The organism is Micromonospora sp. IBSANI012, assembly GCF_052814045.1.
In genome coordinates, this window is the sequence record NZ_CP199933.1 from 3,338,207 (window position 1) to 3,392,886 (window position 54,680).

Genomic DNA, 54,680 nt, shown 5'->3' on the forward strand with positions numbered 1-54,680 from the left:
CAGGGAACCGGCGCCGCCACCGCCGACGACGGCCAGGTCGACGTTGTCCACCCGAACACGCTGTCACACCCTCCGGCCCCCGCCGGGCCGAGCCCCCACGGCACGCCGCCCGGCCGGTACGGTGCCACGGCATGAGCAGCACCCCCGCCAACGCCCTCACCGCCCGCTGGGCCGCCCTGATCGACGACCGGCAGACCGTCCTGTCCGGCGCCGGGGCGTACCCGCTGCTGGCCCTCCTCGCCCGGCACGCGGCCGGTCCGGCCCGCGACGAGCTGTCCGCCGTCGCCCCCGACGCCACCCCCTACGACCTGGCCGCCTCCCCCACCACCCGGCTGGCGCTGGGCTTCTGGGCCCGACGCGAGCTGCGACTGAACCCGACCTGGCTGCGCACGGTCCCCGCGTCGATGCGGGGTGAGCTGACCGGCGACCGGGCCGTGGACCAGCCCGTGCTGGACCGCTGGGCGTCCACTAACACCGACGGGCAGATCCAGCAGATGCCGATCACGGTCACCCCGGACACGGCGCTGGTGCTGGCCAGCGCCCTGTCGGTGCTGACCGGCTGGGCGGCGCCCTTCCAGGAGGGCTGGTGCGAGCCGCGGCAGGGTCCCTGGCAGGGGCGGCGGCTGATCGGTCTGCACCGGTACGGCGGCGACCCCCGGGCGTTGCGGGTGGCCGACACCCCGGCCGGACCGGTGAGCCTGCTGACCGTCGCCGGTGAGGCGGACGTCGACGTGGTGCTGGCCCTCGGCGAACCCGGGCGCCCGGCCGGCGCCGTGCTGCCGGCCGCGATCCGCGCCCTCACCGGCGGCCCGACGCTTCCCGATACCGCCGGGCCGGGCGTCACCGAGGAGACCGTCGAGGCGTTCGACGACCGGCCGCAGCTGGCCGTGCACACCGTCGCGTTCCGCGTCGACGCCGACCACGACCTGCTCGACCGCGCCGAGCTGTACGGGCTCGCCGCCGCCACCCGCCGCGACGCGGACAACTTCCCCGGCATCGCCCCGCTGCTCTACGTCTCCCAGGCCCGGCAGACCGTCACGGCCGAGTTCAGCGCCACCGGCTTCCGCGCCGCCGCGGTCACCGCCATCGCCATGGCACCCGGCTCCGCGCCACCCCGGCACCGCTTGCGGGCGCGGCGGGTCAGCCTCGACGTCGACCGCCCGTTCGGTTTCCTGGCCGTGCACCGCCCCACCGGCCTGGTCCTCGTCGCCGGCTGGGTGACCGAGCCGACTCCCCGCTGACCGGGCGGCACACCGGTCCGGGCCGGCGCGTAGGTTCGTACCGGCACAACCTGGAACGACCAGGGCACGGACGGGAAACCGGGGGGACACCATGGCCAACACGCCGGCACCACTGCGGGTCGGACTGCTCGGATACGGGCTGGCGGGCCAGGTCTTCCACGCCCCGCTGATCGCCGCGACCCCCGGGCTCCGGCTGGACGCCGTCGTCACCGGCAACCCGCAGCGGCAGGAGCAGGCCCGCAAGGACCACCCGGACGCCCGCGTCCTCGACGACGCCGACCGGCTGTGGGAGTCGGCGGACAGCCTCGACCTGGTCGTGGTGGCGACGCCGAACCGCACGCACGTGCCGATGGCCCAGGCCGCCGTCACGGCCGGGCTGGCCGTCGTGGTGGACAAGCCGCTGGCCGCCACCGCGGCGGAGGGCCGCGCCCTCATCGCCGAGGCCGACCGGCGTGGCGTGCCGCTGACGGTGTTCCAGAACCGCCGCTGGGACGGCGACTTCCTGACCGCTCGCCGGCTGATCGCCGAGGGCGAGCTGGGCCGGGTCCTCCGCTTCGAGTCCCGGTTCGAGCGGTGGCGGCCGGCGATCAAGGAGGGCTGGCGGGAGAGCGCGGCCCCCGGCGAGGCCGGCGGCGCCCTCTACGACCTCGGCGCCCACCTCGTTGACCAGGCGGTGCAGCTGTTCGGGCCGGTGCGCAGGGTGTACGCCGAGGTGGACCGGCGGCGGCCCGAGGCGCAGGTCGACGACGACGCCTTCGTGGCGCTCACCCACGCCGGCGGCGTCCACTCCCACCTCTGGATGAGCGCCGTGACCGCGCAGCTCGGGCCGCGAATGCGCGTCCTCGGCGACCGCGCCGGCTGGACCAGCTACGGCCTGGACGTGCAGGAGGAGGCGCTGCGCGCCGGGGGCCGCCCGGACGCGCCGGGCTGGGGCGAGGTCCCCGCCGAGCGGTACGGCCGGCTCGGTGTCGACGGCGACCTGCGCCCGGTGCCCACCGAAGCGGGCCGCTACCAGGACTTCTACGCGCAGGTGGCGGCGGCGCTGCGGGACGGCACCCCGATGCCGGTCGACCCGCGCGACGCCGTCGCCACGGTGGAGCTGATCGAGCTGGCGCACCGCTCCGCGGAGCGGGGCGAGGTGCTGGCCGTACCGGCCCGCTGACCGCTCAACCGACCCGGACGACCGGCTGCCGGTCGTCCGGGTCGGCGTACGCGGCGGAGACCGTGGCCCGGTCGAACACCCGCCAGGTGGCCGCGGACACCGCCACCGCCACCACGAACCCCACCCAGTACGGCGCCGTCAGTCCGAACGTCGTGGCGATCACGCCGCCGAGTAGGGCGCCCGCGCAGTTGCCGCCGGCGGCGATGAACAGCGTCGTGCCGCCGACCCGCCCCTGCAACGCCGCCGGGGTCAGCCGCTGGCGCAGCGAGTTCGCGACCATGTTCCACAGCGCGCCGTGCACCCCGAAGGCGAACAGCGCCCCGCCGATCAGCCAGGCGCTCGTCGACGCCGCCAGGGCCAGGTGCAGGCCCGCCTCGACCAGCAGCCCGACCCGGATGGTCCAGGTGGCGCCGATCGCCGCGACCAGCCGGTCGCCGACCACCGCGCCGAGCAGCCCACCCACCGCCATGCAGGTGAACAGCAGCCCGTAGCCGACCGAGTCCAGACCCAGCCGGTCGGTGGCGAGCAGCACCAGCACCGCCAGCGCCGCGGTGAGGGTCAGGTTGAGCAGCCCGATCAGCACCGCCATGGTGCGCAGCAGCCGCTGCCCCAGCAGCCAGCGGAACCCCTCCCCGATCTCCGCCCGCAGCGACCGCGCTGGCCGGCGCCCCGCCTCCTCCGCACCCCGGTACGTCCCGGCGACCAGCGCGACGAGCACCGCGCTGAGCGCGTACGTGCCGGCGTTGACCAGGAACGGGATGCTCTCGGCGACGAGGAAGAGGAACCCGCCGAGCGGACCGGCCAGCATCCCGTTCATCAGGGTGGTGCCGCCGCCCAGCCAGCCGTTGGCCCGCTCCAACCGGGCCCGGGGCACCACCGCCGGCAGCATCGCCTGGCTGGCCGAACGGAACACGATCTCGCCCGTGTTGATCACGAAGAGGACCACGTACAGCAGCACCACCCCGGCCCGGCCGGTCAGCATCGCACCGGTCAGCACCGCCAGGGCGGCCACCCGGACCCAGTCGATGACGACCATCAGCCGCCGCCGGTCGACCCGGTCCGCCAACACCCCGCCCGGCAACGCGAACAGCAGCCAGGGCAGCCACGCCACCCCGGACGCCGCCGCCACCACCAACGGGTCGTCGGTACGCGCCGCCACGTACAGCGGCGCCGCCACCGTCGCCATGCCACTGCCCAGCGCCGACATGGTGCTCGCCGCCCACAGCTTCGCGAACCGCCCGTCCCACCGCTCCCCCGTCACGGCGAGGCAACCTACCAGCACGCGGGGACGAATCCCCGTTGAGCGGCGGCGGTGGGGTGTGCGACGGTTCGCCGGTGACCGACTACCGCACCCTCAACCGGGCCAACTGGGACGAGCGCGCCCCCGCCCACGCCGCGTCGCCCGACTACGCGGTGGAGCGCTTCGCCGCCGACCCGGCGTACCTGAGCGAGGTGGTCCGCTTCGACCTGCCCCGCCTCGGCGACGTGACCGGTCTGCGCGGCGCGCACCTGCAGTGCCACATCGGCACCGACACCGTCTCGCTGCACCGGCTCGGCGCGCGGATGACCGGGCTGGACTTCTCGGGCGCCTCGCTGGCCCAGGCCCGCGCCCTGGCCGAGCGGACCGGTGCCGCCGTCGACTTCGTCGAGGCCGACGTCTACGACGCCCCCGAGGTGCTCGGCGTGGGCGGCTTCGACTTGGTCTACACCGGTGTCGGCGCGCTGTGCTGGCTGCCCGACATCCGCCGCTGGGCGGGCGCGGTCGCCGCGCTGCTCCGCCCCGGCGGCCGGCTCTTCCTGCGCGAGGGCCACCCGATGTTGTGGGCGCTGGACGAGACCCACCCGGACGGCCTGCTGGTGGTCGAGCACCCGTACTTCGAGCGGCCGGAACCGCTGGTCTGGCAGGAGCCGGGCACCTACGTCAGCACCGACGCCACGTTCCGGCACAACACCACCCACGAGTGGAACCACGGCCTCGGCGAGGTGGTCACCGCCCTGCTCGACGCCGGCCTCGACCTCACCATGCTCCAGGAACACGACAGCGCGCCCTGGGACGCGCTGCCCGGCCGGCAGACCAAGGACGCCGACGGCGAGTGGCGGCTGGCCGAGCGGCCGTGGCGGCTGGCGCAGACGTACACCCTCCAGGCGCGCAAGCGGTGACTCGCCCCGCATCGGGGTCGGTCCGCAACCGGATCTGAGGTCCCGTGACGGGCATGGGACGATCCACCATGCCCGTCCACGAACCCCTGGCTCGCCGGCCCCGCCCCCACGGCCCGCCTGGACCCCGAACGCCTCGGCGAGCGGATCCTCAACCTGCTGTCGTCGCAGAACATGTGCGTGCTCGCCACCGCCGGCCCGGACGGCCCGCTGGCCACCCCGGTCCGCTACTTCCACCTCGACTTCGCGGTCATGTTCACCGCCGCGGCCACCTCGCCGAAGATGCGCAACATCGCTGCCGACCCACGGGTGTCGGTCGGGGTGTTCGCCCCGCTCGTCGGGCAGGCCAGCAGCCGCGGCGCGCAACTGTTCGGCCGGGCCCGGGTGTTGCGCGAGGGCGACGCCGACTTCGCGCACTGGTGGCCGGCGGTGCGCTGGCAGTCCGACCACGCGGAGCGGGGACGGTCGCTGGACGAGCCACCGAGCGGACCGCTGGTCGTCGTCGAGGCGGAACGGATCGTCTACACCGAACACTGGCTGCGCCGCGAGGGGTACGCCCCACGCCAGTTCTGGCGACGCGCACCTCGGTAGTTCCCGCAACGCCCGGCTCGACCGGCCACGCCGGTCCGGGCGCACTGCCGGGTAGCCGGCTGTGGCGTTGGCCAGTCGCCGCGTCCCGCTGCCCTGCCGTGCTGCCATGGCTGTTCAGGACCCCGTCACGACCCGCCCAGCTCGACGGGATGGCCCGGTTCCTGCTGGAGGCCGGCGTCAACACGCTGGCCAACATCTGCGCGTAGCCGTTCCTGTACGTCCTGGCCGCGGCGGCCGGCGTCGTCCCGCGCAACCGGGTCGGCATCGGCACGGCACTGAGCGTGCTCGCCGTGGTCGCCGCCCTCGCGTGGTTCTGCCGAGTCCTGGACACCGTCCGGTCCCGGGTCATGTTCGTCGGACTGGCACCGCTGGCGGTGCTGCTCACCATCGCCTCGCTGCTCGTCCTGGACGACGCGGCCCCCTGGTGGATCGGCGCCATCGTCGTGGCCGTCGAGATGGCCTTCCTCCTCCGGTACGCCGTCCGGAGCGCCGTCAACGACGTCCAGGACCCAGGCGTGCACAGCTCGGCCAGCTGACCAGCAATCGGCAGGTCTTCGGTCGGACCGTCTCGGCTCCCCGTTCCGAGTTGCCTCACAACCCGTAAGGCGTCCTAGGAGGCTAGCTGGATGCCGGGGGCCCGGTCGGGACCGGTGGATCCGCCGCTGCGAACTCGGCCGAGCCCGTGCCGTCGCGCATTCCACACTGGAGCGTCGACCGATGGACAGCGGGAGCATCGTCCCCACCACGTACATCCGCACCACGCCCCAGCGCCTCTGGCAGGCGCTGACCGAGCCGGCCTTCACTCGCCGCTACTGGGCGACGTGGCCCCGCACGACGACGGGTGCGGCTCACCGTCACCCACGACGACTTCTCCCCCGACAGCGAGATGTACCGGGCGATCAGCAGCGGTGGCTGGCTCGAGCTGCTGGCCCAGCCTCAAGTCGCTGCGGGAGACGGGCGAGCCACTGGCCGCCGCCCAGCGCCGTCGGGCCCGCCGCGGCACACCGTCCGCCGCCGAATCCGGCCGCACCGAACGTCACGCGCCGTCGACCACAGTGGAGCGCCATGGGCCGGATGCCGGCAACAGGGCTCGACCGTCCGGTAAGGCACCCTTGGCTCCGTCGTGAACCCGAAGGACCGCTTCCAGCGCCGCGACCGCCGCCCACCGAGAAACCGGGCGACCCGGACAGCCCTTCCCACAAAGGGACGGGCCCGCGCGGAAGGCCGCTTCCCGCCGCAACGGGACGACCGGCACGAGCAGGTACTACCGGAAGGGCGTTGTGGGCGGTCCTGTGCGGGCATTTCCGCAGCTCCCCGGCGCGAGGGAAAACTCCGGACGGCAACGAAGATTTCTCATTTACGTCGGGCGCGACGCCCAACCCTCCTAGTGTTGGCCACACCGGTGCTTGTTACGGAGTTGGCCACCCGAACGACGTCCCACGCAGACAGCGGACGAAAAGTGAGGGAAGACGCGTATGAAGGCACAGTCAGTTCTCGTATCGACGGCGCTCGGCGTGGGACTCGGCACGCTTCTGCTCCCGGCCGCCGCGCTCGCGCAGACCATCGTGTCACCGGCCACCACACCGGTCGGCGGGACGGTCGTACTCACCACGACCAGCTGCAACCCGAAGGCGGGCGACGCTATCTTCCGTGTCACCGGCCCGAACCGGGACCAGAACGTCCGCTCCACCACCGCCGCCGCCGGCGGCGGCCTGAGCGCGGAACTCTTCACCGCCGGCTTCACCCTTGGCACCTACACGGTGACCACGACGTGCGGTGACGGCAGCTCCGGCGGCAGCGCCACCTTCACCGTCACCCCGATCGGCGCGGCGCCGGCCGGTGGCGGCGGCAGTGACGGCACCACCGGCCTGCTTGCCGCGGGCGGCGCGCTCGCCGGAGCCGCCGCGATCGGGGCGACCATCATGGTCCGCCGCCGACGCCGAGCGGCCGCGCCCGTCGCCTGACCCGTACCTCACACCATCCCTAGGACGGGGTGCCCGCACCGGCGCGACCGGGACGGGCACCCCGACCGCATCGCCGTGTCGCGGGAGGTGAGGCGATGGCCTTCGGCAGGTGGTTCACGCGTACCCGGGCGTCGGTGGCGGCGGTGACGGTGGCCGGCGCCGCCGGACTCAGCCTGATCACGGTGGGACTCACCGCGTCGCCGGCGGGGCCGCCGCAGCCGGGGGTGGGCGCGCGCGGCGCCGACCGCAGCGGATCCCCCGGGCCGGTGCTGCCCCGCTCGGAACCGGTCCGCATCGACATCCCGGCCATCGGCGTCCACGCCGACCTGGTGTCCGTCGCCGGCGACCCGAACGGCACCCTGGAGGTGCCGCCGCTGGACCGCCCCGCCGTCGCCGGCTGGTACCGGCCGGGCGTCAGCCCCGGTGAAGCCGGTAACGCCGTGATCGTCGGCCACGTCGACACCCGCGACGGTCCGGCGGTCTTCTTCAACCTGGGGCGGCTGCGGCCCGGCGACACCGTACGGGTCACCCGCGCCGACGGCCGGGCGGTGACGTTCGCGGTGGACGGCGTCGGGGCGTACCCGAAGCGGAGCTTTCCCACCGCGCTGGTCTACGGGCCGGGCGGGCCGGGCGCGGGGCTGCGGCTGGTGACCTGCGGCGGACGCTTCGACGAGCGCTCCCGCGACTACTCCGACAACATCGTCGTGCGGGCCACCGCCGTGGCCTGACCCACCACCACGGGCGGGAGCACCGCCGTACTACGGTGGGCCCCCGGATCGAGGGCGGCGGAGGTGGACGGTGGCGGCACGGCTCATTCCGCGACTGGGGTCGTTGGTCGACCGGGTGCTCGGCCGCGCGGCCGAGGCGGCCGCGCCGGCCCCGCGACGGTCCAATCCGGACGCCGTGGTCGACTGCGCGGTGTACGTCAACGGCCGCCGGGAGCCCGGCCGCCCGCACTACGCCGACGCGTACGCCCGCTCCCGGCGCGGTCGGAACGCCTTCGTCTGGCTGGGGCTGCACGACCCGGGCGCGGCGGTGATGGCGGCGGTCGGGCGCACCTTCGGCCTCGACGAACTCGTCGTGGAGCAGGCGCTCGCCGACGGGCACCGGCCCACCGTGCAGCGGCACGACCGGGTGACCCTGCTGGTGCTGCGCACCGCCAGCTACGTCGAGCACGCCGAGCTGACCGCCACTTCCGAGGTGATCGACACCGGGGACGTGATGGTCTTCCTGGGCGACCGGTTCGTCATCACCGTCCGGCACGGCGCCAGCGGCGCCCTGACCCCGGTCCGACACGACATCGAGAGCCGCCCGGCGATGCTGGCCGAGGGGCCGTGGGCGGTGGCGTACGCGGTGGCCGCCCGGATGGTCGACCTGTACCTGGAGGTCGCCGCCCACCTGGAGAAGGATCTGGAACGCGTCGAGGAGAGCGTGTTCGCCCGCGACCGGGGCGCCGACATCCAGCACATCTACCAGCTCAAGCGGGAGGTGGTGGAGTTCAAGCGGGCGGTGCTGCCGTTGCAGGAGCCGGTGCGCGCGCTGGTCTCGGACCGGGCCGGTGGGCCGCCGCAGGGGCTGCGCCGCTGGTTCGTCGACGTCGAGGGCCGGCTGAGCCGCGCGGTGGAGCGGGTCGCCGCGTACGACGAGCTGCTCAACTCGGTGCTCCAGTCCCGGCTCGCGCAGCTCGCCGTCGACCAGAACAACGACATGCGGAAGATCGCCGCGTGGGCCGCGATCGCCGCCACCCAGACCGCCGTGGCCGGCGTGTACGGCATGAACTTCACGCACATGCCCGGGCTGACCTGGCGGTACGGCTACGCCGGCGCCCTGCTGCTGATGGCGACCGCCGCGGTGGTCCTGCATCGGCTCTTCCGCCGCTCCGGCTGGCTCTGAGCCCGTCACCCGGTCCGCCGCGACGACAACCTCCCGCCCGACCCGGCGCGGACGGGACGAGCCGGATCAGGGCCGGATCAGGCCCGGCTCACGGCTCGGCGAGCGCGGCCAACTCCCGGTCCAGCAGCTCGGCGAGCCGCGCGACGCGGCCCGGGTCGCTGTCGCCGGTGATGCCCCGGCTGGGCATCTCGACGGTCATCAGCAGGTACAGGTGCAGCCGGTAGAGCCCGAACCGGCGGCGCACGCCCGGGTCGTCGAGGGGCACCGGGCCGCCCGCCGCCTGGTAGCCGCGCAGGAACGCGTCGTCCGGCTCGTCCTCGGCCCGGCGGAAGAGCAGCGGTGAGACCAGGTCCAGCAGTGGGTCGCCGTAGAGGTGCCGCTCGCCGTCGACCAGACCGTTGAGCCGGGGCACGCCGTCCGGCCCGGCGACGGCCAGCACGTTGCCGGCCCAGCCGTCGAAGTGCAGCAGCGCCGGGCGGCGGACCACGTCGAGGGCGGTGGCGTGCCGGTGGACCAGTTCCCGGATCCGTCCCGCCGGCACAGGCAGCGGCACCGTCCAGTCGGTGGCGTCGGCGAGCAGGTCGTCCACCATGGCGGTGAAGGCCTCCCGCCAGGTCGCCCCGGCGGCCCGGCCGCCGTCGTAGCCGTACCGGTCGCCGTCGACCCGGTGCAGCGCGGCGAGCGCCGCGCCGAGCCCGGCGCGGACCGCGTCGACCGGCGCGCCGTCGACAGTGAGCTGGTGCAGGGTACGCCCGGCGAGCAGGCCGGTCAGCAGCCAGTCGCCGAGGACGGGGTCGCTGCCGTGGTGCAGCAGCGGCGGGACGGGCACCTCCGGGGCCCGCGCGGCGACGAGCCGCAGGTAGCGCGCCTCGGCGGCGATCAGCCCCCGCTCGTAGCGCAGCAGCGGCACCTCGGGCGGCGGGCCGACCTTCAGCACCACGCGGCGTCCGTCGTCGAGGGTGGCCGACCAGACCGCGGCGAAGCCGCCCCCGGTCAGCGGCGCGCAGTCGGTCACCGTGAGGTCGGGGCCGAGGGAGGCCGCGACGTACCGGCGCACCTGGTCGGGGTCGAGGAGGCGCTGGGTGGGGCTGCTCATCCGGCGCTCCCGCTGTCGTCGGCGGCGCGGAGCGGGACCACGCCCTGGGCGGGTCGCCGGCGGTCGCGGCAACGGTCGGTGCGGCTCACCTGCGCACCGTATCGGGGCGGTCGCGGGCACGCCGCCCCGTACCGGCCGCGCCCGGCGAACGGCGGCGGCACCGCCGCCCATAGGCTGTCCAACGTGATGTGGCAGCGGTACGTCGCGATCGGCGACAGCACGACCGAAGGGCTCGACGACCCGGACGACGCCGGCGGCTACCGGGGCTGGGCGGACCGGTTCGCCGAGGCGGTGGCCCGGGAGCAGGGCGGCCTGGAGTACGCCAACCTGGCGATCCGGGGGCGGACCACCGCCCGCATCCTCGCCGAGCAGCTGCCGGTGGCCCTCGACCTGGCGCCGGACCTGTGCACGGTGGTGGCCGGCATGAACGACGTGCTGCGTCCCTCCTTCGACGCGCGGCGGATCGCCGCGGACGTGGCGACGATGCAGCGGGCGCTGGTCGGCCAGGGCGCCACCGTGCTGACCTTCACGCTGCCCGATCCGGTGCCGGTGATGCCGCTGGCCCGCCCGCTGCGCGGCCGGGTGGTCATGCTCAACGCGGCGCTGCGGCGGGTGACCGCCGACACCGGGGCCACCCTGCTGGACTTCGCCGCGCACCCGGTCGCCTCCGACCCCCGGCTGTGGAGCGAGGACCGGCTGCACGCCAACAGCGCCGGCCACGAGCGGATCGCCGCGGCGCTCGCGTACACCGCCGGCCTGCCCGGGTACGACGACTCGTGGACCCGACCCCTGGCGGTCGCACCCCGGCGACGCGGGCACGAGGTGCTCCGCGCCGAGCTGGCCTGGACCCGGCGGCACCTGCTGCCGTGGCTGGCCCGGCACCTGCGCGGCCGTTCCTCGGGCGACGACCGGGTGGCGAAGCGCCCGGTGCCGCTGCCGGTCGAGCTGACCTGAGCGGACGGTCGGGGCGGCCGGGGGCGGCCCGCGCCGGCATGATGGGCCGGTGGACCGTACCGAACGGGCGGCGCTGGCCGCCGAGACCGACCGGCTCGTCGCCGAGGGCCGGTACGGGCCGGTGCCGACCGCCACCCTGCACCTGCCCGACGAGCCGCTGCCCGAACCCGGCCCGGCGGGACCGTCCACGGTGGAGGTGACCGACGAGACGAGCCTCGCCGCCACCCGCCGGCTCGCCGGCACCGCCGACGGCCGGGTCGCCTGCCTCAACTTCGCCTCCGCGAAGAAACCCGGCGGCGGGTACGCCACCGGCGCGCACGCCCAGGAGGAGAGCCTGGCCCGGTCCTCCGCCCTGGCCGCCAGCCTGCGGACGGCGCCGGAGTTCTACGCGTACCACCGGGCCCGGCCGGACCCGGTCTACTCCGACCGGGTCATCCACTCCCCCGACGTTGCGGTGTTCCGGGACGACTCGGGGCGGCTGATCGCCCCGTACCGGGTGGCCTTCCTGACCGCGGCGGCGCCGAACGCCGGCGCGCTGCGCGAGCCGGTCGACCTGCCCGGGGCGCTGCGACGCCGCGCCGGGCGGGTGCTCGGGGTGGCGCTGGCGCACGGCGACCGGCGGCTGGTGCTCGGGGCCTGGGGATGCGGGGTGTTCCGCAACGACCCACGCCAGGTCGCCGCCGCCTTCGCCGACCTGCTCGGGCCCGGCCGCCCGTACGCGGGCCGGTTCGACCTGGTGGTGTTCGCGGTGCCGGATGCGACGAACCGGGGCACCTTCGCCGCGGCGTTCGGCTGACCGGTCAGCGGTCGATCGGCGGCCGGGTCCGGGCCCGCTTCAGCTCGAAGAACCCGTCGGTCCCGGCGACCAGCACCACCCCGTCCCAGAGCCGGCCGGCATCCTCGCCGCGCGGGATCGGCGCGACCACCGGCCCGAAGAACGCGGTGCGCCGGCCGGCGTCGTCGGTGACGTGGATGGTCGGGGTGCCGAGGTCCTCGCCCACCGGTTCCAGGCCGGCGTGGTGGCTGGCCAGCAGCGCATCGTCGTACGCGGTGGAGTCGGCCGCTTCGGCCAGCTCCACAGGCAGCCCCACCTCGGCCAGCGCCGCCCGGTAGAGGTCGGGCCCGATCGGCGCCCGATCGTGGTGGATCCGGTTGCCCAGCGCGGTGTAGAGGTCCCGCAGCACCTCCGGGCCGGCCTTCATCTCCGCCGCCACCGCCACCCGCACCGGGCCCATGCCCGGCTTCAACCACTCCCGGTACCACTCCTCCAACCCCTCGCGGCCCTCGTTGAGCACGCTGAGGCTCATCACGTGGAAGCGCACCTCGACCACGCGGACCCGTTCCACCTCCAGCAGCCAGCGGGAGGCGTTCCAGGCCCAGGGGCAGCGCGGGTCGAACCACATGTCGGCCGTCGTCATCGTCGTTCCGGTCCTTCCAGGATTGTCGTCGTCCTCCGATCCTGGCCGGTGGACCGGCCCAGCGTGAGGGCCGATTTCCGGGTGATCGGCTGGGCCAATAGGCGACCGGCACGCCGAAGGCCGCCGACCGGCTGCGGCAGCACGGTCGGCTGAGCGCGGTGTGCCGGTCGCCGACGGCGGGTGCCCGGGCTGAGGTGGTCACCCGGTCCGCCGGTTCAGCGCCGGATGTCCGGATCGGGTCGGGTGGTCGTCGCCCGGATGTCCGGTCTGACCTGCGGTGTCGGGTGGGCGGGGCCGGCCCGGTGGTGGAATGGTCGGCGGGCCGGGGTCGTTATACATGGCAGACCGCGGTGGCCCCCGGCCCGGACGGTGAACCGGAGAGTCAGGCCCGGCGGAATGCCGGCCCACCCCGGTTGGTTACATCCCCCGGCACCACCCCGAGCAGGCCCCCGGGCCGAGGCCCGTGGAATGCGGGACCACCCGGGTTGGTTACATCCCCCGGCACCATGGCCCCCGGGCCTGTGGAATGCGCAGCCCGCCGGGACGGTTACATCCCCCCGGACACCCCGAGCAGAGCCCCTTTGTGCGGCCGCCGGGCAGATCCCCTTCCTTTGACTTCCCTCTCACGCGCCGCCGTCTCCCCCGACGACGGTTGCGTTTCCCCCGATCGAAAGGTGCACCCTCATGCGTACCGATCTGATCCGCAAGACCGCCCTGACCGCTGCCGGCCTCGCCGCCACCGCCGGTGGGATCGCCGGCCCGGCCCTCGCCGCGCACGCCGCCCCCACCCAGGGCACCACCGCCTCCGTGCAGGCCGACCGTAAGTCGCACGGCGAGCGGGAGCTCAACGTGCGCTACCAGGCCCAGCCGAACTTCTACTACTGCGGCCCCGCCGCCACCCGCAACGCCCTCTCCGTGCAGGGCAAGAACATCGACGTCGACGCCATGGCCAAGGAAATGGGCACCACCGAGGACGGCACCAACAGCATCAACGACATCACCCCCGTCCTGAACAAGGAAACCGGCAAGAAGGTCTACCGGTCGGTGGAGATCCGCGACAACAAGGCCGACCGCAAGCAGACCGACAAGCTGCGCACCGACATCGTCCGCACCATCGACGACGGCCGCGCCGTGGTCGCCAACATCGCCGGCACCACCACCGACACCGACGGCACCACCCACTCCTTCGAAGGCGGGCACTACATCAGCGTCGTGGGCTACACCGACAACGGCAAGACCGTCACCATCGCCGACTCGGCCAACCCCGACCAGGCCTCCTACCGAATCAGCGTCGACAACCTCGCCGACTGGATCGCCACCCGCGGCTACTCCGCCGCCTCCTGACCCACCAACACCACCGACAAGGGCCGGCCCCACCCGGGGCCGGCCCTTTCGTCGTACCCGAAACGGTGCACCGGCAGCCGTCGCCGGGCCGGCCGACCGCGTGCGCCGGCTGCCGCTCTGCGCACCCGACCGGTGCGGCAGGATGGGTGCCGTGGCGAAACGTGGGGCCCGCCGGAGCGCGGCCGACGACCAGGACCGGCCCTGCCCGTGTGGCTCCGGCCTGCCGTACGCCGACTGCTGCGGCCCGGTGCACCGCGGCGAGGGCACGGCCGGGACGGCCGAGGCGCTGATGCGCTCCAGGTTCAGCGCCTTCGCCGTCGGTGACGCCGGGTACCTGCTGCGCAGCTGGCACTCCGCCACCCGGCCGGCCCGGCTGCGGCTGGACCCGGGCGAGCAGTGGACCCGCCTGGAGATCGTCGACACCGACCGGGGTGGCCTGTTCGACAGCACCGGCACGGTCGAGTTCCGCGCCCACTACCGCGAGGCCGGCCGGCCGGGGACGCTGCACGAGCGCAGCCGCTTCGTCCGGGAGGACGGGCACTGGGTCTACCTCGACGCCCTGCCCGACTGAGCCGGCGCGACCTGCTCGCCCGCCGTGGCGCGGCGGGTTAACATGGCGTCGGCGCCGTCCCGCGCCTCACCTCCTTACCGGTGCTCACGCCACCGGCGTCGCGGAGGCAAAGGAGACGTCGAGTCTTCGGGGCGCCCTGCCACATGCCCGGGCAACGGCGGGTCGACGGGAGCGTGAGTCCCCACGACCGCGCCGTCGACAGGGAGCATGTGATGACGCGCCAGAAATCCTTCAAGTCCCGGGTCCGCACCCGGATGGACAAGACCGGCGAGAGCTACACGGCGGCCCGCCGGCACTTGATGGCCGGCACCGTTGCGGCTGAACCGTCGGCCGCGGCGCCCGCCGAATCCACTCCCCCGGCCCCCGGATCGGGGGCGGCACAGGCCGACCGGATCTCCGCGGCGTTGCTCCGTGAGCGCACCGGCCGCGGCTGGGACGAGTGGTTCGCCCTGCTGGACGAGTGGGGCGCGGTGCAGCGTACGCACACCGAGACGGCTCGCTGGCTGGTGACCGCCCACGAGGTGCCGGGCTGGTGGGCGCAGACCGTCACTGTCGGGTACGAGCAGGCGCGTGGCCTGCGCGCCCCCGGGCAGCGGCGCGGCGGCGGCTGGGAGGCGAGCGGCAGCCGTACGGTCGCCGTGCCGGTGGACCGGCTGTTCGAGGCGTTCAGCGACGACGGGCTGCGCCGGCGGTGGCTGCCCGACGTGGCGATCCGGATACGCACGGCCACCCGGCCGAAGACCTTCCGCGCCGACTGGGAGGGCGGCCCGACCCGGATCGTGGTCGGCTTCGCGCCCAAGGGCGACACGAAGGCCACGGTGGCCGTGGTGCACGAGAAGCTCACCGACGCCGAGCAGGCGGCCGAGCTCAAGGCGTACTGGCGGGAACGGCTGGCCGCGCTCAAGGAGTTGCTGGAGTCCGGCGAGGCCGGGCGCTGAGCAGCACGACCTCCGTGCACCTGCTGGGCTGACCGCCGGCCCGGTGGCGGTCGTCCCCGTCACCGGGCCGGCCCGGTCAGCCGAAGGCCACCCGCTCCAGCCAGAAGTCGAGCAGCTTCGCGTCCCCGATCACCTCGACGCCCGCCGTGTCGACGGGAAGCCGGCCGTAGACCAGCAGCAGCAGATTGGTCAGCGGCCCGCGTACGGCCACGGCGGCCTTCTCGTGCGCCCGCCGCCAGGCGATCAGGTCGCCGGTGAGGTGCACCACCCACTCGGCGCCCAGCTCGGCCGGCGTGTCGGTCGCGTGCAGGTGCAGCGTCCGGCCCGGGCCGAGCAGCTCCCGGCGGTGCGGGTAAAAGTCGAACATCTGCGGCAGCGCGCCCAGCTCCATCCACTCGTCGAGGGCGTCGACGGCGACCTCCGGCGGGACCGCCACGTCGACGTCGAGGGCGAGCGCGGCGTCGGCCCGGTGCACGAGCGTCTCGTGGGCGAACCGGCGCGCGAAGAACGCCGGGCTCCCCTCCCCGAGCGGGGTCCACACCCGCGCCGCCGGGCCGGCGTCGCGCAGCGCCCCGGCCAGCTCGGCGGCTGCCTCGACCAGCCACGGCCCGACCACCGCCGGGTCCTCGTCGGCGTACGGCGACAGGTCACGGAAGTGGCTGTCCGACGGTGGCGTGGACGGTCGGGTGCGGACGATCTCCGCGGCCCACCGCTGCCCGCCACCGAGGTGCCGCACCAACTGGCCCACGTTCCACCCCGGGCAGGAGGGGACGGCGACGGTCAGGTCGGCGCCGTCGAGATGCGACCGGAGCAGGTCGCTCTGCTGCACGATCTCGGCGCACCAACGGTCGTAGCTCACACCGGTCATCCGGCCACGCTAACCGCCGGCACCGACACGAGCCGCCCGCCGGGCCGTGCACCCCGCCCGCTTTCCCGAGGCACCCGGCGGGTCGCGGACACCGCCCTTTCCGCCCGGCCGAAGACGCCCGCCGGCCGTGGACGCCGTCCCGCCTACCGCCGGGCGGTGGACCCCGTCCGCTTCCCTCGTGGCTGCGGGCGCGCCCGCCAGGTCACCCGGCCGGGCCGGACGATTCACGTCGGCCTGCCGCTGCGGCCGGCCACCGGCTCCCGCCCCAAACCGCCACGGCGACCGCCGCGGGAGGCCAGCAGCACGACGGCCACCAGCAGGTACGGCACGGCGGCCACCACGAAGGCGGCCCGGTTGCCGCCCACTGCGGCGACCAGGGCGTACCCGCCGTAGACGGCGATGATGGTCAGGTCGGTGGCCATGCCGGCGACCGAGGTGACGGTGGCCCGTCCCGGCCCGGTGATGCGCGCCTGGAGCCGGGCGTCGGCCAGCACCGTGGCCAGTTGGAAGGCGCAGAACGCGACACCGACCAGCACGAACCCCGCCGGGTGGCGCAGTCCCGCCCCGGCGGCGAGCGCGACGGCGGCCACGGTCAGCAGCGCGGCGTAGCCCCGGGTGCCCAGCCGTTCGGCCGGCGCCGCGAGCAGGCCGCCCACGGTCACCCCGGCCCAGACGAGCAGGAGCAGCAGCGGCACGGTCGACTCGGCGACGCCGGTGTCCCGGGCCAGCAGCGGCGTGTACTCGTCGAGGGCGCCCCACACGGCGGCCACCGCCGGGACCAGCAGCAGCGCCCCGCGTACCCGTGGGTCGGCCCGGGCCTCGGCGAGGCCGGCGCGCAGGGTCGCCGCCCAGCCCAGGTCGTCGCCCTCCTCCGCCGGCTCCGACGCGGCCGACCGGGCCGGACGGTGTTCGGGGAAGCGGGTGGCGACGGCGGCGGCGAGCAGGGTGGCCAGCACGCTCGCCGCGCCGACGGCCGGGTAGCCACCGACGGCGAGCACCGGGCCGGCCAAACCGATCGAGGCCAGCACGCCGAGCACGGCCGCGGTACGCGCCCGGCCCATGGTGCGGGCGTAGCGGCCGGCCGCGCCGAGGCGGTCGAGTTCGGTGAAGACCAGCGCCTCCAGAGCGCCGGAGCCGAGCGCGCCGCCGGCTCCCCAGAGGACGAAGCCGAGGGCGAACGCCGGGTAGGACGGGGCCAGCACCCACAGGGCATAGCCGGCGCCGGCGAGCAGCGGCGCGAGGCAGAGCAGCAGCCGGCGGGAGACCGCGTCGGCCCAGGCGCCGGAGGGCACCTCGAGCAGGATGCTGGTCGCCGACCAGACGACGAAGAGCGAGGAGATCTGGCCGATCGACAGGCCGGTGTCGCTGAACAGCAGCGCGTACACCGGGAAGAGCAGGACGAAATCCTGGAGGAACGCGAACCCGTAGAGGGTGGCCGCCAGGCGACGGACGCCGGGCGGTGCTGCGGTGGTGACGATCATGAGGGCCTTTCCACGGGACCGGACGGACGCGGGACGTGCGGCGTCCGGGGTGGTCCGCGGTTGCGGCCCTCAGTTACGGATCAACATCGCCAGGTCATGGGCCGATGCTAGCGGCCCTCGGTGGGCCTGGCGATCCCGTTTCGCGGGCGGAGACACGAACCGGGGTGGGACCCGTGCGGGTCCCACCCCGGTCGGTGGTCGTGCGGTCAGCGGCGCGTCGGGCCGCCGTCGACCGGCGGGATGACCATGGTGGCCTCGCTGTCGGCCGTCGCCTGCCGGGGCGGGGTGGCCGGCCGGGTCGCCTCCGACCCGCTGTACGGGCCGGCCGGCTGGGTCAGGTCCGTCTCGTCGTAGCGGGACACCGCCTGGGTCCGGTCCGCGTCGGCGTCGCGAGGCACCACCTGGGTCCGGTCGGCGTCGTCGTCCCGGGGCACCGGCTGGGTCTGCTCCGACTCACCGTACGGGGTGACCGGCGTGGCGAGGTGGGCCTGCACGTCCCGCTTGCCGGCCTGGTACGCCCGGGCGTGCGTCGCGATGAGCCGCGACTCCTCCTCGGCGCGGCTGAGCCAGGACTCCCAGCGACTCTGCATCGGCCGGACCAGGCCGCCGCCGACCCCGACGACCAGAATGCCGCCGACGGTGGCGAGGACGGCGATCAGCACCGGAGTGGTGATGGCGGTGGCGACGCCGATCTGGTTGAGCGCGGCGATGATGCCCAGGCCGAGGATGAACACCGAGGCGATGTTGGCCAGCACCCGGCCGTAGGACAGGCCGCCCAGGGCGCTGCTGATGATGTCCTTGACGGCGTTGGCGATGGCCGCGGCGACCACCACGATGACGATCGCGACGAAGGCGCGCGGCAGCCAGGCGATGACGCCGGCGATCAGGTCGGAGATCGGGTTCGGACCCCAGATGCCGAAGGCCAGTTGCAGGGTGACCAGCAGGATCCCGTAGTAGGCCAGCTTGGCGACGATGTCGCTGGCGTCGTACTTGGACCGGGCGAGCGCGGTCTTGATGCCACCCCGCTCGACGGCCTTGTCGAAGTGCACCCGCTCCAGGACCTTGTCCACGATCTTCAGTACGGCCTTGGCGATCAGCCAGCCCACCACGAGGATCGCCACGAAGGCGACCGCCTTGGGCAGGAAAAGCATCACCGCGCGGAGGGCGTCACCCACCGCGTCGCCGAAGTTGTCTTTCATAGCTGCCCTCCACACGGAACATCAGGTCGTCGGCACCGACCTACCCGAACCGGCCCGTGGGGAAACTTTCACGCACCGCGGCAGGCGTAGCCCACCTCCGCGCGGGCCTGATGCGGCGACGGGGAGACGATGTTGACGGTGGCCGTCTCGGTGGTCCTGCCGACCCCGTTGAACGCCCACTTCAACGACAGCGTGACGATGCGCTGGCCCCAGCCGACCCGCTCGCTGAGCAGGGCACCGGGCGGGGAGCCGGAGCGCAGCCACTGGTACTCGATCACGCCGCTGCGGCCGTTGGTCCGCACGGTGGCGACCACGTCGACGGTGACGTCGCACCGATCCCCGGCCGGCTGCGGCACCGCCACGGTCACCTCCCCGATCTCCAACGGGTCGAGCCGCTGCCACAGGTAGAAGCCGACGACGGCGACCAGCGCCACGGTGAGCAGGCCGGAGAGCACCGCCACCACCCGCCGCCAGAGGGGCCGTCGGCGGCGCGGCGGGGACGCCGTCGGCCAGGCCGGCGCGGCGGGCGGCGTCGCGGGCACGCCGGGCCCGAACCGCACCTCACCGCCCGCCCCGGTCGGTCCGGCCGGCGAGGGTACGCCCCGACCCGTGGCCAGCGTGGCCGCGCTCGCCGCGCTGGTCGCCGTCCCGCCGGTGCGGGCGGTGCTGGCGTAAGTCGCCTCGGTCGCGCCGAGCCGCACGGTCGAGTCGAGCGCGCCGGCGTCCACCGCCGGCCCGGTCGCGCCGAGGTGTGCGGTCCGGTCGGCGGCGCCGAGGTGCACGGTGGCGTCCGTGCCGCCGAGGCGCGCGGTCTGGTCCACGGCGCCGAGGTGCACGGTTGCGTCCGTGCCGCCGAGGTGCACGGTCCGGTCGGTGGCTCCCAGGTGGACGGTCTCGTTTACGGCGTCGCGCGGGCTGCCGTGGCCCCCGCCGCCCAGGTGCACCGTCCGATCCGCCGATCCGAGCTGGACCGTCTCGTCGGCGGCCCCGAGCTGCACCGTCCGGTCCAGGCTCACCCTCCGGTCCAGGTTGACGGTCTGGTCCAGGTTGACGGTCCGGTCCAGGTTCACGGTCCGGTCCAGATTCACGGTGCCGTCCAGGTCGACGGTCCGGTCGGCCGGGCCGGGACGCCCGGTCGCGGCCAGATGGACGGTGGGCTCGTCGTCGCCGGGCGGCGTCGCGCCCCGCTCCCCCGGCCTGGTCATCGGAGGTCACCTTTCGTCGGGAACTGTCGCACCGGCCGGCTCCTAGCCGGGGGTGCAGTACGAGGAGAGCGACACGTACACCGGCCCGGCCGGGTCGGCGGCGTTGCCGGCGACGTCGACGGCGACCACCTGGATCGGGATGCGGGTGCTGGACTTCGGCGCCGGCAGGTCACCGAGGGTGCCCCGGTAGACGCCCCGCCCGACGTGGGTCATGCCGATGGCGCGGGTGACGCCGCCGAGGGTGTAGCGGAAGCTCACCCGCAGGTCCTCGGCGCTGGTCCGGTCGTCGCTGGCGGTCGCGGTGACCGTGCTCGACCGGTTGCCGTAGGGGCAGCTTCCGGGTTCCAGGAGGGTGGGGCTGGCGTCGAGCTTCCCGACGAGGGGTGCCGTGCCGTCCGGTGGCGGCGGCGGGCTGGTCGACGCGCGGGGCGTCGGGCTCGCGCTGCGGGACCGGGTGGGCGTCGCGGTGGCCGACCGGGTCGGCACCGCCGTGGCGGTGGCCGACGCCGAGGCCGTCGGGGTCGGGCTGGGCGACACGGCGTCGATGGCGGGCGCGGCGGCCAACGGGCTGGGGCCGAGCGAGGTGAGCGCGGAGGCGCGCGGCGCGGCCGAGCCGTCGGCGAGGGTCAGCGCCGGCGCGTGCCGGGCGGCGTAGCTGAGGCCGGCGCCGCCGAGCAGCAGAGCGGCGACGAGGCCGGCCCCGAGCAGCACGGCCCGGCCGGTCCCGCGCCGGAAGGCCGGCCCCGTCTCGCCGAACGTGGTGCTGGCCAGGCTGGTGGCGCCGGCGGTGCCGTCGGGGAACGGGAAGAGCGCGGCAAGCAGCGCAGCCCGGCGGGCCAGCTCGGCCAGGCCCCGCTCCTCCCAGTCCGCGCCGTAGGCGTCCGCGGCGGTGCGTTCCAGCTCGGCGAGGAAGACCTCCGCCGGCTGCGGCCGGTCGGCGGGCTGCTTGGCCATGCCGTGGCGGAGCAGGTCGTGCACGGGTGGCGGTGCCGCCTCGGTGGGGATCGGCGCCTGCGCGTGCTGGGTCCGCAGGGTGATCAGATCCCGCCCGTCGTACGGGGGGCGGCCGGTGAGGCACTCGTAGAAGGTGGCGGTGGCGGCGTAGATGTCGCAGGCCGGGCTGGCCGGCGCGCCGGTCCACTGTTCGGGGGCCATGTAGCGGGGGGTGCCGCTGACCGAGCCGCCGCCGTCCCGGCCGACCGGTACGGCGATGCCGAAGTCGGCCAGTTTGCTCTGCCCGTCGAGGTCGACCAGCACGTTCTCGGGCTTGTAGTCGCGGTGCACGACGCCCCGGGCGTGGGCGGCGGCCAGCCCGGCGAGGGAGCCCTTGAGCACGCAGAGGGCCGCCTCGGGCTCGGTGGGGCCGTGGGCGCGCAGCATCTGTCGCAGGGACACCCCGTTGACCAGCTCCATCACGATGGCGGCGCCGTGCGGGGACTCGACGTACTCGTAGAGCCGGGAGATGTGCGGGTCGTCCACCTCGACGAGCAGCTGGGCCTCGTCGCGGAACGCGGTGCGGGTCGGGTCGTCGTCCACCGCCCTGGTCAGGTACTTGATGGCGACGGGGGTGCCGCTGGCGTCGTGGGTGGCCAGCAGGACGCGGCCGGAGGCGCCGGCGCCGAGCTGCCGCACCGGCGTGTAGCCGGACAGCTGCCAGTCCGCGCTCACGCGGCGGCCTCCCCGGCCTGCGGGGAGCGGTCACGGGTCAGGGCCACACTGATCATTCTCGTCCCGGAGGGCATCCGGTCCATCGGCGCAACGGTTGCTCCACCGCGTCCGGACGTCCGTGATGATGGATGGGTTTCGGTCAGAGCACTTGACGCGGGCCGTTCAGCGGTGCCCTTCCCGGCGGTGGCCGTCGCCGGGGACGCTCGGCACCGCCTCCGCCGCGTCGATCTGCTCCCCGGCGCCGCGGGCCAGCTTGTCGAAGAACCGGAGCAGTTCCACCGGGAACGGCATGACCAGGGTGCTGTTCTTCTCGGCCGCCACGTCCACCACCGTCTGCAACAGCCGCAGCTGGTAGGCGCCGGGGGTGTCGGCCATCGCCCGGGAGGCGTCGGCGAGCCGGCGGGACGCCTGGAACTCGCCGTCGGCGGCGATCACCCGGGCCCGGCGTTCGCGTTCCGCCTCGGCCTGCCGCGACATGGACCGCTTCATCCCCTCCGGCAGGGAGACGTCCTTGACCTCGACCCGTTCGATGAGCAGTCCCCACGGCTTCTCGGTGGGCGCGTCGATCACCGCCTTCAACTCGGCGTTGATCCGGTCCCGGTCCCGCAGCAGGGTGTCGAGGTCGGCCTTGCCGATCACCGACCGCAGCGCGGTCTGGGCCACCTGGAGCACCGCCGATGGGTAGTCCCGCACGTTGACCAGCACCTTCACCGGGTCGACCACCCGGTAGTAGACGACCGCGTCGACGGTCAGGGTGACGTTGTCCCGGGTGATGACGCCCTGCGCGGGCACCCCGATCACCGTGGTCTGCATGCTGACCCGGACCATCCGGTCGGCGACCGGGATGATCAGGTGGAGACCGGGCTGCCGGATGCGGTCCAGCACCCGGCCGAAGCGGAAGACGACACCGCGCTGGTACTGCTGCACCATCCGTACGCTGAGCGCGAGCAGCAGCACGACGAGCGCGACGACGATGACCAGAGCGACGAACCCGGCGGCGGCTCCCATGACCCCCTCGTTCCCGGAGGCGCCCGCCTCCGGCGCCGCGCATACCCGATTCGGCGGGCGCCAGTCCTGCGCCGCGACCGTCGAGCACCGGGCGGGCCGCACCCGCCCGGTGGCGGATGCGGCCCGGTCGATGTGGAGTGCCCCGAGCCCGCCCTCGTCATCGTGGATCTGCACGTGGTGGTGACCTGTGCGCCGTGCGCCGTGCCCGGTGCCCGGGTGCGGGGCTGCCTGGTGATCCGGGGAGTCGAACCCCCGCGCTGCCCTCCGCGCGCCAGAAGGGGTGACCAGCTTGCAGCCGGTCGGGTGTGCACGCCTCCGCGACGACTACCTGCTCCACATCGCCCGCCTAGTCGCGCAGGTCGGCCTCCCAGTTGGTGCGCTGGATCAGCACGTCCAGCTCGCGCAGCTCCCGGGCCAGGCCGTCGGCGCGGCCGCGCAGGTCGGCCACCGGCAGCGCGGCGAGCATCTTCAGCTCCGACCGGAGCTGGCGTACCGCGTGGCCGCGCCCGCTGCCGGCGGCGGCGTCGGCCGCGGCGGTGACGGCGGCGTGCCGCATCCGGAGTACGTCCCGGCGCGCCAGCGCGTCGGTCAGGGTGCCCACCCCGGGCACCTCGACGGCGGCGTTGGTGCGGTTGATCCGGCGGATCAGCGTCTCCAGCCGGCCGAGCACCTCGTCCAGTTCGTCGAGGAGCGCCCCGGCGTCCTCGGCGGGCGTCTCACCCTCCTGGAACCGGGCGTTGGCCGTGATCCGGCCGCGCAGCTGCTCGAACCGGCGGGTCGCGTCGGCGCGGTCCGCCAGCGCCTCACCGAGCTTCACGTCGTACCTCCCCCGTCGACCGGACCAGCAGGATAGATGATCTAGCTAGCGTGCGCGGACCGGTTTTCCTGCGCTGGGCGAACGGTGCCCGGCCGGGCCGCCGACGGCCGACCGATTGGCGGAACGGGCGCTGGTCTGCGGGGACGGGCACTAGCGTGAGGTCGGAAGGGGAGCTACAGGCTGGTGGCCGTCGAGCGACCGCCAGGACATCTGGGGAGTTGATGTCGAGGTGGCGAAGTTCCTGTTGAAGTCGACCTACACCATCGAGGGGCTCAAGGGGCTGGTCAACGACGGTGGCACCAAGCGCGCCGAGGTCGTCCGGAAGATGATCGAGGAGGCCGGCGGGCGGATGGAGTCGATGCACTTCGCCTTCGCCGAGGACGACACCTACGTGTTGTGTGAGCTGCCTGACCAGAAGACGGCAACCGGACTGGCGGTCGCCATCGGCGCGACAGGCAGCGTAAGCGTCCGGATCACCCCGGTGCTGACTCCCGCCGAGGTCGACGAGGTGACCCGGATGGAGTCCACGTACACGCCCCCGGGTCGGTGACCGGCGGAGAATGAGCTAGTCGGCACCCACGGACCGGTTCTCCGGCGGTACGAGGTCGGGCGCGACGTCGGCGATCCGCTGCCGCATCGACCTGCGGCCCAGGGCGGCCAGCGCCTCGTCGACGAGCCGGCTCAACGGGTACGACAGCTCCGCCTCGAATCGGCGGGCGGCGGCCGTGGTGGCGGCCGATTCGGCGTCCAGCACGGGCAGCAGCGACTCGGCCCTCGGGGTGAGATGGGCGATGCGCTGCCGGGCGTCCGCGCCGGGGCTGAGCGTGACCAGGCCCGCCTTTGCCAGCTGCGCGACGGTCTGGCTGGCGGCGGAGTGGGTCACCCCGGTCGCCTCGGCCAGGGCGCGGATCGACGCGGGGCCGCTAGCCGCCAACGCCCGGATCACCGGGGTGAACCGCGGCCGGAACCCGGGCAGTCCGAGGTCGGCGTAGACGGCGGCGACCTCCCCGTCGAGCAGGTCGAGCAGATGGCGCAGCCGGGTGCCGAGGAGTTCGGGGCCGGGCGGTCGGGCGGGCATGTGGGCTAATGTAACAGCGCTGTTGCATCCAGTCCCCCGGGGAGGCCCACGCATGGACGAGCGCTATCCGCCGATCGAGCCGTACGACCACGGCATGCTCGACGTCGGCGACGGCAACGCCGTGTACTGGGAGGTCTGCGGCAATCCCGACGGCAAGCCCGCGCTCGTCGTGCACGGCGGACCGGGCTCGGGGTGCGGCACCACCGTCCGCCGGTTCTTCGACCCCGCGCGGTACCGGATCGTGCTGTTCGACCAGCGCGGGTGCGGGCGCAGCACCCCGCACGCCAGCGACCCGGCCACCGACCTGCGGCACAACACCACCCACCACCTGGTCGCCGACATGGAACGCCTGCGCGAGCACGTGGGCGTGCGGCGCTGGCTGCTGTACGGCGGGTCGTGGGGTTCGACCCTCATCCTGGCGTACGCGCAGCGGCACCCCGAGCGGGTCTCCGAGATCGTCATCAGCGCGGTCACCAGCACCCGCCGCTCGGAGATCGACTGGCTCTACCGGGGCGTCGGCCGGTACTTCCCCCAGCAGTGGGACCGCTTCCTCGCCGGCGCGCCCGGCACACCACGCGACGGCGACGTCGTCGGCGCGTACGCCCGGCTGATGGCCGACCCGGACCCGGCGGTACGCGAGCGCGCCACGGTCGACTGGTGCGCCTGGGAGGACGCGGTCGTCTCCGGAGAGGCGGCCGTGACCAACCCGTACAGCGACCGCCCCTCGGCGGCCCGGACGGCCATGGTCCGGATCTGCTCGCACTACTTCGCCCACGGCGCCTGGCTGGAGGAGGGCGCCCTGCTGCGCGACGCGCACCGGCTCGCCGGCATCCCCGGGGTGCTGATCCACGGCCGGCTCGACCTGGGCAGCCCGCTGGACACCGCCTGGCAGCTGCACCGGGCCTGGCCGGACTCCGAGCTGATCGTCCTCGAGCAGGCGGGGCACTTCGGCACCGACGAGACCCGGGGCCACGTCGTGCGCGCCCTCGACCGCTTCGCCACGGCCGGCTGACGCCGCCGGGCCCGCGCCACGGCTCCACTCCCCGACGGCCTCCGCGCGCCGCGCCGCGCCGGGCGGCCCGCCGCAACGCCACGTCCGATCGCCGCCAGCGATCGGCGCCGCCCACGCGCAGAGTCGGGTACGGCCGGGTGGACCGTACCCGGGCCGTGGGCGTTCGCGAAGGGCAGGACGATGCACGTCGTACCCGATCTGAAGGTGCTCTACTTCGGCACCCCGGTGGTGTTGATCAGCTCCCGGAACCCGGACGGGAGCGCCAACCTCGCGCCGATGTCGTCGGCGTGGTGGCTGGGCCGGTCGGCAATGCTCGGCCTGGGCGACAGCGGCCAGACGACGGCCAACCTGCGGCGCGAGGGCGAGTGCGTGCTGAACCTGCCGTCCTCGGCGCTGGCCGACGCGGTGGACCGGATCGCGCTGACCACCGGCCGGCCGGACGTGCCGGAGCACAAGGCCGCCCAGGGCTACCGGTACGAGCCGGACAAGTTCGCCCTCGCCGGGCTGACCCGCCAGCCGTCGGACCTGGTCGCCCCGCCCCGGGTGGCGCAGTGCCCGATCCAGTTGGAGTGCCGGGTGGTCGCCTCGTACCCGTTCGGCGGGACGCCGTCGCACGCCACCGCCTTTCAGGTGGAGGTGCTGCGCGCGCACGTCGAGGAGGACCTGGTCATCCCGGGCACGTCGTACGTGGACCCGCTGGGCTGGGATCCGCTGATCATGAAGTTCTGCGAGTTCTTCGGCGGTGGGCGCAACGTGCACCCGTCCCGGCTGGCTGAGGGCTGGCGGATGCCGCACGCGGGCCGGGTCGTGGCCTCGACGTCCTAACCTGGCGTCGTGACACGCTCCGGGCCCGACGAGCGGGCCTGGAGCCCGATGCCGGTCCGACCCCACCGCCGGCCCAGCGGCACCCTCCTCGGCCTGCTCGGCGTCGGGTCGATCCTGTGTTGCCTGCCGGTCGCCCTCGGCGGGTCGATCCGGCTCGCCTCGCACGAGGTCGCCCGACGGATCGGCGTCGTCCCGATGCTGGTGCTGCTCTTCGCGGCGCTCTGGGCCGGTGGGGTGGCGTACCGGCGGTGGCGGACGTGGACGCGCCGCCGGGTGCTGCGCTGGGGCGAGGGGGCCGGCTGGTCGCCGGTGATCGGGCGAACGGTCTGGCCGTGGACCTCGGGGCAGTTCCGCCCCGACCGGGTGAGCGTCGGGTATGCCCTGACCCGGGACCTCGGCGGGTACCCGGTGACGGTCGGCGAGGTCGCCTGGACGCACGACGGTCTGGCCGGCGCGGACCGGGTCGAGGGCAGGGGTCACTTCGCGATCCTGCGACTGCCGCGCCCCTACCCCACCACGGCCGTGCAGCGCCGCCGGACGATCGCCGCGGCCCGGGCGGGCGAGGACGAGTTCGTCCGCCGATACCGGATCGTCCTGCGCGACACGGACCTCGCCGACCGGCTCGTCGCCCCGGCGCTGCACGCCGCGCATGTGACCGGGTTGGTGCCACCCTGGACGGTCATCGGCGACGAGCTGTACACCGTGGTCACCGATCGCCGTCCACTGACGCCGCGGCGGGTGGCGGAGCGGGTCGACGAACTGCTGCGGATCGCCGACCTGCTGGGACTGGGCGAGCCCGCCTGACGCCGCCGGGGCGCCCGTCCTGGCACATCGGATCGACGCGGGCCTCTAGCGCCCGGGCCGCTCATGGCAATATCCTCCACTTCGCGCGCGCACTTTGGAGTTCTCTTTCATCGCTGCCCCCTGGGCCACCGCCGGCCCGCCGAGGAGATGCCATGCACTTCGACCACCCTGAACTCGACCGTCGTACCCTGCTGCGGGCCGGTCTGGGCGCGGCCGCCGTCGCGGTCGTCGGGTCCGAACTGGCCTTTCCGGTCGCCGCGCAGGCCGATCCCGGCGCGGACCTCGACTGGATCTACAGCTGCGACGAGTGGGGCGCCCGCCCGCCGGCCGACCCGCTGGTGATCAGCGCCATCCCCACCAACAAGATCATCGTGCACCACATGGCGTTCCCCAACGTCACGGACTACTCCGAGGCGCAGGCGATCAAGCTCGCCCGGGACTGCCAGAACCTGCACATGGACGGCAACCGCTGGTCCGACACCGGCCAGCACTTCACCATCAGCCGCGGTGGCTACGTGATGGAGGGGCGGCACGGCAGCCTGGAGCGGCTCCAGGCCGGCGACCGGCAGATGGTCTCGGCGCACTGCCCCGGCGAGAACGGCCGGGCGATCGGCATCGAGAACGAGGGCACCTACGTCACCGACACCCCGCCGGACGAGCTGCTCGACTCGCTGGTGAAGCTCTGCACCACCATCTGCCGCCAGTACGGCCTGCACGCCCACGACATCTTCGGCCACTGGGACTTCCGCACCACCCTCTGCCCCGGCGCGACGTTCTACCGGCTCTTCCCCGACGTGCGCCGCCGGGTGTTCAAGAAGCTCGGCACCGACCTCGCCGACGTGCCGGCCCGCCGCTGGCCCGACCTGTGGCGCTTCGTCGGCTCCCCGTCCGTCCGGGTCGCGCAGTACCTGTTGGCGTACCGCGGCTACGCCGTCACGCCGAACAGCGCCTTCGACGCCGCCACCGTGGCGGCCGTGCAGGACTGGCAGGCCCGCAACGGCATCCCGGTCGACATCGACGCCACCATCACCGGCCCCACCTGGGAGACCCTGGCGCCGGAGCTGGAGAAGGACGCGACCGGCCTGCCGGTCCAGGCGGTGCAGTTCATCCTCAACTGGAAGGGCTACGCCGACGTCGCCGTCACCGGCGAGTACGACCACGCGACGAAACTGGCCGTCCAGGACATCCAGCAGCTGCACGGGCTGCCGGACAACGGGAAGGTCAGCACCAGCACGTGGTGCGCGCTGGTCGGCGGGGTGGTGCGCCAGTCGTTCCGCCAGGACTGAGTACGCGACCGGGCCCGGTGGGGCGGTCGGCTAGACGCCTCACCGGCCCCCGTCGGCGGGACCGGTGACGACGGCCGGCCAGCTCCGCGCGTCCGCTCTGACCCCCGCCGAGTTCGAGCCGGCACTCCTGCACAGGCCGGGCGCCGCAGCCCTCACAGTCCGCTCGGCGTGCCGCCGTCAGTGCCGACGGCGGCGTACACGGCAGGCCGACCTAGTGCTCTGACCAGAAACGTTCACGGTGTTGGATGACACGCCGCTCGACCTGCCGGTCGGGTGGCGTGGCTGGGCTCAGGCTGGGCGGGTGGCAGAACCCGTGCGTGTGCGGCGGCTGTCTGACCAGGAGGGTGAGCAGCTGCTGAGGATCACCAGGAGAGGAACAGGCTCGCCGATCCGGCTGCGTCGGGCGATAGTCGTGCTCGCCTCGGCCGGCGGGAACACCGTGCCGGCGATCGCTCGGCTGGTCCAGGCTGATGAGGATTCGGTCCGCCAAGTCATCCACCGCTTCAATGACCGAGGGATGGCCAGTCTGGACCCTGAGTGGGCGGGTGGCCGTCCCCGCCTGATCAGTCCTGATGACGAGGCGTTCATCATCACGACGGCCACCACTCGTCCGGAAGCGCTCGGGCTGCCGTTCACCCGGTGGAGCCTGCGCAAACTCGCTGACCACCTGGTCCACGACCGCGGTGCCCGGCGGGTGCAGGTCTCCCGCGAGCGGCTGCGCCTGCTGCTGCGCGAGCACGGGTTGACGTTCCAGCGGACGAAGACTTGGAAGGAGTCCACCGACCCGGACCGCGACGCGAAACTCGCCCGGATCGAGGAGGTGACCAGCCGGTTCCCGGACCGGGTGTTCGCCTTCGACGAGTTCGGCCCCCTGGCGATCCGCCCGCACGGCGGCGCGTCGTGGGCACCGGCCGGCCATCCCGACCGGCTCCCGGCGAACTACCGCAAGCTCCACGGGGTGCGGCAGTTCCACGGCTGCTACAGCCTCGGCGACGACCAGCTCTGGGGTGTCGTGCGGCAGCGTAAGGCCGCGGCGAACACCTTGACCGCGCTCAAGAGCATCCGGGCGGCCCGCCCGGACGGCGCGCCGATCTACGTCATCCTGGACAACCTCTCCGCGCACAAGGGCGTCAAGATCCGGGCCTGGGCGGCCAGGAACCGAGTCGAGCTGTGCTTCACGCCGACCTACGCGTCCTGGGCGAACCCGATCGAGGCGCAGTTCGGGCCGCTGCGCACGTTCGTCATCGCCGGGTCGAACCACCCCAACCACCCGGTGCTGGCCCGGAAACTGCACGCCCACCTGCGGTGGCGCAACGCCAACGCCCGCCACCCCGACGTCCTGGCCGCCCAACGACGCGAACGCGCCCGGATCCGCTCCGAACGCCAACACCGATGGGGTCAGACCCCGGCACGGGCGGCGGCCTGACCAACACCGTCGACGTTTCTGGTCAGAGCACTAGACGTCAGGGTGTCCGCTACGTGCTGGTGTCAACTGCTGGAGGGCTGCGCCTACTTTCGCACGCGGAAGCGGAGCATTGTGACGGCGCCCGACTGGGTGTTGCTGAAAGGTTCCAGGTCGATCCTGTCGAGGCTTGGGGGCGAGAAGCGGACACCGTCGCCGAGCAGCACCGGTAGGACATACACCAGGATCTCGTCGACGAGCCCGCGCTGCAGGCACTGGGCGGCCACGTCAGCACCGAGGATCTCCAGGTTCTTGCCGCCCGCGGCGCTGCGTGCCGTGGCAACGGCTTCCTCGATGTCACAGGTGAGGAACGTGACGGTAGGGTCCGGCTCGTCGGGAGGCTCGTGGGTGAGGACGAACTGTCCTCCCCCGTCGTAGGGGGTGTCCTGGTCGGCCATACGCTTGGCGACCTCGTACGTGCCCCGGCCGATGAGCATGGCACCCGTGGCCGCCATAACCTCCGGGAACGTATCCGCAGTCAGGTACTCGAAGATCCAATCCATCGCGTGGCCAGGACCGGCGATAAACCCGTCCAGCGACATCGCCCTGTTCACGACCACTTTGCCGGTGCCGATGCTCACATCGCTCACCCGTCTTCTCCAAGGATTTTGGGGGCCGGGGCCGAATCATAGTTCGGCCGGTGGGGAGGGCGACGTAGTTGCACGCGTATCTGCGGTGGCCCAACGCGAACAACCGGCATCCGGATGTGCTGGTCGCGCAGCGTCGGGAACGTGCCCGGGTACGGAGTGAACGACACGTGGGGTCGTCCCCAGTCCCGGGCTACGTGACCAACCCGGTGATCGTTTGTGGTCACCGCACTAGTCTTGCTCGGGTGATCGCCGCCGCCCTGCACCGCGCTCTCACCGACCCCGGCCCACCACCGCTGCGAGCCCTGCCCGCCCCGGTCGCCGAACTCCTGTCCACCCTCGACGCGCCGCCGCGGCTCGCCGCGCACCTGCGCGCCGTGCACGATGTCGCCTGGCACCTGACCGCCGCCCTGGCAGATTGGTCCCCCCTGCTGGAGTTCGACCGGGCAGCCGTCCTCTTCGGCGCGGCCACCCACGACATCGGCAAGGTCGTCCACCCCGAGGAACTCAGCGGGCCCGGGTCGGCCCACGAGCCCGCCGGTCGGGAACTGCTGCTGCGCCACGGTGTCGACACCGCGCTGGCTCGGTTCGCCGCGACCCACGCCGGCTGGCGGAGCGGCGACGTCAATCTCGACGACCTGCTGGTCAGCCTCGCCGACAAGGTCTGGAAGGGCAAGCGGGTGGCCGAGCTGGAACAGCTGGTGGTCAACCGGCTGGCCCGGGCCACCGGCAGCGAGCCGTGGCAGGCCTTCATGGACCTCGACGACATCCTGACCCGCCTCGCCGCCGACGCGGACCGACGGCTCGCCTTCCAGGCGAGTCACCCGGTGTAGGTAGGGCCCCGTCGGTCCCTGTCGGGGCGGCATGTCGTGGCGGCGCGTACCGGCCGGGCCGACCGGGGTGCGCGCGGGAACGGCGCTGCGCAGCGCGCCGAGCGTGGCGGTCGCCGAGCGGGCGACGGCGGTCGTGGCCCGCGCCGGCGCCTTCGTCGCGGCGTGACTCAGCCGGGCAGCGCCATGCCGGTCCGTATCCCGATCGGCGTGTACGCCGCCATCGCACCCCGGACGGGTGGGACGATGCGCTGGTCACCAAGTCACGGAGGGGTGCCATGGCTACCCAGCTCAACCCGTACCTCAACTTCGCCGGCAACGCACGCGAGGCGATGGAATTCTACAAGCAGGTCTTCGGTGGGGACCTGTCGCTGACCACGTTCCGCGAGTTCGGCACCGAGGACCCGGCGATCGCCGACCAGGTCATGCACGCCCTGCTCCGGACGGCCCACGGCCACGTGCTGATGGCCTCCGACATGCCGCCCGGCATGGAGATCCGACGCGGCAACGCCAACACGGTCAGCCTCAGCGGCGACGACGCCGACGAGCTGCGCCGCTGGTGGGAGCAGCTCTCCTCCGGCGGCGTGGTCAGCGTGCCGCTGGAGAAGCAGATGTGGGGCGACGAGTTCGGTCAGTGCGAGGACCGGTTCGGCACCCCGTGGATGGTCAACATCACCCAGGCGCAGGTCTGAGCCGCAACGCCGGGCCGAGGTAGCGCGCCCGCAGGCTGTTTGGGCGGCGGCGGGACCGGGGAGTGTGGCGGGCATGAAGTGGGCCAGTCGAGCCGTACCCGTCGTCGCCGCCGCTCTCGCGGGCCTCGCCGCACGCGACGTCCTGCAGCGCGACCACGCGCTGCTGCGCAACTTCCCGGTCATCGGCCGGGCGCGCTACCTGCTGGAGTCGATCGGGCCGGAGCTGCGGCAGTACATCGTGGCCGGCAACAACGAGGAGCGGCCGTTCACCCGCGACCAGCGGCGCTGGATCTACGCCTCGGCCAAGCAGGAGAACAACTACTTCGGCTTCGGCACGGACAACGACATCGAGTACACCCCCGGCTATCCGATCATCAAGCACCGCACCTTCGGCCGGGCCGTGCCGCCGTCGGCGCCGACGGCCGGGCACGACGTGCGGCTGCCGGCGGCGAAGGTGCTCGGCGGGGCGCGGGGGCGGGCCCGGGCGTTCCGCCCCGAGTCGATCGTCAACATCTCCGGGATGAGCTTCGGCTCGCTCTCCGGCAACGCGGTCACCGCGCTGAACAAGGGCGCGGCGCTGGCCGGTTGCCTGCAGAACACCGGCGAGGGCGGGCTGTCGCCGTACCACCGCAACGGCGGCGACCTGGTGTTCCAGATCGGCACGGCGTACTTCGGCTGCCGCGACGAGCGCGGCCGGTTCAGCCTCGACAGGCTCAAGGACCTGGTGGCCGGCGCCCCCGTCCGGGCGTTGGAGGTCAAGCTCAGCCAGGGCGCCAAGCCCAGCCTGGGCGGGCTGCTGCCCGGGGCGAAGGTGTCCGCCGAGATCGCCGCGACCCGGGGCATCCCGCGGGGGCAGGACTGTGTCAGCCCGTCCCGGCACGCCGAGTTCTCCGACTGCGACAGCCTGCTGGACTGGGTGGAGCTGCTCGCCGCCGAGACCGGCCTGCCGGTGGGCATCAAGTCCGCCGTCGGTGACCTCGGCTTCTGGGAGGAGCTGACCACGCTGGTGCGCGACACCGGGCGCGGCGTGGACTTCGTGACCGTGGACGGCGGCGAGGGCGGCACCGGCGCCGCGCCGCTGATCTTCACCGACTCGGTGTCGCTGCCGTTCCAGCAGGGCTTCGCCCGCGTTTACCGCACCTTCGCCGAGAAGGACCTGCACGAGCAGACGGTCTTCGTCGGGGCCGGCAAGCTGGGCCTGCCGGACAACGCCGTCGTCGCGTTCGCGCTCGGCTGCGACATGGTCAACGTCGGCCGGGAGGCGATGCTGGCGATCGGCTGCATCCAGGCGCAGAAGTGCCACACCGACACCTGCCCGACCGGCGTGGCCACCCAGAACCCGTGGCTCGCCCGGGGCCTGGATCCCACCCTGAAGTCGGTCCGCGCCGCCAACTACATCCGCACCCTGCGGCGGGACCTGGTGAAGGTGGCCGAGGCGTGCGGTGTCGAGCACCCCGGCCTGATCGACACCGACGCGGTGGAGATCCTGGACGGCCGGACCGCCTCCACCCCGCTGCGCGAGGTGTACGGGTACCGGCCCGAATGGGGGCTGCCGTCGGCGGCCGACCGGGCGGAGATCGTCGCGCTGATGACCGGGGAGGCGCCGCAGGGCGGCAGCGCCCCGCCCTCGGCGACCGCGATGGGCTGACCGCTCACTCCTCGATCGCGCCGCCCACCGCCCGCAGGTGCTCGCGGAAGGTCAGCGACGGGTCCTCCGCCCGCCGGGCCAGGTACGCGCCGAAGCCCACCTGCGCCCGCAACGGCACGCCGGCGCGGATCAGGTCTGCCTGCCGCCGCTCGGTGTCCCGGATCGACTCGGCCAGGTCGAACAGCTCCCGGGTCCGCTCGGCTGGCACGAAGAGCACCCCGTCGTCGTCGCCGAGGACGACGTCGCCGGCGTCCACCGTCCACTGCCCCACCTCGGCCGACGCGAGCGCCCCGGGCGGCCGGGCGTCGAGGCGCTGCGGGCCGGTGGGGATCGCGCCGAGGCTGAACATCGGCAGCCCGACCGCGCGGATGTCGGCGGTGTCCCGGTGCAGGCCCCAGACCACCACGCCGGCCAGGCCCGCGGTCTGCGCCTCCAGCACCACCAGGTCGCCGACACAGCTCTCGTCGGTGCGCCCGCCGTTGTCGACGACGAGCACGTCGCCGGGCGACGCCCGGTCGATCGCCTCGAGGAACATGTCGACGCTGCCGACGTGCCGGGCGGGCGTCACCCGGCCGGCGAGCCGCCCGCCGGGCAGGACTGGTCGTACGGCGGCCGGCGCGCAGCGTACCGGCACCCCGGCGCGCAGGCAGGCGTCGGCGACGTGGGCGGTGGTCAGCGCCGCGAACCGCCGGCGCAGGTCTGGGGCATCGACGTTCATGCCCCGACCGTAGTGCGCCCGGCCCGGCCCGGTGGCCGGCCACTTCCGTACTCGTGGCCTGCTCCCCGCGACCCGGGGGTCAGCGGCGGAAGGTCCGGTCGAGCAGATCGAACAGGGCCGCCCAGTGCCGCTCGGTGGCCTGCTCGTCGTACATCGGGGTGTCGGCCATCGTGTAGCCGTGGTGCGCGCCGGTGTAGACCTCGGAGCGGTGCCGGACCCCCGCCGCCTCCAGGGCCTTCTCCAGCGTCTCGATCTGCTCCGCCGTCATCGACTGGTCGTTGTCGGCGTGCCCGAAGTACAGCTCGCCGGTGACCGCGCCGACGGCCAGGTGCGGGCTGTCCGCCGCGTCGGTGACGATCCGGCCCCCGTGGAAGCTGGCCGCGGCGGCGAGCCGGTCCGGGTGCGCCTCGATCGCGCGCAGCGCGTTCGTCCCACCCATGCAGTAGCCGGTGACGGCGGCCGGGCCGGGCGTCACGCCCGGCTGGGCGGCCAGGAAGTCGAGGTAGGCGGCGGTGTCCCGGACCACCACGTCCGGGGTCAGCGCCGTGATCAGCGGCATCAGCCGGCCGAAGAGCGCGCCGCGCTGCTCCGGGTCGGCGAGACCGGTCAGGTCGACCAGGGGTGCCCGGCCGGCCCGGTGGAACAGGTTCGGCACCAGCACCACGTACCCCTCGGCGGCGATCCGTTGCGCCATCTCGGCCAGCCGGGGCCGCAGTCCGAACGCGTCCATGAAGAGCAGGACGGGCGGGAACGGGCCGTCCCCGTCCGGCCGGACCAGGTACGCGTCGGCGCCGCCGCCGCTGGTCGGAACGTCCACGGTCGTCGTCCGCACGGGCAGCCTGTTCGTCGTCACGTCCCGACGCTACCCAAGGCGGAGCGTCGCCTGACGAAATGGAGTGGCCCGTCCCGCCCGACTTCGGCAGGATCCGGACCGATGCTGATCAGACGCGAGACCCCCGCCGACATCGCCGCCATCCGGGCGGTGCACACCGCCGCGTTCGCCTCGGCGGACGCCCCGGACGCCGTACCCCTCGAGGCCCCGCTGGTCGACGCGCTGCGCGCCGACGACGGCTGGCTGCCCGCCCTCTCCCTGGTCGCCACCGACGCCGACGGGCAGGTCGTCGGGCACGTCGTCTGCACCCGGGGCACGGTGGCCGGCGCGCCGGTGGCGCTCGGCCTGGGCCCGCTCGGGGTGCTGCCCGCCTGGCAGCGCCGGGGCGTGGGGTCGGCGCTGATGCACGCGGTGCTCGGCGCGGCCGACGCGCTGGACGAGCCGCTGGTCGTGCTGCTCGGGCACCCGGAGTACTACCCGCGGTTCGGGTTCCGCCCGGCGGTCGACCTGGGCGTGACACCGCCCGGCCCGTGGGGTCCGCCGTACTTCATGGCCCGGCCGATGAGCGCCTGGCGGCCCGACATCCAGGGCCCCTTCGCGTACCCGAAGCCCTTCGCCGACCTCTAGCGGCCTTCCCGCGCGCCCGCCGCTCGGGCATCCTGGGGTGATGGGAGAGGTGCTACCGATGCCCAGCTTCGGTGACCTGTTCACCGACACGCGGGGCGACGAGCGGACGATGCGGGTCAGCTACCACCCGGAACGCGGTGCCGTGGTGCTCTCACTGTGGAGCGGGCCCGTCTGCCGAGGCTCCTTCCGGCTGGCCGCCGACGACGTGGGCCGGCTGCGGGCCCTGCTCACCGCCATCGACGCGGACGCCGCGCGCCCGGCTGCCGGGTCGGGCGGCGCGACGGCCACCGCCGGGGGCGAGGTCGCGGCGGAGGCCACCGAGGTCATCCAGACCGGCGACGTCTCGGGTACGGCCCACCGGGCGGCGCTGCCGATCCTGCCCGCGCCGCGGGTCGCCTAGGCCGAGGACAGGGGCGGCGTCCTCGACGTGCGGTGACTAGCATCTCCGAAATGTCGATCACGCCGAGGACGGTCCGGCTGCTCATGCCGGTGGCGGCGGCGCTCTTCCTCGGCGTGGCCCTGGCCATCCGAGCCGTCGACGACGGCCCGTTGCGCCAGTACTCCGGCACCGCCCTGTACGCCTCGATGGTGTGGGCGGGAGTGCTGTTCCTGTGGCCGCGGCTGGCGCCGTTACCGGTCGGGGTGATCGCGGTGTTGTTCTGCTGGCTGGTGGAATGCGCGCAGCTCACCGGGGTGCCGGCGGAGTTGTCGGCCCGGAGTCTGGTCGCGCGGCTGGCGCTCGGGGTCCAGTTCGATCCGGTCGATCTGCTCTGGTACCCGGTCGGGGTGATCCCGCTGGCCGCACTCCACCGACTGGTAGCCGGTGGCGTCCCGCTCACGCCTCGCGGGCAGCGGCAGCGGGAGGGCTCTGCTCAAGGCGGTGGCATGTCTGACTGATCGCCTGCCGGGACCGCACATCGAGTCGTCGGGCAGCTCGGGCAGGCCCAGCACCTGGCACAGCCGGGACTGTCGTTCGACGAACAGGGTCGGCGGATGTCGGACCACGTACATAGGCTGCCGTCCCGTGAGCATGAACGGGAACTGGCTGCGGGTCACTCCGGCCGAGCTGAAGCGCGCGAAGGACGACCTGGCCTGGGCGTACGACTTCGCGCGGGCGGCCATGGACGACGAGAGCGGTCGCACCGACGGCACCGGCAAGGCGTGGCACGCCTTCGAATTCCTGCTCGACCGGCACGGCGTCGAGCTGCCGATCGTGTACGGGGCCGAGGCGTTCGTCGAGACGCCGGACGCGGAGGACGAGGACGACATCGCGGAGGATCCGGAGCACGACTGGGGTTACGGGCCGCCCCGCTACCTCACCCCGGAGCAGGTGGCGGAGGCGGCTGCGACGCTCGGCGGCCTCACCGAGGACGACCTGAGCCGCGGCGTCGACCAGGCCGAGCTGGAGCGGGCCGACATCTACCCGCAGGTCTGGGACCGGCCGGACCAGTTGTCGTGGGTGACGCACCACCTGCCGTACGCGCAGCGGTTCTTCGCGGCGGCGGCACGGGAGGGCAACGCCGTCATCTGCTGGCTCGACTAGGTACGGTCGCCGAGTCTCGGGGGCGAGGGTAAGGCTGGTCGATCGGGGTGTGGGCGGCCGGTCAGCCAGGCACGGATGTCGTCGCCGTGCTCGTCGAGGGCTGGCGGTGGCAGGTCGTAGCGGGGCGGGGTGGCGGAGAAGGCGATCGGGTGTCGGACGCCGGGCACGCCGCCGGCCGCCACCACCGGGTCGAGCCCGAGCTCTTCGGCCAGCGCCACCCCGCCGTCGACGGTGGTGATCGGGGCACACGGCACGCCCGCCGCGGTCAGGTCGCGGAACCACTCGTCCCGGGTCCGCCGGGCCAACCGCTCCACCAGGATCGGGCGCAAGGCGTCCCGGTGCACGGTGCGGTCCTGGTTGCGCCCGAACCGGGGGTCGTCGGGCAGCTCGGGCAGGCCGAGCACCTGGCACAGCCGGCGGAACTGGCCGTCGTTCCCGGCGATGACGACGAGGTCGCCGTCGGCGGTGGGCAACGGCTCGTACGGGAAGAGGCTCGGGTGGGCGTTGCCCATCCGGTACGGCGCCGCGCCGCCGGCGACGTACCCGCTGGTGTGATTGACCAGACCGGACAGCGCGGAGGAGAGCAGGTTCACCTCGACGTGCTGACCGACACCGGTGCGGTCCCGGTGGTGCAGAGCGGCGAGGATGCCGACCGCCGCGTGCAGACCGGCGATCACGTCGAACACGGCGACGCCGGCCTTGTACGGCGGACCGTCGGCGTCACCGGTGAGGCTCATCAGGCCCGACGCCGCTTGGACCATGAGGTCGTAGCCGGGCAGGTGCGCTCCGCCGTGGGCGCCGAAGCCGCTGACGGAGGCGTAGACGATCCGGTCGTTGCCGGCGGCGACGCTGTCGTAGTCGAGGCCGAAGCGGCGCAGGCCACCGGGGCGGAAGTTCTCGATCATGACGTCGGCGCGGCGGGCGAGTTCCCGCGCGACGGCCACGTCGTCGGGGTCGGCGAGGTCCAGCGCGATCGAGCGCTTGTTGCGGTTCACGCCGAGGTAGTAGGTGGAGACGCCCTCGCGCGCCGGCGGCGTCCAGGCCCGGGTGTCGTCCCCGCCGGGCCCCTCCACCTTGATCACCTCGGCGCCGAGGTCGGCCAGGAGCATGGTGGCGTACGGCCCGGCGAGGATGCGCGAGAAGTCCGCGACGAGGACGCCGTCGAGCGGTCCGGTCCGCTGCTCCCCCATCGCCACTTCCCTTCCCCGCCGTGGATGCCGTATCGACGGCCTCGGCGGGCATCGGTGCCGCCCGTCCACCGGATGGAGGAAACGATGGCACACCGAGGGTCCGTGCCGGCAGCTGAGCAGGACGAAGCAGGACCGTCCATATCGGACCGGCGCCGGCGGCGCGCGTCGATCCGACCGGTGCTGATCATCGTGTCGGTCGGGCCTGTTACGGTCGCGCCGCCGTTGCCGCAGTCGGACCGGAGGTTGGTGTGATCCACTCCCACGCGTCGTCGTTCGCCGGGTTGCCGGTGGTGCCGTTCACACCGGGGATGACCCTGCCGGAGGATCCGTCGGCGGTGGCGTGGCGGCTGGAGGTCGAGGACTTCGAGGCGGAGCCCGAGGAGTTCGCCGACCTGGTCCGGGCGCTGCGGGACGAGGTGCCGGCCGAGGCGGTCCGGGCCCTGGTGGTCGGTGAGTGGGGTGCGGCGTACGAGCGGGCGCTCCCGGTCGAGCTGCTGGTCGAGGCGGCCGCGCAGTGGACCGGGCTGCGGGCGGTCTTCCTCGCCGATCTGGTCAGCGAGCAGTGTGAGATCTCCTGGCTGACCCACGGCGACATCACCCCGCTGCTGGCGGCGTACCCGTCGCTGGAGGTGCTACGGGTGCGCGGCGCGCAGGGGCTGCGCCTGGACCCGGTCCGGCACGCCGGGCTGCGCGAGCTGGTCGTCGAGTCCGGCGGGCTGCCCGGGGCGGTGTCCCGGGCGGTCGGCGAGTGCGAGCTACCGGCACTGGATCGGCTGGACCTGTGGCTCGGCCGCACGGAGTACGGCGGCGACTCGACCGTCGCCGACCTGGCGCCGGTGCTGGCCGGCGACAACCTGCCGGGGCTGCGGCACCTGGCGCTCTGCAACGCCGAGGTCGCCGATCCGGTGGCCGCGGCGGTCGCCACCGCGCCGGTCGTGCGGCGGCTGGAGGTGCTCGACCTGTCGATGGGGGTGCTGACCGACGAGGGCGCCGAGGCGTTGCTGGCCGGCCAGCCCCTGACCCACCTGCGCCGCCTCGATCTGCACCACCACTACCTGTCCGAGCAGTGCCGGGAGCGCCTCGTCGCGGCCCTGCCCGGCGTCCGGGTCGACGTCTCCGACCCGCAGACCGTCGAGGAGCACCGCGGCCGGCACTATCGCTACACCGCGGTCGGAGAGTGAGCGAGGATGACCTTCAGTTCCCACGCGCGTACCTTCGCCGGCCGTCCGGTCGTCGACGTCCCCGCCAACGGCCCGCTGCCCGAGGTGGCGGGTCCGGTGTCGTGGCGGTTCTCCTACTGGCACTTCGACGAGACGGCGGAGTACAAGCTCTCCGAGGAGTTCCGGGCGGCCTTCGACCGGTTCGTCACGCAGGCCGGGCCGTCCGTCGAGTCCCTGGTCATCGGCGCGTGGGGCTACGCGGCGTTCAACCACGCGCCCGTCGCGCAGCTCTGCGAGCTGGCGTCGCGCCTGCCCGCGCTGCGGGCCCTGTTCCTCGGCGACATGACCAGTGAGGAGTGTGAGGTCTCCTGGATGAAGGTGGGTGACGTCAGCCCTCTGCTGGCGGCCTACCCGGCGCTGGAGGTGCTGCGGGTGCGCGGCGGCGACGACATCGACTTCTCCCCCGTCCGGCACGAAGGGCTGCGGGAACTGGCGGTGGAGAGCGGCGGCCTGCCCCGGGAGTTCGTCGCCGCGGTGCTCGACTCCGACCTGCCCGCCCTCACCGACCTGGAACTGTGGCTCGGCACCCCGGACTACGGAGGCGACACGACCGTGGCGGACCTGGAGCCGCTGCTGGCCGGTGAGCGGTTCCCGCGGCTGCGCCGGCTGGGGCTGCGCAACGCGGAGATCGCCGACGACCTGGCGGCGGCGCTGGCGACCGCGCCGGTGGTGGCGCGGCTGGAACGCCTGGACCTGTCCCTGGGCACGCTCGGCGACGCCGGGGCCGCTGCGCTGCTCGCCGGCGGGTCGTTGGCCCACCTGGCGGAGCTGGACCTGCACCACCACTACCTGTCCGACGAGACGGCCGCGTCGGTGGCCGCCGCGCTGCCGGGCGTTCGGGTGGACACCTCCGAGGCGCAGGAAGCCGACGAGTACGACGACGAGAGCTACCGGTACACGGCGGTGTCGGAGTGACATGCGACTGACCGTGGTCGGCAACCCCGACAACCGACGGGTCGCCCTGTTCACCGGGGCGCTGGTCGCCGCCGGCCTGCCGCCGCCCACGGTGCTGCCCTGGGTCGACGTGCTGACCGGCGCGGCGCCCCCGGCGGCAGGCACCCTGGTGCGGGTGGACTCGCCCGGCGAGGACCCGGAGGTGGACCGGCTGCTGCGCCGCGCCGCCACCCCGGCCCGGCACGGCGAGCTGATCGGCCTCGCCGACACGTACGCCGGGCTGGTGGACGCCCTGGGCCGGGTCGCGGCGGGCGGCGCGACCCTGCTCAACCCGCCGCGGGACGTCGCGGTGCTCTGCGACAAGCGGCACTGCCACGCGCTGCTCTCGGCCGCCGGCGTGCCCGTGCCGGCCGCGCTGCCCCCGGTGCGCGGATACGCGGGGCTGCGGGCGGCGATGACGGCCGCCGGCTGGAGCCGGGTGTTCGTCAAGCCCGCGCACGGCTCGTCCGCCGCCGGGGTGATCGCCCTCGCCGTCGGCCCCCGGGGCGTGCAGGCGGTCACCACCATCGAGGCGACACCCGACGGGCTGTTCAACTCGCTGCGCCTGCGCCACTACCGCGACGAGGCGGAGATCGCCGGGATCGTCGACCGGCTCGCCCCGGACGGGCTGCACGTGGAGCGGTGGCTGCCCAAGGCCGGGCTGCGCGACCGGGTGGTCGACCTGCGGGTGGTGGTGGTCGCCGGGCGGCCCACCCACGCCGTGGTCCGCGCCGCCCGGGGCCCACTGACCAACCTGCACCTGGGCAACGCGCGCGGTGACCTGGCCGAGCTGCGGGCGGCGGCCGGGGCGGCGGCGTGGTCGGCGGCGATGGAGACCTGCGAGCGGGTGGCCGCGTGCTTCCCCGCCTCGCTGCACGTCGGCGTCGACCTGATGTTCCTGGTCGGCTGGCGCCGGCACGCCGTCGCCGAGGTCAACGCGTTCGGTGACCTGCTGCCCGGGGTGCTGGCCGGCGGGCGGGACACGTACGCCGAGCAGGTGCACGCGCTGACCGGCGGCCGATGGGACCGGTGGCGGGCCGCAGCCGGCCCGGTGGCGCGGGAGGTGGCTCCGTGCGGGGTCTGATCGGCAGCCACGACCTGCTCCTGGTCACCCTCGACACGTTGCGCCACGACGTGGCCGCCGACCTGGCCGCGACGGGGCGCACCCCGACGCTCGCCCGGGCGTTGCCGGGGGGACGGTGGGAACGGCGGCACTCCCCCGCCAGCTTCACCTACGCCGCGCACCACGCCTTCTTCGCCGGCTTCCTGCCCACCCCGACCGGCCCCGGCCGGCACGAGCGGCTGTACGCGGCGGCGTTCCCCGGCAGCGAGACCGCCGGCGCCGACACCTGGGTGTTCGACGCCCCGGACCTGCCGACCGCCCTCGCCGACGTCGGCTACCACACGCTCTGCCTGGGCGGGGTCGGCTTCTTCAACCGGCGCAGCCCGCTCGGCGCGGTGCTGCCCGGCCTGTTCGCCGAGGCGCACTGGGAGCCGGAGTTCGGGGTCACCTCTTCGACCTGCCTGGACGCGCAGCTCGACCGGCTGGCCGAGGTGCTGCCCCGGGTGCCGGCGCGGCAGCCGCTGTTCACCTTCCTCAACGTCGCCGCGCTGCACCAGCCCAACCGCCACCACCTGCCCGGTGCCGAGGTCGACGACCTGGCCAGCCACGCCGCCGCCCTGGAGTACGTCGACGGGCGGATCGGCCGGCTGTTCGCCCTGCTCACCGGGCGGGGCCGGCCGGTGTTCACGATCATCTGCTCCGATCACGGCACCGCCTACGGCGAGGACGGCCACACCGGCCACCGGATCGGCCACGACGTGGTGTGGACCGTCCCGTACGCCCACTTCACCCTGCACCCGGGAGAATGGTGACCAGCACCGACCCGAGCCTCGACGGCTCGCCGTACCAGCAGTACCTGTACGCGTACCCGCACAAGACGTCCTACCGGGCGCTGCGGCCCCGGCCGTTGCTGGCCGACGTCTGGCGGGCCGAGCCGCGCGACGCGCTCTTCCTCTACCTGCACGTGCCGTTCTGCGAGATGCGCTGCGGCTTCTGCAACCTGTTCACCCGCGCCAACGCCCCGGAGGAACAGGTCACCGCCTACCTGCGGCAGCTGCGCCGGCAGGCCGAGCAGGTCGCCGACGCGCTCGGCGACGACTCCGGGTACGCCCGGGCGGCGTTCGGCGGTGGCACCCCCACCTACCTCACCGCCGACGAGCTGACCGAACTGTTCGACATCGCCACCGGCACGCTGGGTGCCCGGCTGCCCGGCGTACCCCTGTCGGTGGAGACCTCGCCGGCCACCGCGACCCCGGACCGGCTCGCGGTGCTGGCCGCGCACGGCGCCACCCGGGTGAGCATCGGCGTGCAGAGCTTCCTCGACGCGGAGGCCCGCGCCGCCGGCCGCCCGCAGCGCCGCACCGAGGTGGAGGCCGCGCTCGCCGCGATCCGCGAGGCCCGGATCCCGGTGCTCAACATCGACCTGATCTACGGCATCGACGGGCAGACCGCCGAGACCTGGCGGGCCAGCCTGGACGCGGCGCTGGCCTGGCGACCCGAGGAGCTCTACCTCTACCCGCTGTATGTCCGGCCGCTCACCGGGCTGGGCCGCCGGGCGCACGGGCGCGCCGACTGGGACGCCCAGCGGCTCGCCCTGTACGAGCAGGCGGTGCAGACGCTCGGCGCGGCCGGGTACCGGCAGGAGTCCATGCGACAGTTCCGCCGCGCCGACGCGCCGGTCCCGGACGGCCCGGACTACTGCTGCCAGGACGACGGCATGGTCGGCCTGGGCTGCGGCGCCCGCTCCTACACCACCTCGCTGCACTACTCCTTCGACTACGCGGTCAGCGTGTCGCAGGTGCGCGCGGTGCTCGACGACTACCTGGCCCGACCGGCCGAGGACTTCCGACACGCGGAGTTCGGGTACCGCCTCGACGACACCGAGCAGCGCCGGCGGTGGCTGCTCAAGTCGCTGCTGCGCGCCGACGGCGTCGACCCGGTCGCCTACCGGGCGCGCTTCGGCCGTCCACCCGCCGAGGACTTCCCTCAGCTCGGCATGCTCGTCGAGCGCGGCTGGGCCGACGACGGCGGGTTGCGGCTCACGCCGGCCGGTCTGGCCCGCTCGGACGCCGTCGGCCCCTGGCTGAGCTCCGCCGAGGTCCGCGCGGCGATGACCGGGTACGTGCCCCGGTGAACCTGGCGATCCTCTACCGCGGACCGCTGGCCAGCTGCAACTACGACTGCCCGTACTGCCCGTTCGCCAAGCGGCACGACCCGCCGGAGCTGCTCCGGGAGGACCGGGCCGCGCTGGCGCGGTTCACCGACTGGGTGGCGTCGACCCGCGACCTGCGGTTGTCGGTGCTGTTCACGCCGTGGGGCGAAGGGCTGACCCGCCGCTGGTACCGGGAGGCGATGGTGTCGCTGTCCCACCTGCCGCACGTGGACCGGGTGGTCATCCAGACCAACCTCGCCACCCGCGTCGACTGGCTGGCCGAGGCCGACGCCGGTTCCGCCGCCCTGTGGACGACGTACCACCCCGGGCAGGTCAGCCGGGAGCGGTTCCTGGCGCGCTGCGCCCGCCTGTCGGAGCTGGGCATCCGGTACTCGGTCGGGGTGGTCGGCCTGCCGGAACACCTCGACGAGGCGCGGGCGCTGCGTGCCGCCCTCCCGGCCGAGGTCTACCTGTGGGTGAACGCCGCCGAGGGACGGCGCTACCCCGCCGCCGAGGAGGCGACCTGGACTGAGCTGGACCCGCACTTCGGGTACAGCGTCCGGCCGCACCTGTCGCTCGGTCGGCCCTGCCACGCCGGCGAGACGGCCATCTCCGTGCTCGGGGACGGCACGGTGCGCCGCTGCCATTTCATCCCCGCCCCGATCGGCAACCTGTACGACGGGTCGTGGCGGGCCGCCCTGCGGCCCCGGCCGTGCGTCAACGCGATCTGCGACTGCCACATCGGGTACGTCCACCTCAAGCCGCTCGGGCTGCGCGACGTCTTCGCCGGCGGACTGCTGGAACGCATCCCGGCCGCCTGGCCCCCGGTACGCCCACCCGCGCCGACCGCCCCCGTGCCGCCGCGTCCGGCCTGACCCGGACGCCGGTGCTGAGCGACGTGGACGGCTGCGTCGGCCGGGGGCGCCGGACGGCGACGCGGTCAGCGCTCCTCGACGTAGTGCGAGTGGACCGCCGGTTGGCCGGTGTAGTTGGGGCCCGCGCGGTCGTCGGCGCCGAGGAAACGGTACGGGAGGCGGACCTCGCGGCGGCCGGTGCGGCTGATCCGGCGACGGCGGGAGTCGTAGGCGAAGCCGGCGTCGCGCAGCAGCGCGGTGAGGCGTCGCCCGGCGGGGCGCCCGTCGGCGAGCCGGATGCTGGACAGGTCCAGGTCGGCCACGAACCGGCCCTCGGGCGTCAGCCAGTCGGCGGCGCGGGCCAGGACGGCGAGCTTGTCCCCGACGTAGTGCAGTCCGTGCAGGCAGGTGATCAGGTCGAACGGCCGGTCCGGCGCCCAGGTGGCGACGGAGGCGCAGACCAGCCGCAGGTTCGCCGGCGGTGCCGGCGCCGGGTCGAAGGCGTCCACCAGGTCGACCCCGACGAGGGCGGTGCGCTCGGTCAACCCGACCCGGCGCAGTTGCCCGGCCGCCTGGATCAGCGCCCGACCCGTACCGCAGCAGAGGTCCAGCCAGCCGGAGCTGGCGGCGCCGCCGGCGAGCCGGTCGGTGAGCACGTCGACGGGGTTGAAGCCCAGCTCCCGGGCGTAGCTGTTGACCCCGGCCAGCTGCCGTTCGCGGTTCATGGCGTTGTTGGCCACCACCGCCGACCGTTCGAGCGCCGCGGTGCCCAGCAGTGCGACGCCCGGCCGGCGACCGACCGTCACGCGGTCATCCTCGGCTGGTCGGGCTCCACCGACGACCGGCGGGGATCGGCGGGCGGCGGCGGGAGTTGGCGGTCGTGCAGGCGGCTCAGCAGGGCCAGCGAGGTGACCGCGCCGACCAGCGCCAGGAACATGTCCCACTGGGTGTCCCAGACGTCGCCCTGGGTGGCGAGGAAGTCGTCGGCCGCCGAGCCCGCGACCACCGCCGACCACCACTCGATCATCTCGAACAGGGCGCTGAAGGCCAGGCAGGCGCAGACCACGAGCGGCGCGAGCCACCGGCTGCCCCGCAACGGCGAGCGGCGGACCAGGATCTCGCGGATCAAGATGGCCGGCACGAAGCCCTGCGCGAAGTGGCCGAGCCGGTCGTACGGGTTGCGGGACAGGTCGAACACGTCCCGCACCCAGTTGCCCACCGGGGTACGCGCGTAGGTGTGGTGACCGCCCACGATGAGGACGATCGCGTGCGCCGCGAGCAGGCAGCACAGCAGTGTGGTCAGTGGGAATCGGCGCCAGGTGAGCAGCAGCACCGGGATCCCGACGATCACCCACACCGTCTCCAGCAGCCAGGTCAGCCGGTCGTACGGCCGGATGCCGGAGACGACCAGCGCGACGAGGACGACGCCCAGCAGCGCCGGCGGGAGGAGGGCACGTGCTCGGCTCACCGGCGACCGCCTGTTCGTGGCTGGCCGGGCCGGCCGGTCGCCGCCCGGGACGCCGACGATAGCAGCGGCCCGGCCGATCCGATCGGCCCCGAACCGCTGCCCGGGCGGGTGGGTGGTGGCCAGTTCGGCGGCCACCGAGGTGGCCACCACCCCCGCGATCACGATCAGGTGCTCGGGTTCACGGCAGCGGACTCACCGCCGGCCGTCGGCCGGCGGCTGGTGCCGGTGCGGCCGGTTGCGGACGACGGCGAGCGCCAGGACGGCGGCGGCGAGAAAGACGACGCCGTTGACCCGCAACCCGGCCTGCACGCCGGCGTTCAGGGACTCGGCGAGCGCCTGCCGCACCGGCCCGGGCGGCGTCACGGTGTCGCTGGCGCCGGCACGCACGGCCGCCTGCACGGCCGTCCGCGTGGATTCGGGTACGCCGTGGGCGGCGAGCCGGCCCGGCAGGTCGGCGATCAGCGTGGTGCTGAGCAGGGTACCCAGCAGCGACGCGCCCATCACGGCGCCGAACTGGCGGGCGGTGTTGACCGCCGCGGCGGCCATGCTCGCCTGCGGGGGCGCGACGCTGGCCAGCGCCGCCGCGGTGGCCGGCGCGGCGACCAGGCCGCAGGCGGCGCCGAAGAGCGCGAGCAGCGGCCAGCTCTGGCTGAACGGGGTGTCCGGGGTGTGGGTGGACAGGCCCAGGCTGGCCAGGCCGCCGAGCAGCAGGCCGAGGGTGAGCGGCGCCTTGAAGCCGGTGCGGCGGATCGCCTGACCGGCGGCGAAGGCGGTGACCGAGTAGAGGCCGAACAGCACCAGCATCCGCCAGCCGGTGTCGAGCGGGCTGAGCGCCTGAGCGCGTTCGTGGAAGAGCACCAGCAGGATCGACACGCCGGTGAAGCCGAACAGCGACACGGCGGCGACGAGCATGACGGCGCTGAAGGACGGCGACCGGAACAGCCGGACGTCCAGCATCGGCGCGGCGGTACGCAGCTCGACCACGACGAAGGCGACAAGCGCGGCGCCGGCGGTGAGCCACGCGGCCGCCACCGTCGGGCTGGTGTAGCCGTGGGGACCGCCCTCGATCAGCGCGTAGACGGCGGCGGCGACGGCGAGCGTGCCCAGCAGCAGGCCGGGCAGGTCGACGCGGCTGGTGGGCTGGCGCGACTCGGCCACCCAGCGGGTGGTGACGGCGAGGGTGAGCAGACCGAGCACCACGCTGGACAGGAAGACGCCGTGCCAGTGGACGTGCGCCAGCAGCGTCCCGGCGATGAGCGGGCCCACCGACAGCCCGACGCCGGACGCCGCCGCCCAGGCGGTGATGGCCTCGGTACGGCGGTGCGGGTCGGTGAACGTCACGCCGAGGATCGCCAGGCTGTTCGACAGGATCAGCGCCCCGCCCGCACCGGCCACGAGCTGTCCCGCGACGACCCAGCCGGGGGCGGTGGCCAGGGCGACCACGGCAGCTCCGGCCATCATGGCGGCGAGGCCGGCGCTGAACATCCGCTTGCGGCCGTACCGGCTGCCGAGCGTGGCGGCGGAGAGCACCAGGCCGGCCAGCATGAGGGTGTAGGCGCTGGGGATCCAGACCAGGCTGGTCGGGTCGACCCGCAGGTCCCGCTGGATCGTGGTCAGCGCGGAGACGGTCGCGGTGAGGTGCAGGAACGTGACCATCGCACCCAGGCACATGGCGACGAGGGTCGCCGCGTGCGAACCACGGACGGTCGTCCGCCCGGTGGGCGCGGCGGCGGGCGGGGTGGGCGCCCGCCTACCCGTCGTGGCGGTCTGCTGTTCGGGCACAGCTACTCCTTGCAGAGGTGATGGGGTCGGCCGGACGGAGCCCGCCGGCGCGGGTAGGGGGCGGTGTCGGCTACGGCAGCTGCGGGTAAAGGGCCGCCACGCCGCCGGAGAGCCGGGCGAGCACGCTCCGGCTGATGTCGTCGGCGACGATCTCGTACGCGTCCGCGGCCAGTTGGTCGACGGTGTACGCCGCCACGTCGGCCGGGTCGGCCTTGGGGGCGGTGACCGCCCGGGCCATGTCGGTGTCCATGAACCCCACGTGCAGGCCCGCGACGCGGATCTTCGCCGGGGCGAGCTTCAGCCGCAGCGAGTTGGTCAGGCCCCATTCGGCTGCCTTCGCCGCGACGTAGGCGCCGTCGGTGGGCAGCCCGAACCAGGACAGCACGGACAACACGTTGAGGACGGTGCCGCCGCCGTTGCGCTCGATGACGGGGGCGAAGGCCCGCACCACGGAGAGGGTGCCGAGGTAGTGCGTCTCCATCTCCAGGCGGATCTGGTCCAGGTCGCCGGTGAGCAGGTCGGCCCCGGTCCACGTGCCCGCGTTGTTCACCAGCAGGGTGACGTCGCCGGCGGTCGCCGCGGCCGCCGCCACAGACGCGGGGTCGGTGATGTCCAGTGCCAGCGGCCGGGCGCCCGGGAGGTCGATCAGGGCCGGGTTGCGGGCCGCGGCGTACACGGTGGCGCCCCGGGCGAGCAGCTCGCCGGCCAGGGCGCGGCCGAAGCCCCGGTTGGCGCCGGTGACCAGTGCGGTAGTGGTCGAGATGTCCATGAAGATCCTGTCTGTGAGGTTCGCTGCGCGGGATCTGGCTTCTCCTTGGAAAAGTCAGCTCGCCCAGTGAAGCACTCTGACTAGCGTCAACGCAAGTCAGCCCGTACGCTGGGGCCATGCAGGATCTGCGGGACGATCGGGAGGCGTGGTCAATGACGAACTGCTCGATCGCGCGGGCCATGGACATCGTGGGCAGCAGGTCCGCGATGCTGATCATGCGGGACGCGTTCCTCGGCACGCGCCGTTTCGACGACTTCGTCCGTCGCGTCGGCATCGGCGAGCCGGCGATGGCCGCCCGCCTACGGGAACTGGTCGGCGCCGGCCTGCTGGAACGGACGCCCTACCGCGAGCAGGGGCAGCGCACCCGGTACGAGTACCAGCTCACCCGCAAGGGCCGCGAGCTGCTGCCGGTGATCACCGCGCTCCGGCAGTGGGGGGACAGCTGGGCAGCCGACGAGACCGGCCCGCCGGTGCTGGCCACCCACCGCGACTGCGGCTGCCGGGTCCGCGCCGTGCTCCGCTGCGAGCAGGGTCACGAGGTCGACCACGGCGACATCGCCCTCCTCGCCGGGCCGGGCCTGATCCCCCGGGACTAGACCGGCGGCCGGTGCGCCCCGTGGCTGGCGCGTACCCGGGTCAGCCCTGGTCGTCGGTGAGGCGACGCTCGATGGTCACCGTCGTGCCGGAAGCGGTCGACATCAGCCGCACGTCGCCGAAGCCGTTCATCAGGGTGGCGCCGCGGCCGCGGTCCATCGCCGACCGCCGGTCCCGCCAGGTGCCGAAGTCGCGGACGGTGAGCCGGGCGGTGCCGGCGCCGACCTGGAGCCCGACCCGCACCTCGGGTCGGGTCGGCTGCTGCGCGTGCTCGACGGCGTTGTTGAACGCCTCGGACGCGGCCACCAGGAGGTCCTGCACGACGTCGGGGTGCACGCGCAGCGCCTCCAGCAAGCTCCGCACGTCCCGCCGCATCGTTGAGGCGGAGGTGGCCTCCGAGGGGTAGCTCCATCCGGTCTCCACCACGGACGCCGTCTCGTGGCCGTTCGGGACCCGGACGGTGGTGAACGGTCCGGCTGGGACGGCGGTCCGCCGGGTGCCCGCTACCGGCTGGCCGGGGGCGGCCGGGGCTGGCGGGCCGGCCACCAGGCCAGAAAGGCTCGGGCCGCCGGCCGGGGCTCCTTCGGACGCGGCCGGGTCGGCGGTGCTGGCCGCCGCGGGTGCAGGATCCGCGGCCACCTCGGCGGAGGTGCCCTCGGCGGTACCGGTCGACGACCGCACAGAGTCCGGGGCCGTCCCGCCGGAGGAGGCCTCGACCGGGCCGGTGGCCGGCGGAGCAGAGCTCGAGGCCGCACCGGTGGGGCGGATCGACCGCGGCGGCTCCGGACGGCCGTCCTCGGCATCCGGTGTCCGCAGGCGCCGTCGCGCACCCTCGAGGGTGGCCCGTACCCGGGCGACGAGGTCGGCCGCGGTGAAGGGCTTGACCACGTAGTCGTCGGCGCCGAGGTCGAGGCCCTCGACGGCGGCGTCCGCGCCGGCGCGGGCGGAGAGCACCACCACCGGCAGCGCCCGGGTGTCCGGCTTTCCCCGCAGGGTGCGCACCAGGGCGAAGCCGTCGAGCTCGGGCATCATCACGTCGGTGAGCACCAGATCCGGCGGGTCCCGCCGGATCGCGTCGAGGGCCTGCCGGCCGTCGCCGACCGTGTCCACCCGCCAGCCCTGTGCGGTCAGCAACCGGGCCAGGTACGCGCGCATGTCGGCGTTGTCGTCGGCCACCAGGATCCGCACGCGCCGGCCGTCGTCGGGCAGCGTCCCGGCCGATCCCTCCTCGCCCGGCTCGGGCCGGACGGGGTCGACCAGCCAACCGCTCGCCTCCTGCACTGCGGCGCGGGCCGTGTCACCGAGGTCGCTCGCCGCCACGGTGTCGTCCGTGCCGCGGTGCAGCGCCGACCAGGGCAGCGCGACGGTGAAGGTGCTGCCGCGCCCGACCCGGCTGTCCACCCGGACGTCGCCGCCCTCGAGCCGGGCCAGCTCGCCGACCAGGGCCAGCCCGATGCCGGTGCCCTCGTGGCTGCGGGAGCGGGCCCCGTCCACCCGGTGGAAGCGCTCGAAGAGCTGGGGCATCTCCTGCTCGGCGATGCCGATGCCGGTGTCGGCGACGGTCAGCCGCAGCTCGGTGGGGTGGGCGTGCAGCCCGACGCTGATCCGCCCCACGAACGTGTGCTTCAGCGCGTTGGACAGCAGGTTGGTGACGATGCGCTCCCAGTTGGCCGGGTCGAGCGCCACCGGCCGGGGCAGCGGCGGGCAGTCCACCTCCAGGCGCAGCCCGGCGCGCTCCATCGCCGAGCGGAAAACGCCGGCCAGCTCGGCGGTCAGCTCCGGCAGGTCCACCTGTTGCGCCCGGCTGCGGGCACGCCCGGCCTCCAGGCTGGAGAAGGTCAGCAGGCTGTTGACGAGGGTGAGCAGCCGGGTGGCGTTGCGCCGGGCGGTGTCCACCCGTTCCCGCTGTTCCGGTGGCAGCGGGTGCCGTTCGTCGGCGAGGGCGTCGGTCAGCGGGCCGAGCATCAGCGTCAGCGGCGTACGGAACTCGTGGCTGACGTTGGTGAAGAAGCTGGTCTTGACGCGGTCGAGTTCGGCCAGGGCCTCGGCCCGGCGACGTTCCTCCTCGTACGCCCGGGCGTTGCGCACCGCGACGGCCACTTGCTGCGCGAGCAGGTGGAAGAACGACCGGTACGCCTCGTCCAGGGCGCGGCTGGGGCTCACCCCGGCCACCAGCACCCCGAGGGGCTGATCGGCCTCCGCGGAGGGCAGTGGGAGCGCCACGGCGGTGGCCGTCGGCTCGTCGAACGCCCCGGCCGGCAGCGTCATCCGCTGGGCGACCCCTTGGACCTCGGTGGTCGCTCCCCCGCCGGCGGCCCACAGTCCCCAGGCCGGGTCGCCGTCGACCACGACGTCGGGCAGCACCGCCGCCATCGGCCCGTCACCGGTGCAGGCCAGCCGGTGCAGCGCCGTACCCTCCCGCAGGTAGATCGCGGCGAACGGTACATCCAGCCGGTGCCCGCCGATCGCTTCGACCAGCCGGGCGCAGGTGCTGGCGACGTCCACCGTGCGCCCGTCGCCGCGCACCGAGAGGTCCCGCAGCAGTCCCAGCCGCCGTTCCCCGACCACCTGCTCGGTGACCTCGCTGCACACGGTGAACACGCCGACGGTACGGCCGTCGTCGTCACGGGCCGGGGCGTGGGAGACGCTGAAGTAGGCCTCCTCCCGGTAGCCGGACCGGTCGAGGAGCAGCTGGAGGGCGGGCACCCAACTGGCCACGCCGGTCGCCATCGCATCGTGGATCAGCGGCGCGAGCACGTCCCAGCCCTCGGCCAGCGTGGTCCGGACGTCGTCGCCGAGCGCTTCCGGATGCTTGTCGCCGATCAGGGCCGAGTAGGCGTCGTTGTACAGCTGGGTGAACTGTTCGCCCCAGAGCAGCAGCATCGGGTACCGGGAGGACAGGACGATGCGCACGGCGGCGCGCAGGCTCTGCGGCCAGGACTGGACAGGGCCGAGCGGAGTGGCCGCCCAGTCGAGCCGGGCCATCAGCCGCCCGGTGGCGCTGCCGCCGCCGAACAGCTCCGCAGTGGGGCTGGTCACGTTCGAGTACACCTCATCGCCGTGCCCGTACCCCGTCGCCGGGCCCGCCGAACCTCGGCGCCCGGGGACGGGGGTCGCGCGCCCGGTCGGGGCGCGGCGCCCGAGGTGGGACGGCGCACCGCCCGGCCGTTCGCCGCCGACCGCCAGCCGCCCCGCTCCGGCACCCACGCCCCCTCGATCGCCCGACCCTGATGCCACCGCCGAGCAGGGGAAATGACCCCCGGGCCGGAGCAAGGCCCCAGGCTACCGCCGCCCCGGGTCCCCGGCGAGCGGGCGACCAGGTGTCGCGACGGCGGCCCGCAAGACACGGGCGCGGTTCGGGTGACCGTGTGACGAAGGCCATCTCCTCGGGTGACCGGGTGCGGTGGCGGGACGTGAACACTCCTATGCGCATCCCCTTCCCGGCGTGGGCGCCGTCCACGGCGGCGACCTGCACGTGTTCGTCCGTAGTGCCGGCCGGGTCCGGCTGACCCGCTACACCCTGACCACCGGCACGTGGTCGACGTGGACGGCTGTGCCGGCACCCTGGGGTGCGCGGGAGACGCCGGAAGCGGTGGGCTACGGCGGCGAGCTGCGACTCTTCGTCAGCGGCGCCCGCCAGCGGGTCTACCAGCACCGGCTCGGGAGCTGACCCCGCCACGGCGGCACCTGTCGTATCCGGCTGCGATGCTCCCGCCGTGGAGATGACACTGCAGGTGACGATCGACTGCGCCGACCCCCGCCGGATGGTCGCGTTCTGGGCCGAGGCGCTGGGCTACGTGCCGGAGCCACCGCCGGGCGGCCACCGCACCTGGCGGGACTTCTGGGCGGCGACGGGCGTGCCGGCGGAGGAGTTGCCCGAGGGGGCCGGTGACACCCCGGAGTCGGTCGTCGACCCAACCGGCCGGGGGCCACGCATCTGGTTCCAGCGGGTGCCCGAGCCCAAGGTGACCAAGAACCGCGTCCACCTCGATCTCAAGGTCGGCGGCGGCCGCACAGTCGACCTGAAGCTGCGCACCGAGCGGGTCGACGCGGTGGTCGACCGGGCCGTCCGGGCGGGCGCCACGATCCTGCGGACGATGGACGAGCCGGCGATGGACTACTACGCCGTGGTCCTGGCCGATCCCGAGGGCAACGAGTTCTGCGTCGTCTGACGGGTGTCGCGGCGGGAGGGTCGCCGGCCCGCCACCGTCGCGGCCCGTCCGCGTGCCGGGGCGGGCGGGCGCCGCGGGTCAGGGCCGGCGGAGTTTGCGGAAGGTGATCGTCAGCCGGCACCTCCCGGTGCGCAGGCAACGGTTACTTCCGCGGACCGGACGCGGGCGGCGCCGCCCGCGTCCGGTCCGCCGGGCAGGTCAGCCCCAGGCCTGCGGGGCCGGCTGGCGGGTGGTGGCGTTGAGCCGGTTGAACAGGTTGCTGGTGGCGATCCAGAGCACGATCGCGGCGAGTTCCTGCTCGCCGAAGTGCCGGGCCGCCTCCTGCCAGACGTCGTCGGGTACTGCGTCGGCCCGGTCGGCCAGCCGGGTGGCGGCCTCCGCGAGCCCGAGCGCGGCCCGCTCGGCGTCGGTGAAGTACGGGGTCTCCCGCCACGCGGCCAGCGCGAACAGCCGCTCCTCGGTCTCACCGGCCTTGCGGGCGGACCGGGCGCCGGAGTCGACACAGGCGCTGCACCCGTTGATCTGGCTGACCCGCAGGTGCACCAGCTCCAGCGTGCCGCCCGGCACGCCGGCCGAGTGCGCGGCCTTGTAGAGCTGGTTGATCCCCTTGACGGCGTCCGGCAGCACGGCGGCGGGGTTGGTCATGCGCGGCTCGTTGATCATGTGATCCGTCCTGTCCTGTTAGGCTGCCCGGCGTGCGCCGCGAGGCGGCGTCCCGGTTCGTCACAGGGATGTCGGCGGCCGGCCCGGCGGCGTGACAGATGTGGCGGCGGTCACAGTCACCCTGCCGGCGGCGGACGGGTGGAGAGAGCATGCGCGACACGGACCTGCTGGCCCGACGCTTCGAGGAGAACCGGTCGCGGCTGCGGGCGGTGGCCCAGCGGATGCTGGGCTCGGACGCCGAGGCCGAGGACGCCGTTCAGGACACCTGGCTGCGACTGAGCCGGGCGGACGTCGACGCCAT

59 protein-coding genes and 1 pseudogene (2 of these 60 running past the window's edge) are annotated in these 54,680 nt (G+C 74.2%); 38 read left to right on the forward strand and 22 right to left on the reverse strand.

The features are described 5' to 3' along the window. A protein-coding gene (locus ACTWM8_RS15450) for a lycopene cyclase family protein (protein ID WP_446209622.1) crosses the window boundary here: on the reverse strand, positions 1-51 show its start. 1,170 nt of this gene lie to the left of the window's left edge; 51 of the gene's 1,221 nt are visible here — the first part of the coding sequence; it begins with the start codon at positions 49-51; its stop codon lies off the left edge, out of view. Between the two features lie 80 nt (positions 52-131). Between ACTWM8_RS15450 and ACTWM8_RS15455 the strand changes: the two genes are divergently transcribed. Both ACTWM8_RS15455 and ACTWM8_RS15460 read left to right on the forward strand, forming a co-directional pair. Then, positions 132-1,241 carry a serpin family protein gene (locus ACTWM8_RS15455; protein ID WP_446209623.1) on the forward strand — a complete coding sequence of 370 codons (1,110 nt, stop codon included), beginning with the start codon at positions 132-134 and terminating at the stop codon, positions 1,239-1,241. A 91-nt stretch (positions 1,242-1,332) separates the two neighbouring features. Further along, positions 1,333-2,403 carry a Gfo/Idh/MocA family protein gene (locus ACTWM8_RS15460; protein ID WP_446209624.1) on the forward strand — a complete coding sequence of 357 codons (1,071 nt, stop codon included), beginning with the start codon at positions 1,333-1,335 and terminating at the stop codon, positions 2,401-2,403. A 4-nt stretch (positions 2,404-2,407) separates the two neighbouring features. On the opposite strand, the gene ACTWM8_RS15465 is transcribed toward ACTWM8_RS15460, so the two are convergent. Then, on the reverse strand, positions 2,408-3,664 hold the full coding sequence (locus tag ACTWM8_RS15465) for an MFS transporter (protein WP_446209625.1): 1,257 nt from the start codon (positions 3,662-3,664) through the stop codon (positions 2,408-2,410). A 74-nt stretch (positions 3,665-3,738) separates the two neighbouring features. On the opposite strand from ACTWM8_RS15465, the gene ACTWM8_RS15470 reads away from it, so the two are divergent. The 6 genes from ACTWM8_RS15470 (at position 3,739) to ACTWM8_RS15495 (ending at position 9,008) form a co-directional block, all read left to right on the forward strand. After that, positions 3,739-4,563 carry a class I SAM-dependent methyltransferase gene (locus tag ACTWM8_RS15470; protein ID WP_446209626.1) on the forward strand — a complete coding sequence of 275 codons (825 nt, stop codon included), beginning with the start codon at positions 3,739-3,741 and terminating at the stop codon, positions 4,561-4,563. A gap of 117 nt (positions 4,564-4,680) precedes the next feature. Continuing rightward, a complete protein-coding gene (locus tag ACTWM8_RS15475; protein WP_446214565.1) occupies positions 4,681-5,151 on the forward strand; it encodes a pyridoxamine 5'-phosphate oxidase family protein in 471 nt (156 codons plus the stop codon). 290 nt (positions 5,152-5,441) lie between these two features. Further along, entirely contained in the window at positions 5,442-5,687 is a 246-nt protein-coding gene (locus tag ACTWM8_RS15480) for a hypothetical protein (protein ID WP_446209627.1), read from the forward strand. Positions 5,688-6,626: 939 nt separating this feature from the next. Next, positions 6,627-7,115 (forward strand): hypothetical protein, encoded by a 489-nt coding sequence (locus ACTWM8_RS15485; RefSeq protein WP_446209628.1) that lies wholly within the window; start codon positions 6,627-6,629, stop codon positions 7,113-7,115. A 95-nt stretch (positions 7,116-7,210) separates the two neighbouring features. Next, positions 7,211-7,843 (forward strand): class F sortase, encoded by a 633-nt coding sequence (locus ACTWM8_RS15490; protein ID WP_154936819.1) that lies wholly within the window; start codon positions 7,211-7,213, stop codon positions 7,841-7,843. A gap of 70 nt (positions 7,844-7,913) precedes the next feature. Beyond that, on the forward strand, positions 7,914-9,008 hold the full coding sequence (locus ACTWM8_RS15495; RefSeq protein ID WP_446209629.1) for a magnesium and cobalt transport protein CorA: 1,095 nt from the start codon (positions 7,914-7,916) through the stop codon (positions 9,006-9,008). Positions 9,009-9,096: 88 nt separating this feature from the next. Here ACTWM8_RS15495 and ACTWM8_RS15500 read toward each other — a convergent pair whose 3' ends face one another. Then, a complete protein-coding gene (locus tag ACTWM8_RS15500) occupies positions 9,097-10,104 on the reverse strand; it encodes a phosphotransferase family protein (protein ID WP_446209630.1) in 1,008 nt (335 codons plus the stop codon). A 186-nt stretch (positions 10,105-10,290) separates the two neighbouring features. Between ACTWM8_RS15500 and ACTWM8_RS15505 the strand changes: the two genes are divergently transcribed. Together ACTWM8_RS15505 and ACTWM8_RS15510 are read left to right on the forward strand one after the other, a co-directional pair. Further along, on the forward strand, positions 10,291-11,058 hold the full coding sequence (locus tag ACTWM8_RS15505; RefSeq protein WP_446214566.1) for an SGNH/GDSL hydrolase family protein: 768 nt from the start codon (positions 10,291-10,293) through the stop codon (positions 11,056-11,058). 49 nt (positions 11,059-11,107) lie between these two features. Beyond that, the gene (locus tag ACTWM8_RS15510; RefSeq protein ID WP_446209631.1) at positions 11,108-11,854 is read left to right on the forward strand and encodes a TIGR02452 family protein; all 747 of its coding nucleotides are present in this window, start codon (positions 11,108-11,110) and stop codon (positions 11,852-11,854) included. Between the two features lie 4 nt (positions 11,855-11,858). Here the strand turns inward: ACTWM8_RS15510 and ACTWM8_RS15515 are convergent, their stop codons facing one another. Further along, positions 11,859-12,476: a mycothiol-dependent nitroreductase Rv2466c family protein gene (locus tag ACTWM8_RS15515; protein WP_446209632.1), complete on the reverse strand. Its 618-nt coding sequence runs from the start codon at positions 12,474-12,476 to the stop codon at positions 11,859-11,861. Between the two features lie 684 nt (positions 12,477-13,160). Here ACTWM8_RS15515 and ACTWM8_RS15520 point away from each other — a divergent pair. The 3 genes from ACTWM8_RS15520 to ACTWM8_RS15530 all read left to right on the forward strand — a co-directional run bounded on the left by ACTWM8_RS15520 (position 13,161) and on the right by ACTWM8_RS15530 (position 15,329). Next, complete coding sequence (locus ACTWM8_RS15520) at positions 13,161-13,820, forward strand: C39 family peptidase (RefSeq protein WP_446209633.1); 660 nt, start codon at positions 13,161-13,163, stop codon at positions 13,818-13,820. Between the two features lie 151 nt (positions 13,821-13,971). Beyond that, positions 13,972-14,391, forward strand: a complete 420-nt coding sequence (locus tag ACTWM8_RS15525; protein ID WP_446209634.1) for a YchJ family protein — start codon at positions 13,972-13,974, stop codon at positions 14,389-14,391. A 212-nt stretch (positions 14,392-14,603) separates the two neighbouring features. Beyond that, entirely contained in the window at positions 14,604-15,329 is a 726-nt protein-coding gene (locus ACTWM8_RS15530) for a hypothetical protein (RefSeq protein WP_446209635.1), read from the forward strand. Positions 15,330-15,405: 76 nt separating this feature from the next. Here the strand turns inward: ACTWM8_RS15530 and ACTWM8_RS15535 are convergent, their stop codons facing one another. The 7 genes from ACTWM8_RS15535 to ACTWM8_RS15565 form a co-directional block, all read right to left on the reverse strand. Next, positions 15,406-16,197, reverse strand: a complete 792-nt coding sequence (locus ACTWM8_RS15535) for a maleylpyruvate isomerase family mycothiol-dependent enzyme (protein ID WP_446209636.1) — start codon at positions 16,195-16,197, stop codon at positions 15,406-15,408. A 224-nt stretch (positions 16,198-16,421) separates the two neighbouring features. Continuing rightward, a complete protein-coding gene (locus ACTWM8_RS15540; protein WP_446209637.1) occupies positions 16,422-17,678 on the reverse strand; it encodes an MFS transporter in 1,257 nt (418 codons plus the stop codon). A gap of 206 nt (positions 17,679-17,884) precedes the next feature. Further along, a complete protein-coding gene (locus ACTWM8_RS15545) occupies positions 17,885-18,877 on the reverse strand; it encodes a mechanosensitive ion channel family protein (protein WP_446209638.1) in 993 nt (330 codons plus the stop codon). A gap of 68 nt (positions 18,878-18,945) precedes the next feature. Continuing rightward, positions 18,946-20,082 (reverse strand): hypothetical protein, encoded by a 1,137-nt coding sequence (locus ACTWM8_RS15550; RefSeq protein ID WP_446209639.1) that lies wholly within the window; start codon positions 20,080-20,082, stop codon positions 18,946-18,948. Between the two features lie 42 nt (positions 20,083-20,124). Beyond that, entirely contained in the window at positions 20,125-21,750 is a 1,626-nt protein-coding gene (locus tag ACTWM8_RS15555; RefSeq protein ID WP_446209640.1) for a serine/threonine-protein kinase, read from the reverse strand. A gap of 162 nt (positions 21,751-21,912) precedes the next feature. After that, entirely contained in the window at positions 21,913-22,758 is an 846-nt protein-coding gene (locus ACTWM8_RS15560) for an SPFH domain-containing protein (RefSeq protein ID WP_446209641.1), read from the reverse strand. Between the two features lie 346 nt (positions 22,759-23,104). Continuing rightward, positions 23,105-23,575 (reverse strand): DIP1984 family protein, encoded by a 471-nt coding sequence (locus ACTWM8_RS15565; RefSeq protein WP_446209642.1) that lies wholly within the window; start codon positions 23,573-23,575, stop codon positions 23,105-23,107. 229 nt (positions 23,576-23,804) lie between these two features. Between ACTWM8_RS15565 and ACTWM8_RS15570 the strand changes: the two genes are divergently transcribed. Continuing rightward, complete coding sequence (locus ACTWM8_RS15570) at positions 23,805-24,125, forward strand: GYD domain-containing protein (RefSeq protein WP_446209643.1); 321 nt, start codon at positions 23,805-23,807, stop codon at positions 24,123-24,125. A gap of 15 nt (positions 24,126-24,140) precedes the next feature. Here ACTWM8_RS15570 and ACTWM8_RS15575 read toward each other — a convergent pair whose 3' ends face one another. Then, positions 24,141-24,653 (reverse strand): MarR family winged helix-turn-helix transcriptional regulator, encoded by a 513-nt coding sequence (locus ACTWM8_RS15575; protein WP_446209644.1) that lies wholly within the window; start codon positions 24,651-24,653, stop codon positions 24,141-24,143. A 52-nt stretch (positions 24,654-24,705) separates the two neighbouring features. Between ACTWM8_RS15575 and pip the strand changes: the two genes are divergently transcribed. From pip to ACTWM8_RS15600, 5 genes are all read left to right on the forward strand, one after another. Beyond that, positions 24,706-25,665, forward strand: coding sequence for a prolyl aminopeptidase (gene pip, locus ACTWM8_RS15580; RefSeq protein ID WP_446209645.1), 960 nt, complete (start codon positions 24,706-24,708; stop codon positions 25,663-25,665). 180 nt (positions 25,666-25,845) lie between these two features. Then, on the forward strand, positions 25,846-26,490 hold the full coding sequence (locus ACTWM8_RS15585; protein WP_446209646.1) for a flavin reductase family protein: 645 nt from the start codon (positions 25,846-25,848) through the stop codon (positions 26,488-26,490). Between the two features lie 9 nt (positions 26,491-26,499). Continuing rightward, a complete protein-coding gene (locus ACTWM8_RS15590) occupies positions 26,500-27,294 on the forward strand; it encodes a hypothetical protein (RefSeq protein WP_446209647.1) in 795 nt (264 codons plus the stop codon). 152 nt (positions 27,295-27,446) lie between these two features. Beyond that, positions 27,447-28,580, forward strand: a complete 1,134-nt coding sequence (locus ACTWM8_RS15595; RefSeq protein WP_446209648.1) for a peptidoglycan recognition protein family protein — start codon at positions 27,447-27,449, stop codon at positions 28,578-28,580. A gap of 301 nt (positions 28,581-28,881) precedes the next feature. Then, positions 28,882-30,006 (forward strand): IS630 family transposase, encoded by a 1,125-nt coding sequence (locus tag ACTWM8_RS15600; protein ID WP_446209649.1) that lies wholly within the window; start codon positions 28,882-28,884, stop codon positions 30,004-30,006. Between the two features lie 83 nt (positions 30,007-30,089). On the opposite strand, the gene ACTWM8_RS15605 is transcribed toward ACTWM8_RS15600, so the two are convergent. Next, positions 30,090-30,632: a dihydrofolate reductase family protein gene (locus ACTWM8_RS15605; protein WP_425754161.1), complete on the reverse strand. Its 543-nt coding sequence runs from the start codon at positions 30,630-30,632 to the stop codon at positions 30,090-30,092. Positions 30,633-30,700: 68 nt separating this feature from the next. On the opposite strand from ACTWM8_RS15605, the pseudogene ACTWM8_RS15610 reads away from it, so the two are divergent. From ACTWM8_RS15610 to ACTWM8_RS15630, 5 genes and pseudogenes are all read left to right on the forward strand, one after another. Beyond that, a pseudogene (locus ACTWM8_RS15610) lies at positions 30,701-30,830 on the forward strand (IS630 family transposase); the annotation flags it as partial. Positions 30,831-30,874: 44 nt separating this feature from the next. Continuing rightward, on the forward strand, positions 30,875-31,462 hold the full coding sequence (locus ACTWM8_RS15615; protein ID WP_446209650.1) for an HD domain-containing protein: 588 nt from the start codon (positions 30,875-30,877) through the stop codon (positions 31,460-31,462). 31 nt (positions 31,463-31,493) lie between these two features. Continuing rightward, complete coding sequence (locus tag ACTWM8_RS15620; protein ID WP_446209651.1) at positions 31,494-31,628, forward strand: hypothetical protein; 135 nt, start codon at positions 31,494-31,496, stop codon at positions 31,626-31,628. 109 nt (positions 31,629-31,737) lie between these two features. Further along, positions 31,738-32,151 carry a VOC family protein gene (locus tag ACTWM8_RS15625; RefSeq protein ID WP_446209652.1) on the forward strand — a complete coding sequence of 138 codons (414 nt, stop codon included), beginning with the start codon at positions 31,738-31,740 and terminating at the stop codon, positions 32,149-32,151. 73 nt (positions 32,152-32,224) lie between these two features. After that, complete coding sequence (locus ACTWM8_RS15630; protein WP_446209653.1) at positions 32,225-33,799, forward strand: FMN-binding glutamate synthase family protein; 1,575 nt, start codon at positions 32,225-32,227, stop codon at positions 33,797-33,799. A 4-nt stretch (positions 33,800-33,803) separates the two neighbouring features. Here ACTWM8_RS15630 and ACTWM8_RS15635 read toward each other — a convergent pair whose 3' ends face one another. After that, positions 33,804-34,517: an RraA family protein gene (locus tag ACTWM8_RS15635; RefSeq protein ID WP_446209654.1), complete on the reverse strand. Its 714-nt coding sequence runs from the start codon at positions 34,515-34,517 to the stop codon at positions 33,804-33,806. 79 nt (positions 34,518-34,596) lie between these two features. Beyond that, a complete protein-coding gene (locus tag ACTWM8_RS15640) occupies positions 34,597-35,349 on the reverse strand; it encodes a dienelactone hydrolase family protein (protein WP_446214567.1) in 753 nt (250 codons plus the stop codon). Between the two features lie 102 nt (positions 35,350-35,451). Here ACTWM8_RS15640 and ACTWM8_RS15645 point away from each other — a divergent pair, with 102 nt between their 5' ends. From ACTWM8_RS15645 to ACTWM8_RS15660, 4 genes are all read left to right on the forward strand, one after another. Beyond that, the gene (locus ACTWM8_RS15645; protein ID WP_446209655.1) at positions 35,452-35,976 is read left to right on the forward strand and encodes a GNAT family N-acetyltransferase; all 525 of its coding nucleotides are present in this window, start codon (positions 35,452-35,454) and stop codon (positions 35,974-35,976) included. A 40-nt stretch (positions 35,977-36,016) separates the two neighbouring features. Further along, on the forward strand, positions 36,017-36,376 hold the full coding sequence (locus tag ACTWM8_RS15650) for a hypothetical protein (protein WP_446209656.1): 360 nt from the start codon (positions 36,017-36,019) through the stop codon (positions 36,374-36,376). A 50-nt stretch (positions 36,377-36,426) separates the two neighbouring features. Further along, entirely contained in the window at positions 36,427-36,873 is a 447-nt protein-coding gene (locus ACTWM8_RS15655; RefSeq protein ID WP_446209657.1) for a ribosomal maturation YjgA family protein, read from the forward strand. Between the two features lie 133 nt (positions 36,874-37,006). Further along, complete coding sequence (locus tag ACTWM8_RS15660; RefSeq protein ID WP_446214568.1) at positions 37,007-37,519, forward strand: DUF1877 family protein; 513 nt, start codon at positions 37,007-37,009, stop codon at positions 37,517-37,519. Here ACTWM8_RS15660 and ACTWM8_RS15665 read toward each other — a convergent pair. Next, the gene (locus ACTWM8_RS15665) at positions 37,516-38,709 is read right to left on the reverse strand and encodes a CaiB/BaiF CoA transferase family protein (RefSeq protein WP_446209658.1); all 1,194 of its coding nucleotides are present in this window, start codon (positions 38,707-38,709) and stop codon (positions 37,516-37,518) included. The two genes, ACTWM8_RS15660 and ACTWM8_RS15665, sit on opposite strands and share 4 nt — an antisense overlap. 248 nt (positions 38,710-38,957) lie before the next feature. Here ACTWM8_RS15665 and ACTWM8_RS15670 point away from each other — a divergent pair, with 248 nt between their 5' ends. From ACTWM8_RS15670 to ACTWM8_RS15695, 6 genes are read left to right on the forward strand one after another with little or no spacing between them, the layout of a single operon-like run. After that, entirely contained in the window at positions 38,958-39,890 is a 933-nt protein-coding gene (locus ACTWM8_RS15670) for an STM4015 family protein (RefSeq protein ID WP_446209659.1), read from the forward strand. Between the two features lie 6 nt (positions 39,891-39,896). Next, positions 39,897-40,844, forward strand: a complete 948-nt coding sequence (locus ACTWM8_RS15675; protein ID WP_446209660.1) for an STM4015 family protein — start codon at positions 39,897-39,899, stop codon at positions 40,842-40,844. Position 40,845: 1 nt separating this feature from the next. Next, the gene (locus tag ACTWM8_RS15680) at positions 40,846-41,946 is read left to right on the forward strand and encodes an STM4014 family protein (protein WP_446209661.1); all 1,101 of its coding nucleotides are present in this window, start codon (positions 40,846-40,848) and stop codon (positions 41,944-41,946) included. Next, entirely contained in the window at positions 41,934-42,737 is an 804-nt protein-coding gene (locus tag ACTWM8_RS15685) for an STM4013/SEN3800 family hydrolase (RefSeq protein ID WP_446209662.1), read from the forward strand. The genes ACTWM8_RS15680 and ACTWM8_RS15685 overlap by 13 nt, the downstream gene beginning before the upstream one ends. Next, the gene (locus ACTWM8_RS15690; protein ID WP_446209663.1) at positions 42,734-44,059 is read left to right on the forward strand and encodes an STM4012 family radical SAM protein; all 1,326 of its coding nucleotides are present in this window, start codon (positions 42,734-42,736) and stop codon (positions 44,057-44,059) included. The genes ACTWM8_RS15685 and ACTWM8_RS15690 overlap by 4 nt, the downstream gene beginning before the upstream one ends. Then, a complete protein-coding gene (locus ACTWM8_RS15695; protein WP_446209664.1) occupies positions 44,056-44,952 on the forward strand; it encodes an STM4011 family radical SAM protein in 897 nt (298 codons plus the stop codon). The genes ACTWM8_RS15690 and ACTWM8_RS15695 overlap by 4 nt, the downstream gene beginning before the upstream one ends. A 65-nt stretch (positions 44,953-45,017) precedes the next feature. Here ACTWM8_RS15695 and ACTWM8_RS15700 read toward each other — a convergent pair whose 3' ends face one another. The 4 genes from ACTWM8_RS15700 to ACTWM8_RS15715 form a co-directional block, all read right to left on the reverse strand. Then, positions 45,018-45,737 (reverse strand): class I SAM-dependent methyltransferase, encoded by a 720-nt coding sequence (locus ACTWM8_RS15700; protein WP_446209665.1) that lies wholly within the window; start codon positions 45,735-45,737, stop codon positions 45,018-45,020. After that, the gene (locus ACTWM8_RS15705) at positions 45,734-46,561 is read right to left on the reverse strand and encodes a DUF2238 domain-containing protein (protein ID WP_446209666.1); all 828 of its coding nucleotides are present in this window, start codon (positions 46,559-46,561) and stop codon (positions 45,734-45,736) included. The genes ACTWM8_RS15700 and ACTWM8_RS15705 overlap by 4 nt, the downstream gene beginning before the upstream one ends. A 30-nt stretch (positions 46,562-46,591) precedes the next feature. After that, complete coding sequence (locus tag ACTWM8_RS15710; RefSeq protein ID WP_446209667.1) at positions 46,592-48,181, reverse strand: MFS transporter; 1,590 nt, start codon at positions 48,179-48,181, stop codon at positions 46,592-46,594. Positions 48,182-48,251: 70 nt separating this feature from the next. After that, positions 48,252-48,950 carry an SDR family oxidoreductase gene (locus tag ACTWM8_RS15715; RefSeq protein WP_446209668.1) on the reverse strand — a complete coding sequence of 233 codons (699 nt, stop codon included), beginning with the start codon at positions 48,948-48,950 and terminating at the stop codon, positions 48,252-48,254. 116 nt (positions 48,951-49,066) lie between these two features. On the opposite strand from ACTWM8_RS15715, the gene ACTWM8_RS15720 reads away from it, so the two are divergent. After that, positions 49,067-49,546, forward strand: coding sequence for a winged helix-turn-helix transcriptional regulator (locus ACTWM8_RS15720; protein ID WP_446209669.1), 480 nt, complete (start codon positions 49,067-49,069; stop codon positions 49,544-49,546). A 40-nt stretch (positions 49,547-49,586) separates the two neighbouring features. Here the strand turns inward: ACTWM8_RS15720 and ACTWM8_RS15725 are convergent, their stop codons facing one another. Further along, on the reverse strand, positions 49,587-52,583 hold the full coding sequence (locus tag ACTWM8_RS15725) for an ATP-binding protein (protein WP_446209670.1): 2,997 nt from the start codon (positions 52,581-52,583) through the stop codon (positions 49,587-49,589). Between the two features lie 406 nt (positions 52,584-52,989). Here ACTWM8_RS15725 and ACTWM8_RS15730 point away from each other — a divergent pair, with 406 nt between their 5' ends. Both ACTWM8_RS15730 and ACTWM8_RS15735 read left to right on the forward strand, forming a co-directional pair. Next, positions 52,990-53,214: a hypothetical protein gene (locus tag ACTWM8_RS15730; protein ID WP_446209671.1), complete on the forward strand. Its 225-nt coding sequence runs from the start codon at positions 52,990-52,992 to the stop codon at positions 53,212-53,214. Between the two features lie 52 nt (positions 53,215-53,266). Next, complete coding sequence (locus ACTWM8_RS15735; RefSeq protein ID WP_446214569.1) at positions 53,267-53,716, forward strand: VOC family protein; 450 nt, start codon at positions 53,267-53,269, stop codon at positions 53,714-53,716. 198 nt (positions 53,717-53,914) lie between these two features. On the opposite strand, the gene ACTWM8_RS15740 is transcribed toward ACTWM8_RS15735, so the two are convergent. Then, complete coding sequence (locus ACTWM8_RS15740) at positions 53,915-54,361, reverse strand: carboxymuconolactone decarboxylase family protein (RefSeq protein ID WP_446209672.1); 447 nt, start codon at positions 54,359-54,361, stop codon at positions 53,915-53,917. A 167-nt stretch (positions 54,362-54,528) separates the two neighbouring features. Here ACTWM8_RS15740 and ACTWM8_RS15745 point away from each other — a divergent pair, with 167 nt between their 5' ends. Then, positions 54,529-54,680, forward strand: the start of a protein-coding gene (locus ACTWM8_RS15745; RefSeq protein ID WP_446209673.1) for a sigma-70 family RNA polymerase sigma factor. 742 nt of this gene lie beyond the right edge of the window; 152 of the gene's 894 nt are visible here — the first part of the coding sequence; it begins with the start codon at positions 54,529-54,531; the stop codon falls past the right edge of the window.

What these genes read in the sequence shown, in the direction of transcription:
- ACTWM8_RS15540 (WP_446209637.1), bottom strand. Translation starts at nt 17,678, where the DNA reads ATGATCGTCACCACCGCAGCACCGCCCGGCGTCCGTCGCCTGGCGGCC.
- ACTWM8_RS15665 (WP_446209658.1), bottom strand. Translation starts at nt 38,709, where the DNA reads ATGGGGGAGCAGCGGACCGGACCGCTCGACGGCGTCCTCGTCGCGGAC.
- ACTWM8_RS15720 (WP_446209669.1), top strand. Translation starts at nt 49,067, where the DNA reads ATGCAGGATCTGCGGGACGATCGGGAGGCGTGGTCAATGACGAACTGC.
- ACTWM8_RS15560 (WP_446209641.1), bottom strand. Translation starts at nt 22,758, where the DNA reads ATGGGAGCCGCCGCCGGGTTCGTCGCTCTGGTCATCGTCGTCGCGCTC.
- ACTWM8_RS15535 (WP_446209636.1), bottom strand. Translation starts at nt 16,197, where the DNA reads ATGACCGGTGTGAGCTACGACCGTTGGTGCGCCGAGATCGTGCAGCAG.
- ACTWM8_RS15530 (WP_446209635.1), top strand. Translation starts at nt 14,604, where the DNA reads ATGACGCGCCAGAAATCCTTCAAGTCCCGGGTCCGCACCCGGATGGAC.
- ACTWM8_RS15505 (WP_446214566.1), top strand. Translation starts at nt 10,291, where the DNA reads ATGTGGCAGCGGTACGTCGCGATCGGCGACAGCACGACCGAAGGGCTC.
- ACTWM8_RS15520 (WP_446209633.1), top strand. Translation starts at nt 13,161, where the DNA reads ATGCGTACCGATCTGATCCGCAAGACCGCCCTGACCGCTGCCGGCCTC.
- ACTWM8_RS15680 (WP_446209661.1), top strand. Translation starts at nt 40,846, where the DNA reads ATGCGACTGACCGTGGTCGGCAACCCCGACAACCGACGGGTCGCCCTG.
- pip (WP_446209645.1), top strand. Translation starts at nt 24,706, where the DNA reads ATGGACGAGCGCTATCCGCCGATCGAGCCGTACGACCACGGCATGCTC.
- ACTWM8_RS15715 (WP_446209668.1), bottom strand. Translation starts at nt 48,950, where the DNA reads ATGGACATCTCGACCACTACCGCACTGGTCACCGGCGCCAACCGGGGC.
- ACTWM8_RS15735 (WP_446214569.1), top strand. Translation starts at nt 53,267, where the DNA reads ATGACACTGCAGGTGACGATCGACTGCGCCGACCCCCGCCGGATGGTC.
- ACTWM8_RS15500 (WP_446209630.1), bottom strand. Translation starts at nt 10,104, where the DNA reads ATGAGCAGCCCCACCCAGCGCCTCCTCGACCCCGACCAGGTGCGCCGG.
- ACTWM8_RS15515 (WP_446209632.1), bottom strand. Translation starts at nt 12,476, where the DNA reads ATGACGACGGCCGACATGTGGTTCGACCCGCGCTGCCCCTGGGCCTGG.
- ACTWM8_RS15625 (WP_446209652.1), top strand. Translation starts at nt 31,738, where the DNA reads ATGGCTACCCAGCTCAACCCGTACCTCAACTTCGCCGGCAACGCACGC.
- ACTWM8_RS15655 (WP_446209657.1), top strand. Translation starts at nt 36,427, where the DNA reads ATGTCGATCACGCCGAGGACGGTCCGGCTGCTCATGCCGGTGGCGGCG.
- ACTWM8_RS15675 (WP_446209660.1), top strand. Translation starts at nt 39,897, where the DNA reads ATGACCTTCAGTTCCCACGCGCGTACCTTCGCCGGCCGTCCGGTCGTC.
- ACTWM8_RS15575 (WP_446209644.1), bottom strand. Translation starts at nt 24,653, where the DNA reads ATGCCCGCCCGACCGCCCGGCCCCGAACTCCTCGGCACCCGGCTGCGC.
- ACTWM8_RS15630 (WP_446209653.1), top strand. Translation starts at nt 32,225, where the DNA reads ATGAAGTGGGCCAGTCGAGCCGTACCCGTCGTCGCCGCCGCTCTCGCG.
- ACTWM8_RS15660 (WP_446214568.1), top strand. Translation starts at nt 37,007, where the DNA reads ATGAACGGGAACTGGCTGCGGGTCACTCCGGCCGAGCTGAAGCGCGCG.
- ACTWM8_RS15485 (WP_446209628.1), top strand. Translation starts at nt 6,627, where the DNA reads ATGAAGGCACAGTCAGTTCTCGTATCGACGGCGCTCGGCGTGGGACTC.
- ACTWM8_RS15650 (WP_446209656.1), top strand. Translation starts at nt 36,017, where the DNA reads ATGGGAGAGGTGCTACCGATGCCCAGCTTCGGTGACCTGTTCACCGAC.
- ACTWM8_RS15460 (WP_446209624.1), top strand. Translation starts at nt 1,333, where the DNA reads ATGGCCAACACGCCGGCACCACTGCGGGTCGGACTGCTCGGATACGGG.
- ACTWM8_RS15545 (WP_446209638.1), bottom strand. Translation starts at nt 18,877, where the DNA reads ATGAAAGACAACTTCGGCGACGCGGTGGGTGACGCCCTCCGCGCGGTG.
- ACTWM8_RS15635 (WP_446209654.1), bottom strand. Translation starts at nt 34,517, where the DNA reads ATGAACGTCGATGCCCCAGACCTGCGCCGGCGGTTCGCGGCGCTGACC.
- ACTWM8_RS15585 (WP_446209646.1), top strand. Translation starts at nt 25,846, where the DNA reads ATGCACGTCGTACCCGATCTGAAGGTGCTCTACTTCGGCACCCCGGTG.
- ACTWM8_RS15620 (WP_446209651.1), top strand. Translation starts at nt 31,494, where the DNA reads ATGTCGTGGCGGCGCGTACCGGCCGGGCCGACCGGGGTGCGCGCGGGA.
- ACTWM8_RS15595 (WP_446209648.1), top strand. Translation starts at nt 27,447, where the DNA reads ATGCACTTCGACCACCCTGAACTCGACCGTCGTACCCTGCTGCGGGCC.
- ACTWM8_RS15550 (WP_446209639.1), bottom strand. Translation starts at nt 20,082, where the DNA reads ATGACCAGGCCGGGGGAGCGGGGCGCGACGCCGCCCGGCGACGACGAG.
- ACTWM8_RS15455 (WP_446209623.1), top strand. Translation starts at nt 132, where the DNA reads ATGAGCAGCACCCCCGCCAACGCCCTCACCGCCCGCTGGGCCGCCCTG.
- ACTWM8_RS15740 (WP_446209672.1), bottom strand. Translation starts at nt 54,361, where the DNA reads ATGACCAACCCCGCCGCCGTGCTGCCGGACGCCGTCAAGGGGATCAAC.
- ACTWM8_RS15490 (WP_154936819.1), top strand. Translation starts at nt 7,211, where the DNA reads ATGGCCTTCGGCAGGTGGTTCACGCGTACCCGGGCGTCGGTGGCGGCG.
- ACTWM8_RS15645 (WP_446209655.1), top strand. Translation starts at nt 35,452, where the DNA reads ATGCTGATCAGACGCGAGACCCCCGCCGACATCGCCGCCATCCGGGCG.